Origin of the sequence: Haemophilus sp. HN_Hi08 (assembly GCF_049824455.1) — a bacterium.
GTDB lineage: Bacteria > Pseudomonadota > Gammaproteobacteria > Enterobacterales > Pasteurellaceae > Haemophilus > Haemophilus influenzae_D.
On sequence record NZ_CP187493.1, the window covers coordinates 1,787,814 to 1,835,453 of the forward strand.

General features: G+C 36.4%; 40 protein-coding genes, 3 pseudogenes and 1 riboswitch (1 of these 44 cut by a window edge). Of the genes and pseudogenes, 18 read left to right on the top strand and 25 right to left on the bottom strand.

Going from position 1 to position 47,640, the window contains the following annotated elements; all coding sequences use genetic code 11:
* A protein-coding gene (locus ACPT8O_RS08745; RefSeq protein WP_021034850.1) for a bifunctional glycosyltransferase/CDP-glycerol:glycerophosphate glycerophosphotransferase crosses the window boundary here: on the bottom strand, window positions 1-436 show its beginning. The gene continues 2,228 nt to the left of window position 1, outside the view; 436 of the gene's 2,664 nt are visible here — the first part of the coding sequence; its start codon is at window positions 434-436; the stop codon falls past the left edge of the window.
* An 8-nt stretch (window positions 437-444) separates the two neighbouring features.
* Complete coding sequence (locus tag ACPT8O_RS08750) at window positions 445-1,539, bottom strand: Stealth CR1 domain-containing protein (protein ID WP_021034849.1); 1,095 nt, start codon at window positions 1,537-1,539, stop codon at window positions 445-447.
* Between the two features lie 361 nt (window positions 1,540-1,900).
* Between ACPT8O_RS08750 and bexD the strand changes: the two genes are divergently transcribed.
* The 5 genes and pseudogenes from bexD to sodC all read left to right on the top strand — a co-directional run bounded on the left by bexD (window position 1,901) and on the right by sodC (window position 6,384).
* Complete coding sequence (bexD, locus tag ACPT8O_RS08755; RefSeq protein WP_021034848.1) at window positions 1,901-3,085, top strand: capsule polysaccharide exporter BexD; 1,185 nt, start codon at window positions 1,901-1,903, stop codon at window positions 3,083-3,085.
* A gap of 14 nt (window positions 3,086-3,099) precedes the next feature.
* Window positions 3,100-4,233 (top strand): capsule polysaccharide exporter BexC, encoded by a 1,134-nt coding sequence (gene bexC, locus ACPT8O_RS08760; protein ID WP_021034847.1) that lies wholly within the window; start codon window positions 3,100-3,102, stop codon window positions 4,231-4,233.
* Complete coding sequence (gene bexB / locus ACPT8O_RS08765) at window positions 4,233-5,030, top strand: capsule polysaccharide exporter permease BexB (protein WP_021034846.1); 798 nt, start codon at window positions 4,233-4,235, stop codon at window positions 5,028-5,030. Before bexC ends, bexB begins: the two co-directional genes overlap by 1 nt.
* Entirely contained in the window at window positions 5,027-5,680 is a 654-nt protein-coding gene (gene bexA, locus ACPT8O_RS08770; protein ID WP_021034845.1) for a capsule polysaccharide exporter ATP-binding protein BexA, read from the top strand. Before bexB ends, bexA begins: the two co-directional genes overlap by 4 nt.
* Before the next feature lie 211 nt (window positions 5,681-5,891).
* Window positions 5,892-6,384: pseudogene (sodC, locus tag ACPT8O_RS08775) on the top strand (superoxide dismutase [Cu-Zn] SodC).
* Window positions 6,385-6,473: 89 nt separating this feature from the next.
* Here the strand turns inward: sodC and ACPT8O_RS08780 are convergent.
* The 3 genes from ACPT8O_RS08780 to ACPT8O_RS08790 are packed head-to-tail and all read right to left on the bottom strand — an operon-like array spanning window position 6,474 to window position 8,207.
* Window positions 6,474-6,752, bottom strand: coding sequence for a heavy-metal-associated domain-containing protein (locus ACPT8O_RS08780; RefSeq protein WP_021034843.1), 279 nt, complete (start codon window positions 6,750-6,752; stop codon window positions 6,474-6,476).
* A gap of 8 nt (window positions 6,753-6,760) precedes the next feature.
* Window positions 6,761-7,123 carry a mercuric transporter MerT family protein gene (locus ACPT8O_RS08785; RefSeq protein ID WP_021034842.1) on the bottom strand — a complete coding sequence of 121 codons (363 nt, stop codon included), beginning with the start codon at window positions 7,121-7,123 and terminating at the stop codon, window positions 6,761-6,763.
* Window positions 7,098-8,207: a transglutaminase-like domain-containing protein gene (locus tag ACPT8O_RS08790; RefSeq protein ID WP_021034841.1), complete on the bottom strand. Its 1,110-nt coding sequence runs from the start codon at window positions 8,205-8,207 to the stop codon at window positions 7,098-7,100. Before ACPT8O_RS08790 ends, ACPT8O_RS08785 begins: the two co-directional genes overlap by 26 nt.
* A 252-nt stretch (window positions 8,208-8,459) precedes the next feature.
* Between ACPT8O_RS08790 and ACPT8O_RS08795 the strand changes: the two genes are divergently transcribed.
* From ACPT8O_RS08795 to ACPT8O_RS08830, 8 genes and pseudogenes are all read left to right on the top strand, one after another.
* Window positions 8,460-10,880, top strand: a complete 2,421-nt coding sequence (locus tag ACPT8O_RS08795) for a DMSO/selenate family reductase complex A subunit (RefSeq protein ID WP_021034840.1) — start codon at window positions 8,460-8,462, stop codon at window positions 10,878-10,880.
* A gap of 10 nt (window positions 10,881-10,890) precedes the next feature.
* Window positions 10,891-11,508 carry a DMSO/selenate family reductase complex B subunit gene (locus ACPT8O_RS08800; protein WP_005669796.1) on the top strand — a complete coding sequence of 206 codons (618 nt, stop codon included), beginning with the start codon at window positions 10,891-10,893 and terminating at the stop codon, window positions 11,506-11,508.
* Window position 11,509: 1 nt separating this feature from the next.
* On the top strand, window positions 11,510-12,349 hold the full coding sequence (locus ACPT8O_RS08805) for a dimethyl sulfoxide reductase anchor subunit family protein (protein ID WP_041175291.1): 840 nt from the start codon (window positions 11,510-11,512) through the stop codon (window positions 12,347-12,349).
* A 111-nt stretch (window positions 12,350-12,460) separates the two neighbouring features.
* Window positions 12,461-13,072: a Tat proofreading chaperone DmsD gene (dmsD, locus tag ACPT8O_RS08810; protein ID WP_005669792.1), complete on the top strand. Its 612-nt coding sequence runs from the start codon at window positions 12,461-12,463 to the stop codon at window positions 13,070-13,072.
* On the top strand, window positions 13,072-13,572 hold the full coding sequence (napF, locus tag ACPT8O_RS08815; RefSeq protein ID WP_005669790.1) for a ferredoxin-type protein NapF: 501 nt from the start codon (window positions 13,072-13,074) through the stop codon (window positions 13,570-13,572). The genes dmsD and napF overlap by 1 nt, the downstream gene beginning before the upstream one ends.
* Before the next feature lie 235 nt (window positions 13,573-13,807).
* A pseudogene (locus ACPT8O_RS08820) lies at window positions 13,808-15,545 on the top strand (vitamin B12 dependent-methionine synthase activation domain-containing protein); the annotation flags it as partial.
* A gap of 207 nt (window positions 15,546-15,752) precedes the next feature.
* On the top strand, window positions 15,753-16,712 hold the full coding sequence (locus tag ACPT8O_RS08825) for a retron St85 family effector protein (protein ID WP_021034836.1): 960 nt from the start codon (window positions 15,753-15,755) through the stop codon (window positions 16,710-16,712).
* Window positions 16,706-17,608, top strand: coding sequence for a retron St85 family RNA-directed DNA polymerase (locus ACPT8O_RS08830; protein ID WP_021034835.1), 903 nt, complete (start codon window positions 16,706-16,708; stop codon window positions 17,606-17,608). The genes ACPT8O_RS08825 and ACPT8O_RS08830 overlap by 7 nt, the downstream gene beginning before the upstream one ends.
* A 342-nt stretch (window positions 17,609-17,950) precedes the next feature.
* On the opposite strand, the gene ACPT8O_RS08835 is transcribed toward ACPT8O_RS08830, so the two are convergent.
* Window positions 17,951-19,153, bottom strand: a complete 1,203-nt coding sequence (locus tag ACPT8O_RS08835) for an ATP-binding protein (RefSeq protein ID WP_041175290.1) — start codon at window positions 19,151-19,153, stop codon at window positions 17,951-17,953.
* A gap of 67 nt (window positions 19,154-19,220) precedes the next feature.
* On the opposite strand from ACPT8O_RS08835, the pseudogene ACPT8O_RS08840 reads away from it, so the two are divergent.
* Together ACPT8O_RS08840 and ACPT8O_RS08845 are read left to right on the top strand one after the other, a co-directional pair.
* Window positions 19,221-19,454: pseudogene (locus tag ACPT8O_RS08840) on the top strand (hypothetical protein); the annotation flags it as partial.
* Window positions 19,455-19,579: 125 nt separating this feature from the next.
* Window positions 19,580-20,416 (top strand): class II glutamine amidotransferase, encoded by an 837-nt coding sequence (locus tag ACPT8O_RS08845; protein WP_014550958.1) that lies wholly within the window; start codon window positions 19,580-19,582, stop codon window positions 20,414-20,416.
* 173 nt (window positions 20,417-20,589) lie between these two features.
* On the opposite strand, the gene ACPT8O_RS08850 is transcribed toward ACPT8O_RS08845, so the two are convergent.
* The 4 genes from ACPT8O_RS08850 to serB all read right to left on the bottom strand — a co-directional run bounded on the left by ACPT8O_RS08850 (window position 20,590) and on the right by serB (window position 23,831).
* Window positions 20,590-21,135, bottom strand: coding sequence for a YggT family protein (locus ACPT8O_RS08850; protein ID WP_021034832.1), 546 nt, complete (start codon window positions 21,133-21,135; stop codon window positions 20,590-20,592).
* Complete coding sequence (corA, locus tag ACPT8O_RS08855) at window positions 21,135-22,082, bottom strand: magnesium/cobalt transporter CorA (RefSeq protein ID WP_021034831.1); 948 nt, start codon at window positions 22,080-22,082, stop codon at window positions 21,135-21,137. The genes ACPT8O_RS08850 and corA overlap by 1 nt, the downstream gene beginning before the upstream one ends.
* Window positions 22,083-22,377: 295 nt before the next feature.
* A complete protein-coding gene (locus tag ACPT8O_RS08860) occupies window positions 22,378-22,869 on the bottom strand; it encodes a YajQ family cyclic di-GMP-binding protein (protein WP_005651674.1) in 492 nt (163 codons plus the stop codon).
* 17 nt (window positions 22,870-22,886) lie between these two features.
* On the bottom strand, window positions 22,887-23,831 hold the full coding sequence (serB, locus tag ACPT8O_RS08865; RefSeq protein ID WP_021034830.1) for a phosphoserine phosphatase: 945 nt from the start codon (window positions 23,829-23,831) through the stop codon (window positions 22,887-22,889).
* 379 nt (window positions 23,832-24,210) lie between these two features.
* Here serB and tkt point away from each other — a divergent pair, with 379 nt between their 5' ends.
* A complete protein-coding gene (gene tkt, locus ACPT8O_RS08870; RefSeq protein WP_041175289.1) occupies window positions 24,211-26,208 on the top strand; it encodes a transketolase in 1,998 nt (665 codons plus the stop codon).
* Window positions 26,209-26,331: 123 nt separating this feature from the next.
* On the opposite strand, the gene bioB is transcribed toward tkt, so the two are convergent.
* From bioB to ACPT8O_RS08945, 15 genes are all read right to left on the bottom strand, one after another.
* Complete coding sequence (gene bioB, locus ACPT8O_RS08875) at window positions 26,332-27,333, bottom strand: biotin synthase BioB (RefSeq protein ID WP_014550962.1); 1,002 nt, start codon at window positions 27,331-27,333, stop codon at window positions 26,332-26,334.
* 112 nt (window positions 27,334-27,445) lie between these two features.
* Window positions 27,446-28,093, bottom strand: a complete 648-nt coding sequence (gene thiQ, locus ACPT8O_RS08880; protein ID WP_021034827.1) for a thiamine ABC transporter ATP-binding protein — start codon at window positions 28,091-28,093, stop codon at window positions 27,446-27,448.
* Window positions 28,077-29,693, bottom strand: coding sequence for a thiamine/thiamine pyrophosphate ABC transporter permease (thiP, locus tag ACPT8O_RS08885; RefSeq protein ID WP_021034826.1), 1,617 nt, complete (start codon window positions 29,691-29,693; stop codon window positions 28,077-28,079). The genes thiQ and thiP overlap by 17 nt, the downstream gene beginning before the upstream one ends.
* A 4-nt stretch (window positions 29,694-29,697) precedes the next feature.
* On the bottom strand, window positions 29,698-30,696 hold the full coding sequence (gene thiB / locus ACPT8O_RS08890) for a thiamine ABC transporter substrate binding subunit (RefSeq protein WP_021034825.1): 999 nt from the start codon (window positions 30,694-30,696) through the stop codon (window positions 29,698-29,700).
* 52 nt (window positions 30,697-30,748) lie between these two features.
* A riboswitch (TPP riboswitch) is annotated at window positions 30,749-30,836 on the bottom strand.
* Window positions 30,837-30,942: 106 nt separating this feature from the next.
* Complete coding sequence (locus tag ACPT8O_RS08895; RefSeq protein ID WP_021034824.1) at window positions 30,943-31,290, bottom strand: helix-hairpin-helix domain-containing protein; 348 nt, start codon at window positions 31,288-31,290, stop codon at window positions 30,943-30,945.
* A 167-nt stretch (window positions 31,291-31,457) separates the two neighbouring features.
* Window positions 31,458-32,402 carry a 4-hydroxy-3-methylbut-2-enyl diphosphate reductase gene (gene ispH, locus ACPT8O_RS08900; protein WP_021034822.1) on the bottom strand — a complete coding sequence of 315 codons (945 nt, stop codon included), beginning with the start codon at window positions 32,400-32,402 and terminating at the stop codon, window positions 31,458-31,460.
* Complete coding sequence (gene lspA, locus ACPT8O_RS08905) at window positions 32,399-32,914, bottom strand: signal peptidase II (RefSeq protein ID WP_021034821.1); 516 nt, start codon at window positions 32,912-32,914, stop codon at window positions 32,399-32,401. Before lspA ends, ispH begins: the two co-directional genes overlap by 4 nt.
* A 69-nt stretch (window positions 32,915-32,983) precedes the next feature.
* Complete coding sequence (locus tag ACPT8O_RS08910) at window positions 32,984-34,543, bottom strand: phosphoethanolamine transferase (protein ID WP_021034820.1); 1,560 nt, start codon at window positions 34,541-34,543, stop codon at window positions 32,984-32,986.
* Window positions 34,544-34,630: 87 nt separating this feature from the next.
* Complete coding sequence (locus tag ACPT8O_RS08915) at window positions 34,631-36,499, bottom strand: SurA N-terminal domain-containing protein (protein ID WP_021034817.1); 1,869 nt, start codon at window positions 36,497-36,499, stop codon at window positions 34,631-34,633.
* Window positions 36,500-36,690: 191 nt separating this feature from the next.
* On the bottom strand, window positions 36,691-38,049 hold the full coding sequence (mnmE, locus tag ACPT8O_RS08920) for a tRNA uridine-5-carboxymethylaminomethyl(34) synthesis GTPase MnmE (protein WP_021034816.1): 1,359 nt from the start codon (window positions 38,047-38,049) through the stop codon (window positions 36,691-36,693).
* 703 nt (window positions 38,050-38,752) lie between these two features.
* Window positions 38,753-40,378, bottom strand: coding sequence for a membrane protein insertase YidC (gene yidC, locus ACPT8O_RS08925; RefSeq protein ID WP_021034815.1), 1,626 nt, complete (start codon window positions 40,376-40,378; stop codon window positions 38,753-38,755).
* Window positions 40,378-40,638 carry a membrane protein insertion efficiency factor YidD gene (gene yidD / locus ACPT8O_RS08930; RefSeq protein ID WP_005647910.1) on the bottom strand — a complete coding sequence of 87 codons (261 nt, stop codon included), beginning with the start codon at window positions 40,636-40,638 and terminating at the stop codon, window positions 40,378-40,380. Before yidD ends, yidC begins: the two co-directional genes overlap by 1 nt.
* Window positions 40,602-40,961 carry a ribonuclease P protein component gene (gene rnpA, locus ACPT8O_RS08935; protein ID WP_041175288.1) on the bottom strand — a complete coding sequence of 120 codons (360 nt, stop codon included), beginning with the start codon at window positions 40,959-40,961 and terminating at the stop codon, window positions 40,602-40,604. The genes yidD and rnpA overlap by 37 nt, the downstream gene beginning before the upstream one ends.
* A 12-nt stretch (window positions 40,962-40,973) precedes the next feature.
* A complete protein-coding gene (gene rpmH, locus ACPT8O_RS08940; protein WP_005539760.1) occupies window positions 40,974-41,108 on the bottom strand; it encodes a 50S ribosomal protein L34 in 135 nt (44 codons plus the stop codon).
* Between the two features lie 184 nt (window positions 41,109-41,292).
* Window positions 41,293-42,738 (bottom strand): surface lipoprotein assembly modifier, encoded by a 1,446-nt coding sequence (locus tag ACPT8O_RS08945; RefSeq protein WP_021034813.1) that lies wholly within the window; start codon window positions 42,736-42,738, stop codon window positions 41,293-41,295.
* A gap of 98 nt (window positions 42,739-42,836) precedes the next feature.
* On the opposite strand from ACPT8O_RS08945, the gene ACPT8O_RS08950 reads away from it, so the two are divergent.
* Together ACPT8O_RS08950 and ACPT8O_RS08955 are read left to right on the top strand one after the other, a co-directional pair.
* Window positions 42,837-44,696: a transferrin-binding protein-like solute binding protein gene (locus tag ACPT8O_RS08950; RefSeq protein ID WP_021034812.1), complete on the top strand. Its 1,860-nt coding sequence runs from the start codon at window positions 42,837-42,839 to the stop codon at window positions 44,694-44,696.
* A 12-nt stretch (window positions 44,697-44,708) separates the two neighbouring features.
* On the top strand, window positions 44,709-47,447 hold the full coding sequence (locus tag ACPT8O_RS08955) for a lactoferrin/transferrin family TonB-dependent receptor (RefSeq protein WP_021034811.1): 2,739 nt from the start codon (window positions 44,709-44,711) through the stop codon (window positions 47,445-47,447).
* Window positions 47,448-47,640: the final 193 nt, after the last annotated feature.

A 47,640-nucleotide genomic window follows, 5' to 3' on the forward strand; every position in this document is an offset into this window, starting at 1 on the left:
GTAATCTATATTTAGGATGTAATCCAGAAGCAGCCTCAAAAAATACTAAAGGTATTGATATATGAGCTAAATTTTGAGAAGAATTTTGTGTAAAAAATTTATTTACTTCATAAAGTACAGATGGAGATAATGTATCATCAGGATCAAAGAAATTAATGTATTTCCCTTCTGCAAGGGTTAATCCTTTATTTCTTGTTCCAGATAATCCTAGGTTCTTCTCATTCTTGTAATATAAAATATTATTAGGATATTTTTTTCTAAATTTTAGACATATTTCTTCACTGTTATCAGGGCTACAATCATTAACTAAAATTAATTGAACATTTTCTTCAAAATTAATTTTCTTTTGATTTATTATACTTAATATTGCTTCTTCTAACCATTGGTCAACATTATAAATTGGCATGATTATACTGAATATGAAATTGGTTTTCATGTATCCTCCTAAAAATATAGATTTATGAAAGTGTTAAAATTTTTATGATAAAAATGGTTATTAGAACTAGAAGTATCATTAATACAAAAAGAATGTGGTCTATTTCCATTCTCTTTTTTTTGTAATAACTTTTTATACTGTGCCTTAGCATTTGCGGAGCGAATATTAAAGTAATAGCAAATTTCAGGCGTAAGAACACTTTTCCCTTCTAAATACATGGCATAAGGTACAAAAAAAGTAGCGAGATTAAGATCGTTTTTACCCCTAAATCTATTTGATAAAAAACTTTCAATCTCTTCTTTAAACACACTCCATATTTTTTCAAAAACACTTTTCTTGAGTGGAATATAGGAGTGAATTAGTGGTGTTTGTATGTTTAATTCTTGTCCATACATTTTTCGTAATAAGCGTCTTGAATTCATTGAAGCGAGTAATGTAGGCGTAGTTGTACCTTTTGCATACATTTTATCTAAGTTTTTAATGGATAGGAAAATAGAGGCTAGCCCATTAGGTTTAAAAAAATGGCTTTTTTGTAAAGGTTTAGCTACAAATACATCATCATTAAAATAAATAAAATGTTCACTTAGGTTTGGAATTTTATGTAGATTAGCCTCAATAACATGTGAATTAAACGTAGGAAGATAATCGTGATCAATGATCTCACGATGATCCACAATTTTAATTTGGGAATCTTCATTATTAAGCCAATGTGGTATTTGATTATCCGTTACGATAAAAATGTACCGTACCCAAGGTAAGAATTTTTGTACACTTTTGACAGAGTAAAATAGCTCGTTATGTTCTTCAAATCTGACATTATCTTTCGCATAGAATGCATAGTTGTTTGCTAGTTTCGAATAGTGCTGTTTCTTTTCCTGCCATTTTTCATCTTTATCATTAACCCATGTGAAAACGACATCAATAGGTATTGGTGTATTCATTAGCGAGCTTTCTAGTTTTTCCAGATTTTCTTGATGAGAGAGAACAGCTCGTTCATCTAATTCTTTAATTCCTTGTTCATTATTTATAATAGGGTATTTATTATTCAATGCGTCACGAAAAAATATGTGTGGCTTCGTAACAAATTTTTTTAGTTTTTTCATATTAATATAACCTTACTAATTATATTTAGCATATAAGCGCTAATATATATTTTAGAATCATTATTAGCTTTTCTTGCTGTTTGTATAGCGGCTAGTTCAACTGGTGATTTTAGCCTATTTAGTATGAATTGTCAATTATCAAAAAAGTAAATGAATGTAATTTTAAATTATTATGAGATTTATAAAAATATAAACAATACATAAATCGTATTAATATTAAAGAGGGGATAAAAATTTTGATTCCTGATTGAATAAATGCTATACTCTGCAGGATTATTTTCACGCATATGAGCGAAAATGATTTATGCAATATTTTGCAAGTCTTGACGTTTTTATTCCTAATCATGAGATGAGATATTCAATGAAAAATTATCCACTAAAAGCGGTCAGCTTTGCATTGATGTTTGGACTTTCCGCTTGTTCTTCGTTACCAACTTCAGGACCAAGTCATTCAGCGGTATTAGATATAAACCAAGGAGCTGATGCATCTGAGTTAGCAGCAAAAGTTAATGTAGTTGAGTTAAATGAATTACTCGTGCAACAAATGTACATGGCACAACAAAGTCAACGCTTTTCAGGGTTTGCAGATGTGTCTGGCAGCAGCGGTTATGCTGGTGCTGTAAATGTGGGTGATGTATTAGAGATCTCCATTTGGGAAGCCCCTCCAGCAGTGTTATTTGGTACAACATTTAGTAGTGAAGGACAGGGCAGTGGCCATGTTACACAATTACCTTCACAAATCGTAAATAAAAATGGTACGGTAACCGTGCCATTTGTTGGAAATATCAGTGTCGCAGGTAAGACACCAGAGGTTATTCAAGCTCAAATTGTGGCAAGCCTTAGACGTAAAGCAAATCAACCACAGGCAGTAGTTAAAATTGCTAACAATAATTCATCAGATGTGATTGTTATTCGTCAAGGTAGTACTGTGCGTATGCCATTAACTGCAAATGATGAACGTGTTTTAGATGCAGTGGCTGCTGTAGGTGGATCAACAGAAAATATTGAAGATGTGACTGTTCAGCTTACGCGAGGAAATCAAGTGAAAACATTGGCATTTGAAACCTTAATTGCCGATCCTAAGCAAAATATTGTATTACGTGCAGGCGATGTGGTTTCACTTTTAAATACGCCATATAAATTTACAGGGCTAGGCGCTGTAGGTAATAACCAACAGTTACGTTTTTCTAGCAGTGGTATTACGCTTGCTGAAGCGATTGGTAAAATGGGCGGTTTGATTGACACGCGTTCTGACCCACGAGGTGTCTTTGTATTCCGTTATATGCCGTTTGCACAATTAGACTCTAAAGCACAGCAAGAATGGGCGGCTAAGGGGTATGGTAATGGCATGGAAGTGCCAACCGTATACCGTGCGAATTTATTACAACCGGAAACCATGTTTTTATTACAACGCTTCCCTATCCAAGATAAAGATATTGTATATGTGTCGAATGCACCGCTTTCAGAATTCCAAAAATTCTTGAGAATGATTTTCTCGATTACCTCGCCGGTAACGAGTACGACCAATACGATCAGAAGTTATTAATTTAAGGGGATAATATGACAACCGAAAACCCAGTGGCACCGAAGAAAAAGAAGAAATCACTTTGGAATAAAATGAATTCGCTTTTTGGATTAACTGTATTGATTCCAACTGCTTTTTCTGCAGTATATTTTGGTCTATTAGCATCTGATATCTATGTTTCAGAATCTAGTTTTGTAGTACGTTCTCCTCGCAGTCAGTCTTCTTTAAGCGGAGTTGGTGCATTATTGCAAAGTACGGGTTTTTCTCGTTCACAGGATGATACTTACTCTGTGCAAGAGTATATGCGTTCACGTACAGCACTATCAGCATTAGAGCAAAGTTTGCCTCTTCGCACTTTTTATTCTGAAAAAGGCGATTTATTAAGCCGCTTTAATGGGTTTGGTTTGAATGATACACAAGAGGCATTCTATCGTTATTTTAAAGAACGTTTGAGTGTTGATGTGGATTCTATTTCTGGCATTGCAACATTGCGAGTGCATGCTTTTGATGCTGAAGAAGGTTATCAAATCAATGAGCGCTTATTGAAAGAAGGTGAATCATTAATCAATAGATTAAATGAGCGTGCAAGAAAAGATACGATTGAATTTGCTGAGCAGGCCGTAAAAGATGCAGAGAAAAATGTGAATGAAAGTGCACAAGCATTGAGTCAATATCGTATTAAAAATAAAATTTTTGATTTACCGGCTCAATCTGGCGTGCAAATTTCATTAATTTCAACGTTGAAAAGTGAATTAATCCGAGTTGAAACTCAATTAGCACAATTAATTTCAATCACGCCAGATAACCCACAAGTACCCGCATTGCAAATGCGCCAGAAAAGTTTGAAAAGAGAAATTGATGAACAAACACGTCAATTATCAGGTAATGGAAATTCAGCTGCAACACAAACTGCAGATTATCAACGTTTAGTCTTAGACAATGAGCTTGCTCAACAACAATTGACCGCAGCAATGACATCTTTACAAAACACTCGCGGAGAAGCCGATCGCCAACAACTTTATTTAGAAATAATTAGTCAACCAAGTAAACCTGACTGGGCATTAGAGCCAAGTCGTATTTATAATATCATTGCGACCTTTATTGTCGGTTTAATGTTATATGGTGTATTGAGTTTACTTATCGCAAGCATAAGAGAGCATAAAAACTAATGCAATATGGTGATCAAACAACGTTTAAACAATCATTAGCGATTCAAGGGAGGGTGATTAACGCATTACTTATGCGTGAAATAGTCTCTCGTTATGGGCGTAAAAATATTGGCTTTCTATGGCTGTTTGTTGAGCCTTTACTCATGACTTTTTTTATTGTGATGATGTGGAAATTTATTCGTGCTGATAAATTTTCAACTTTAAATATGATTGCTTTTGTCATGACGGGCTATCCTATGGCGATGATGTGGCGCAATGCTTCGAATCGTGCAATTGGATCAATTTCAGCAAATCTTAGCTTACTTTATCATCGAAATGTTCGTGTGTTAGATACTATTTTTACACGAGTTTTACTGGAGGTGGCGGGGGCTTCTATTGCTCAAATTCTTTTTATGGTAATCCTGGTGATGATCGGTTGGATTGATGCGCCACAAGATGTGTTTTATATGCTTATTGCATGGTTTCTCATGGCTATGTTTGCTTTTAGCTTAGGCCTAATTATTTGTGCTATCGCTCAGCAATTTGAGGTTTTTGGTAAAATTTGGGGGACCTTAAGTTTCGTATTGTTACCTATTTCAGGAGCATTTTTCTTTGTACATAATCTTCCATCACAGGCTCAATCTATTGCACTTTGGCTTCCAATGATTCATGGTACGGAAATGTTTCGTCATGGTTACTTTGGGGATACGGTAGTCACTTATGAGAGCATCGGATTTTTAGTCGTAAGTGATTTGGCTTTATTGCTAATTGGCTTAGTGATGGTTAAAAATTTCAGTAAAGGGATTGAGGCGCAATGATTCGTATGAATAAAGTGTGTAAAAAGTATCACACTAATAGTGGTTGGAAAACGGTACTAAAAGATATCAATTTTGAGTTAAAAAAAGGTGAGAAAATTGGGATCCTAGGACGAAATGGAGCAGGCAAATCAACACTTATTCGGTTGATCAGTGGAGTAGAACCCCCAACAAGCGGCACTATTGATCGTTCAATGAGTATTTCTTGGCCATTAGCTTTTAGTGGTGCATTTCAGGGAAGCTTAACCGGGATGGATAACCTGCGTTTTATCTGCCGTTTATATGATGTTGATCCTGAATATGTGACTCGTTTTACAAAAGAATTTTCTGAATTAGGTGATTATCTTTATGAACCAGTGAAGAAATACTCTTCAGGGATGAAAGCTCGGCTTGCATTCGCTCTTTCTCTTTCTGTTGAATTTGATTGTTATTTGATCGATGAAGTAATAGCGGTGGGAGATTCTCGGTTTGCAGAGAAATGCAAATATGAATTATTTGAAAAGCGTAAAGATCGTTCCATTATTTTGGTTTCACATAGTCCAAGTGCAATGAAATCTTATTGTGATAAAGCTGTGGTGTTGGAAAATGGTATGATGCACCATTTTGAAGATATGGACAAAGCGTATCAATATTATGATCAAACTCAAAAATAATTAATAAGTAATGTCTTAATTTAAAATTGATAGAAAGCTAAAATTGGTTTAATTGTTAAGTCTTTAATATAAAGATAATTTTTTATTGATATTTAGGTAGAATCAATTTGAGTCTTTCTAAAGTAAAGAAGCTTATGATGAAAATGAAACTCTCGTAGCATTAGCAATCAGCGGAATTTGTGCTGCTGGCGTGGAAAATGCGCATGACCATATGGCAAAACCAGCACATCCTTCCATCGAAGTAAAAGTACAACAATCAGATCCTGCAAATGGTAACAAAGATGTAGGGACTGTAACCATTAACCATTACTGAATCAAATTATGGTTTAGTGTTTACACCAAATCTACAAGGTTTAGCTGAAGGTTTACATGGTTTCCATATTTATGAAAACCCAAGCTGTGAACCAAAAGAAAAAGACGGTAAATTAATAGCAGGTTTAGCGGCTGGCGGTCACTGGGATTCTAAAGGTGCAAAACAACATGGTTACCCATGGCAAGATGATGCTCACTTAGGTGACTTACCGGCTTTAACAGTATTACATGATGGTACAGCAACTAACCCTGTTTTAGCTCCACGTCTTAAAAAATTAGATGAAGTTCGTGGTCACTCTATTATGATTCACGCAGGTGGCGATAACCACTCAGATCATCCTGCTCCACTTGGCGGTGGCGGCCCACGTATGGCATGTGGCATGATTAAATAAGTCGATTCTTAAAGATAAAAAGTGAGGTCAATTTCTAAAGAGTTTTAAAACCTCTCAAAAATCGACCGCACTTTTATTTTTTTATCACTTTATTTAATCACTTCCGTTGTATATTCCAATTTGTGAATGGCATTAATCAATTGCTCATCAGCCACTTTGGGGTCTTCTACAACAGTAACGGTTCTATCTTTAATGGAGGCTTTAGTGGAAATCACGCCATCAATATTGCGTAACTCTTTATTCACTAAATAAGCACAAAGCTGGCAGTTCATTTCATTCACTTTTAGCACAATTTGTTTGGTTTCATTCGCATGAGCGAAAGAAATTGCAAACAGCGAAAGCAAAAGTGCGGTACATAATTTCTTCATTTTTATTCCTAATTAGCTAATTCTAAAATCCAAGGCAAAATTGTTGGATAGGTTAAGAAAAAAATCATCACGATAAATACAATCCAATATAAAACGATGAGTTTTTTACGGGAAATATATTTGCTACAAATGATTTTTTTGGAAAACATCAACAGCCAAAATCCATAGGCGAAGGCACATAATGAAACGATAAGCATAGGAATACGCAAATAATCATATTCGCCTAAGCCAATCAACCATGTAGATGACACGCCGAACACTAAATAGATTAATGGTGCGATGCAGCACAAAGTTGATGCCACCGCGGCACTAAGTGCGGTGGCTATGGCAACCCAAAAGGATTTATTAGAGCTTTTTAGAGACGTAGTCATATTTAAATTCTTTTGGATCAAAGGAATTTAACGGATCGCCACCCACTTCAGCATACGGATAGCCGAAGTTATTGATTGGAGCCAGTTCTGGTTGTGGATATAAATCGAAGTCACGGGCATGATTAAATCCCACCCAGTTTGCTTCCCAGTTACCAAACAAATATTTTGTTACGGCTTGTGTATCTTTATCTTCAACAGATTTTTTCTCTGCTAAACGCATTTTGGCAACGTCTGCGGAATCAACTGGTACCCATCCAAATCCTGCAAGGTAGAATTCAGCACGGCAGTGCTGACCGCCACTTACGTTTGCGATGCCTTGTTCATTCGCACTACCGAAAGCACCTTTGGAATATTTGCCCATTTTCTCTGCCGCACCTAAGCGAATACCAAAAATTTCACGGGCTGGGATGTCTGCCGCACGAGCAAGCGCCACAAATACAGAGTTAATATCGGTACATTTACCTTTTAATACGCCAGTAGTAAGAATTTTTTCTACATCGCCGTCACCACAACCTAATACAGAATTATCACGTTCCATATTTTTTACGATCCAATGGTGAATAAGTTCTGCTTTTTTCAATGGATTAGTTTCTTTACCTACGATTTTGTCAGCAAATTCTTTCACAATGCCATCAGTTTTAATGTGTTGAGTAGCTTTTAAATACTCTTGTACATCCACGGAATACTGAATATCTTTTGGCGGAGTATAATTCTCTAAAGCACCTTTCACCATAGGTTCACGGTCTTTTGTTTCAATGACCATCGTGACTTTTAAATCACGTTTTTGTGCATCTTTATCCCAAGTGGCAAATAAGGTTTTCGCACCGTATTTATTGTTTTCTGTTACATAGGCATTCATGTAATTACCTTCAAAGTGAATCGATTTCACTTGTTGGTATTCTCCATTAAATGGCAATGGAACCCATAAATTGGTTTGTCCTTGCGAGCCTTTTGGTGCAACTAAATCGTAGGTTTGCGTGAATTCGTAAAGATGGGCGTCTGTATTGTAGTTTGGAATAATGGTGTTTGCATGAGCTAACGAGCCACACGCAGAAAACACCGCAACCGCGATAAGTTTCTTCATGAAAAGATCCTCTAGTTAATAATAGTTAAACTTAACATATTAGATAAACTAATACGCCACTATGCTAACGGATTTTTAAATCTATAGTCAATTTGTTATTCCAAAATTTATAAAAACATCAACCTACTAAAATACCCTATAAATAATATACCTATTAATAATTAGTTGATTTGGCTCAAGTAAAACTTCTATACAAAGATTATAATTAACTCGTTTTAGTTATTACTCGATCTTACTGTGGGGGACGATATTATGAGTAACTTTAATCAAATAAGTCGCCGAGATTTTGTCAAGGCGTCATCTGCGGGAGCTGCACTGGCAGTTTCAAATCTTACTTTACCTTTCAATGTAATGGCTAAAGAGACACAATACCTCAATGAAAATAGTCAGGAACGTATTGTTTGGAGTGCTTGTACAGTAAACTGTGGTAGCCGTTGTCCATTACGAATGCACGTAAAAGATAACCGAATCACTTATGTGGAAACCGATAATACGGGGACAGAAACATATAATCTTGATCATCAGGTTCGTTCTTGTCTACGTGGACGTTCTATGCGTCGTCGAGTGTATAACCCAGACCGTTTAAAATATCCAATGAAACGTATAGGTAAACGCGGAGAAGGTAAATTCAAACGAATCAGTTGGGATGAGGCTTTAACTGAAATTGCAGACGCATTGAAACGCAATATCAAAAAATATGGCAATGAATCAATTTATTTAAACTATGGTACGGGAACACTCGGTGGCACAATGGCTAAATCTTGGCCACCTGCATCAACTATGATCGCTCGTTTTATGAATTGTATTGGTGGATATTTAAACCATTATGGTGATTACAGCACCGCACAAATTGCAGTCGGTTTAGATTATACCTATGGTGGTGGTTGGGCATTGGGAAATGGAATGGCTGACATTGAAAACACCAAATTAATAGTGTTATTCGGTAATAATCCTGCAGAAACTCGTATGAGTGGAGGTGGTTTAACTTATTGTATTGAACAAGCCAAAGCTCGTTCCAATGCCAAAATGATTATTATCGATCCTCGTTATAATGATACTGGTGCAGGGCGTGAAGATGAGTGGATCCCAATTCGTCCAGGCACTGATGCAGCCCTCGTTTCAGCTCTTGCTTATGTAATGATTCAAGAAAATCTCGTGGATCAACCTTTCTTAGATAAATATTGTGTTGGTTATGATGAAAAAACATTACCCGCTGACGCCCCTAAAAATGGTCATTATAAAGCCTATATTTTAGGTTATGGTGATGATGGTATCGCTAAAACCCCTGAATGGGCGGCTAAAATCACTGGTATTCCAGCGGAGAGAATTATTAAACTCGCACGTGAAATTGGCAGTACAAAACCCGCCTTTATTTCCCAAGGTTGGGGGCCTCAACGTCGTAGTAATGGAGAATTAATCTCTCGTGCCATTGCGATGTTACCAATCTTAACGGGTAATGTTGGAATTCACGGTGGTAACACTGGTGCACGTGAAAGTGCGTACAGCATTCCATTTGTGCGGATGCCTACGCTAAAAAATCCCGTGAAAGCAAGCATTCCAATGTTTTTATGGACAGATGCAATTATTCGAGGCACAGAAATGACCGCACTTACAGATGGTATTCGTGGTGTTGATAAATTATCTTCCCCCATTAAAGTAATTTGGAATTACGCAAGTAACTGTTTGATTAATCAGCATGCACAAATCAATCGTACCCACGATATTTTACAAGATGATACCCAATGTGAAATGATCATTACTATTGATAATCATATGACATCTACTGCCAAATACAGTGATATTTTATTACCAGATTGTACAACTTCAGAACAAATGGATTTCGCTTTAGATGCCTTTGTATCCAATATGGCCTATGTCATTTTTGCAGATCAAGTGATCAAACCATCTTTTGAATGTAGACCTATTTACGATATGTTGAGTGATTTAGCTGAGAAAATGGGCGTAAAAGAAAAATTTACTGAAGGAAGAACACAAGAGGAATGGTTACGCCATATTTATGAGCAATCTCGAGAAAAATTACCTGAATTACCTACTTTTGAAGAATTTAGACAACAAGGTATTTTTAAAAAGGTTGATCCTAATGGCTTTAAAGTTGCATACAAAGATTTCCGTGATAATCCAGAAGCCCATCCACTTAAAACGCCATCTGGAAAAATTGAAATTTATTCTTCTCGTCTAGCTGAAATAGCAAAAACTTGGAAATTAGCAGAAGATGAAGTGATTCATCCCTTACCTATTCACGCCCAAAGTTTTGAGCATTACGGTGATCCATTAATGGAAAAATATCCGTTACAACTAAGTGGTTTTCACTACAAAGCGAGAACCCATTCAACTTATGGCAATGTGGATGTATTAAAAGCAGCTAATCCACAAGAAGTTTGGATGAATCCTATTGATGCAGAACCTCGTAATATTAAAAATGGCGATATGATTCGTATCTTTAATGATCGAGGCGAAGTACGTATTAATGTAAAAATTACCCCCCGTATTATTCCAGGGGTTGTGGCATTAAGCGAGGGGGCTTGGTATGCACCAGATAAAGATCGTATCGATCATTCAGGTTGCATTAATGTACTTACGACACAACGCCCATCACCGCTTGCGAAAGGTAATCCGCAACATTCTAATTTAGTTCAAGTGGAACGTTTGTAGGGGGATAATTATGGAACAATATGGTTTTTATTTTGATTCTGAACGCTGCACAGGCTGTAAAACTTGTGAATTAGCCTGTAAGGATTACAAAGATCTTGGCACAGAAGTCAATTTTCGTCGTATTTATGAATATACAGGTGGTCAGTGGAATCAACAAGCAGATGGATGCTGGCATCAAAATATATTTGCTTATTATATGTCTATTTCTTGTAATCATTGTGCAGATCCTGCTTGTACAAAAGTTTGCCCAACTGGTGCAATGCACAAAAATGCAGATGGTTTCGTGATCGTCAATGAAGAAATTTGTATCGGTTGTCGTTATTGCCATATGGCATGTCCTTATGATGCACCGCAATATGATGCACAAAAAGGTCATATGACAAAATGTGATGGATGTTATTCTCGCATAAAATCAGGTCAAAAACCGATTTGTGTTGATGCCTGCCCACTACGTGCATTGGATTTCGCTCCTATTGATGAACTTCGAGCAAAATACGGCACTCAAGCCTCCATCGCACCACTACCACCGGCTGATATCACTCAACCAAATTTAGTGGTAAAACCCAATAAACACGCTCGTTTAAGTAGCGATACAAGTGGGTTCTTAGGAAACCCAAGAGAGGTGTAAGATGAATACAGGATTATATGAACTGCCACTAGTATTTTTTACAGTTTTGGCACAAAGTGCGGTCGGTGCTTGGCTTGTTTTCACATTTGTACTATTAAATGAGAAAAATACAAAAAGTCGCACTTATATTCATAAAGTAATGTTTGTGATTTTGGCTTTGCTAGGTATTGGATTTATTGCTTCCATTATGCATCTTGGCTTACCTATACGTGCATTTAATTCACTTAATAGAGTCGGCTCATCAATGATGAGTAATGAAATTGCCACTGGTGCAATATTTTTCGCATTAGCAGGTTTCTACTGGCTGATTGCAATTTTAGGTAAAATGCCAGCTTCACTTGGAAATGTATGGCGAATTGTGATCGCCCTTATCGGCATACTATTTATGTATGTAATGAATCAGGTTTACCATATTACAAGCATACCAACTTGGAATAATGCATTAACCTCTTGGTCATTCTATCTTACCGTTGTATTAGGTGGATTAACATTGAGCTATGCGTTATTAATCCCTAATAAACAACGTGAATATCAGCTTCAGCGTCTGCCAAGTTTATTTGCCATTGGAGTATTATTGGTCGCAATAGTCGCCATATATCAAGGCTTCAATTTACACAATATTCACAGTGCTATTCAAAATGCCGCTGACCTCGTACCAAATTATGCCATAATGACCGTAACTCGCTTATGTTTACTTTCCATTGTAGCTTTCCTCTTATTCCGAGTGAAAAACATAGGACTATTAGGTATTTCCGTTCTATTAACGTTAGTAGCTGAAGGCATCGGTCGCGTATTATTTTATGGATTACATATGACTTACGGTATGGCGATTGGTGGTTAAATTATGTTGAGGCGTATAGCATACGCCTCAATTTTTAGAAACGTTAATTAGTAATATTTAACCAACCCTCATATCCCCATTCACTAATGACAAATTGTTTTCGGAGATACTATGCAAAATACTCTTCAACAAATTTCTATTTATGGGCGTTTACTCGGTGCAGTATTTTACTATGAGCCTAATGATGCACGACTTACTGATATTTTGACATTCTTTCGCCAACCAAATTGGATGCAGGAATGGGAAATTTCATTTGATGTAAAAACACATAAAAAAATCACCGCACTTATTGAAAAAGGGCTGCAACAAAATATCACTGAACAATATCAGTATTTATTTATTGGTCCAAATGAATTACCTACGCCACCTTGGGGATCCGTATATCTTGATCCTGAATGTGTTATTTTTGGTAATTCTCTCTTAGCATTACGCGATTTCTTACAACAACATCAAATCGCATTTCAAACACAACAAGATGAACCAGAAGATCATATTGGCTTAATGCTAATGCTTGCTGCATATTTAGCAGAAAATCGACCGCACTTATTAATCGAATTTCTACGTGAACACTTCTTAACTTGGGCGTATCATTTCCTTGAACAACTAAGCAAAATAGAAAATTCTGATTTTTATCAAGCTCTTGCATTACTTACCCTAAAAACTTTACAACAATGGCAAGTAGATTTACATATTAATATACCGACAGTAAGATTTTATCGATAATGAAAAACGAAGCCTATTATCAGGCTTATTTAAGCCACCATCACATTTCTCGTAGAGGACTATTGCGTCATGTATTTCCAGCTACAAAATCAACAATGGAAAAAACGCAATCTCGTCCTCCCTTTTCAGCACGAGAAGATTTATTTTCCGCCGTCTGCAATGGTTGTGGGGAATGCGCTTCAGCTTGCCCTAATGGTTTAATTCAACTAAAACAGCAACAAGCCACCCTTGAAATTGACTACGCACCTTGTGATTTGTGTGGTAAATGCGCAGAAGTTTGTCCGACAAATGCACTACATCCTAATTTTCCAGCGGATACATTACTTCGTCCACAATTTTCCTCAGCCTGTTTAATCCTACAAAATCAAACCTGTCCAGACTGCCAAACCGCTTGCCCACAACAAGCAATCTCCAGCACTTTAGAGATTGATAATGAACGTTGCAATGGATGCGGAGAATGTAAAATTACCTGTTTTGTCGCAGCCATAACACTTAAATAAAAAACCTTAATTTTCCACCGCACTTTCCTTCTAACATTTGACACCCCTAGCCCTTACACCTATTATTCCGTAGTTATTTATTTAAGATTTACGGAACAAAATAATTATGGTGAATAAAACCGCTCAACTTAAACAAGCTCTAGAAAATCGCATTCTCATTTTAGACGGTGCGATGGGGACGATGATCCAAAAATATAAACTGACCTAAGCCGATTTTAGAGGCGAGAAGTTTAAGAAAAGTGCGGTCGATTCTGTCGCAGAATGGTGCACTTGGCCAGTGGGAGAACTTTTAAAACACGCCCTTGTGAAAGGGATTACCACTTGCCAAACATTACCAAGCCCACTAGATGTGATTGAAGGCCCGTTGATGGCTGGCATGGACGTAGTCGGCGATTTATTCGGCGATGGTAAAATGTTCCTGCCGCAAGTGGTAAAATCGGCGCGCGTGATGAAACAATCTGTGGCGTATTTAGAGCCATTTATCAACGCCACCAAACAAAAAGGTTCCAGCAACGGTAAAGTGGTGATTGCAACCGTAAAAGGCGACGTGCTCGATATCGGTAAAAACATCGTAAGCGTGGTAATGCAATGTAATAACTTTGAAGTGATTGACTTGGGCGTCATGGTGCCGGCGGACAAAATCATTCAAACTGCTATTGATGAAAAAGCGGATATCATCGCATTAAGTGGCTTGATTACCCCCTTCTTTAGATGAGATGGAATACTTCTTAGGCGAGATGACCCGTTTAGGCTTGAAGCTGCCTGTGATGATTGGCGGTGCTATCACCTCTAAAGAACATACGGCAATTAAACTTTATCCAAAATATAAAGAACACGGCGTATTTTATACCTCAAATGCCTCCCGTGCGGTAACGGTGTGTGCGACATTGATGAACCCAGAAAGCCGTGCGGCATTATGGGAACAATTTAAAAAGGATTACGAGAAAATCCAACAATCTTTTGCAAATAGTAAACCGCTACGTGAACAGCTTAGCATTGAAGAAGCACGTGCAAATCTCTTTGATGGCTTTAGTGGTGAATGGGCAGATTACGTGCCACCAACGCCAAAACAAACGGGCATTGTGGAATTTAAAAACGTACCAATTGCCGAGTTGCGCAAATTTATCGACTGGTCGCCATTCTTCCGTATTTGGGGCTTGATGGGCGGCTATCCGGATGCCTTTGATTATCCTGAAGGTGGCGAAGAAGCACGCAAAGTGTGGAACGATGCACAAGTGGTTTTAGATGAATTAGAACAAAACCACAAACTCAACCCAAGCGGCATTTTAGGCATTTTCCCTGCGGAACGCGTGGGCGATGATATGGTGCTATTCTCTGATGAAGAACGCACACAAACCATTGGCACCGCTTACGGCTTACGCCAACAAACGGAACGTGGCAAAAACAGCAAAAGCCCATTTAACTTCTGCTTAAGTGATTTCATTGCTGATCGTGAAAGCGGCAAAAAAGACTGGTTCGGCATGTTTACTGTTTGCGCTGGTATTGAAGAAATGGCGTTAGTGGAAGGCTATAAAGCGGCAGGCGATGACTACAACGCTATCTTGCTACAAGCCGTAGGCGATCGCCTCGCTGAAGCCATGGCAGAATACCTGCACTTTGAGCTTCGCACCCGCATTTGGGGCTACACGCAAGAAGAATTTGACAACCAAGGGTTAATTAATGAAAATTATGTTGGCATCCGACCTGCACCGGGTTATCCAAGCTGGCCGGAACACACGGAAAAAGCCCTGATTTGGGATTTATTAGAAGTCGAACAATGCATCGGCATGAAACTCACCGAAAGCTACGCCATGTGGTCGGCAGCTTCCGTCTGCGGTTGGTACTTCACCCACCCTGCAAGTAACTATTTCACCTTAGGTTGCATTGATGAAGACCAAGCTCAAGATTATGCCAAACGTAAAGGTTGGGATGAGAGAGAGATGATGAAATGGTTGGGTGTGGCGATGAAGTAAATAAAGCTTTTCTCATACTATCTTTAGAATTATAATGACTAAGCTAATTACGCGTTTTGGTAGAAAATTCTATCTATTGTCGGGCGAATCGCCAGACTGAATATTAATTGTTTCCAATTGTGGCGAGATAAAGGAAAAATTTCCGCCCGCCTCGCTACACGGAAATTTTTCCTTTATCTCGCTCATTTAGGTAGTTAGTGCAATAAAATGCAAAATCTTAAAAAATATTTTTTTGAGTTAATTGATCCTAATAAAACCCAGATAAAATACAAATTACCTTTTATCTGGGTTTTTGGTTCTGGAGCTGAATCCATAAAAAGAATAGAGCAAATCAAAGATCCATTGAGCCCTACTCATGAAAATTTTCGCCCTTATAATGAAATCACTTCATTTCGAGCAGGTTTTATACAATGGAGTAAGACTATTAGTCATGATATCGTTGATAATCTAACTGTTCCTGAATCCTATCCGCAATGGTTAAATTTTAATAAATACTCAAATTTAGTTGATTTTGAACTGGACATTGCTTCTATATCCCAAGGTGTAATAATCTTTTCTGAAAGTATTGGTGCCCATACAGAAATTGGAATGTTTTCTAATATTACAGAGTTACATAAAAATATATTAATCATAGCTCCTGAAAAATATATCAAGGATGATAATTCTAGTTTTTTTAATTATGGAGCCATAAGGAAAATTAGAGAAAATGAATTATCTGAAGAACTAACAAATATCTGGAGTTTAGAAGATGAATTTATTCATTCATACACTCCTGAACAACTAAATAGATTATTTAAAGAAATCTCAGATCATTTTCTGAATATAATCACTGATGCTGGCAATCCAAATACTAAACTTAATTGTAATAACAGACATCATAGAATTCTACTACTTTTAGATCTTATTGATTTATTCCCATCTAAAACAAAATCCTTCTACATAGATATTATCGAGGGATTTGGAATTAGTTTAAATACCAAAGAAATAACAAATATAATCACAATATTAGATTTACTGGAATTGATATCAATTAAAAACTCTGGAAATAATAAACTTTATAGTATAGCTATAAAAGACTATGTTAGTTGTATTAATTATCAGGCAAACAAACCAAAAAGGTTTGAAAGATCATCATTCAAAATAGAAATTAGTGGAAAAAAATGTTAATTAATGATTTAAAAGAAAAATTCTCATTGAATGAGAAAGAAATTTTAAGTTTTATAAACTCTTCACCTAGTCGTTATAAATCATATAATATAAAAAAGCGTCATGGTGGGACTAGAGAAATAGCAGAACCTACCAGAAGCCTAAAAATATTACAATCCTGGGCTCTAAACAAATACTTATCTAAATATAAAATTCATCCATCAGCAATAGCTTATGTTAAAAATAAAAATATAAAAGATTTTGTCTTACCACATTCAAATAACAAATATTTATTAAAAATAGATTTCAAAAATTTTTTTAACTCTATTAAGGGTATTGATTTTTTACATTTTCTAGAAGATAAAAAAAGTGATTTATCAAATGAAGAAAGACATTTATTAACAAATATATTTTTTTGCAAAAATAAAACCTCTGAGAGCAAAGAACTTTATCTATCAATTGGTGCACCATCATCTCCCTTTATATCGAATATTATTATGATTGACTTTGATGATCAAATCTCTCAACTTTGTGCAAATATAGGCGTTACCTATACAAGATATGCTGATGATCTCGCTTTCTCCACAAACAATCCAAACATCCTTGATGAATTGCTAGAAGAAATAGAAATAATCTGCAAAAATTTAAATTACCCAAAAAAATTAGAAATAAATTCTGAAAAAACAGTTTTCACATCACGTAAACACAATAGAACATTAACCGGATTAGTAATTTCTAATGATGGAAAAATAAGCATTGGAAGAGAGAAAAAGAGAAAATTAAGAGTTATTGCTCATAAAGCAAGTTTAAGATTGTTAGATCAGGAAAGTTTAGATAAATTTAAAGGTACTTTAGCTTTTTTATTAAGCATTGACCCTGATTTCTCGAACTATTTAAAACAAAAAGCTAATATTTAATTCTCTTCCACCCTCCCTATGATGGCGCAAGCGTCCTCGCTTGTGCCTCTCATCTAAAAGTGCGGTCAGAAAATCCAACGGATTTTGAATATTAGATCTGCCAACGGTTATGAATAAAATTTGCTATGTTTTTATTAAATAGCACCAGCGAGGACGCTGGCGCTATCTTTCTTTATCAGATCATCTCGGTTGTGCACGCTTCCCAGCGTGTACCCTATTTCACTAAAAACACCTGAAAAACTGACCGCACTTTATTTACTTTTAGGACACGCATTAGAAAATGCATGCCTCCACAAACATTAATCACAACAAGTGCGGTGAAAATTTTCAACGTTTTTGGATTTATTGCAACAACCAATCCACCACATAAATCACTTCAATCCCATCAATCTCTGTTTGTTCGTAATATTTTCCCGTAATTAAGATCTTTTTATAGTTATCTTTAATATGCAAAAGATTATCTGTTTCGTGGGTATTTTCAGGGATTTCAAAGGCGACTTGCACATATAGAATTTCATCGGCTTTTCGGGCGATAAAATCAATTTCTTTGCTGTCGAGTTTGCCCACATCTACGCTATAACCTCGTCTTAGCAATTCAATAAAAACGATATTTTCTAAACGATTAGCATAATTTGCACCTTTTTTGCCGATAGCGTGTCGTCTTAACCCGTTATCCACAATAAAATATTTGGCATTGGTTTTTAAATAACCTTTTCCGCGAATATCATATTGTTTTGCTTTATAAAAAAGAAAGGCATTTTCTAACAAATCAAGATATTTGCTTATGGTGTGATTTGAAGTGGGAACACGTTCGGACGTGAGCGTGTTGCTAATTTTGCTTGGATTCACCAACTGCCCTACGTTATCCGCTAAAAAGAGAATTACACTTTTAAGAATATGCGTGTCTTTCACTCCAGCTCGGTGGGCAATATCATTTAGCACGATGGAATCAAAAATACCCGATAAAATCGTTTCTTTTAAAGGCTCATCAGCCATCACAACGCTGGGGAAACCGCCATATTTTTCATATTCTGAATAGAGTTTATTTACCAATCTTGATTGACTATCCACATTTTTTGCGTGCAAAAATTCTTTGAAAGAAAGCGGGTAAATTTTGATTTCTACATACCGACCGCTTAACAACGTCGCAAGCTCACCGGAAAGCAAGTTGGCATTGGAACCTGTAATCACTATATCGGTGTTAAAACTTACGCGAAGCGCATTGACGATTTTTTGCCAACCTTCCACAAACTGAATTTCATCAATCAGAAAATAGATTTTCTCTTGAGAAGACGGCATTTTTTCTTGAATAAGCTGTTGGAAGTCTTGAGCGTCTTTCACCCATTGATATTCAAAAGATTCAAAATTGAGGTAAAGAATATTTTCAGGGGAAATTCCTTGTTGTTGAAGGTAATCACGGTATTGCATGAGTAGCACTGATTTACCAGAACGACGAACACCAGAGATGACTTTGATAAAATCAGTATCTTTAAATTGAATCAGTTGCTGTAAATAATTTTCACGAGAGATCATAGTTTTACTCATTGGAAGTTAATTTCATATTTGTAAAAAGTGTACAAAAATTGGAAGTTAATTTCCATATTTTATTTTTTTGTGTGTGTTTGGAATTACATTTCCAGTTTTTATTGCATTTTTTAGTCTCATTCCAATCCCTTGCACAGTCCCCAATTTTCGCTATCATATGCGCTTTCTTATTTCTCGGAATTTTGTATTTATGAATAAATTAAAGATGGCATTGCTTGTTGTTTTCCTTGTGAGTTTATTTGCTTGTACCACAATACATCAGCCGAAAGAGACTGTTAAATCTCGATTTTTAAAGAATAATAGATTAAATAAGATTTCTATCATTAATATCTATACAACATAAAAATTCATTAAATCTCTCTTGATATTCTCCCTATAATGGTGTTAAATCGCTCACATATTGTGAGGTTATATCTAATTAAAATTATGTGTCAATTACTCGGAATGAATTGTAATACGCCGACGGATATTGTTTTTTCTTTTGAAGGTTTCCGTCGTCGCGCTGGTTTAACAGATTGCCATTCAGATGGCTTTGGAGTCGCTTTTTTTGAAGGACGAGGTGTACGTATTTTTCGTGATAATCAAACAGCCAGTCTTTCCCCCATCGCAGATTGTGTAAAACAATATAATATTAAATCTCTTAATGTCATTGCGCATATTCGTAAAGCAACACAAGGCGAAGTCAATATTGAAAACACCCATCCGTTCATTCGTGAAATTTGGGGACAAAACTGGGTTTTTGCACATAATGGTAATTTAAAAAACTTACCAGATATGACAGATCATTTTTTACAGCCAATAGGTTCTACAGATTCTGAAGCTGCTTTCTGTTATATGGCTGAGTATCTTAAAAATACTTTCCGCAAAAAACCAAGTGAAATGGAAATTTTTGAAGCAATTCAAAAAGTAACACAAGAACTTGCTCAACACGGTACGTTTAATTTCATTCTTTCTAATGGCGAGTGGATGATTGCACATTGCTCAACAAACTTACATTATGTTATGCGAAAAGCACCTTTTGGCAAAGCTCACCGTATTGATGATGATGGAGTAATTGATTTTAGCAATTATGCAAAAGCAGGAGATAAGGTCAATATCATCACAACATTTCCTTTAACCAAAGATGAATCTTGGACAAAAATGGAAAATGGTGGATTTGTGTTTTTTAAAAATGGAGAGAAAATCGCCGAAGTTATTGGGACGCCAAAAGAAGCGATTGATGATGGTACTTTAGGTAATAGGACAATAAATTCTGCTATTTAAATATCAATATAAATAAACCCGCCCTTATTTTTATAAAAGAATTTTATATCTTTTATAAGAATTATAAAAATCAAAAACCTCTAAAAAAAAGGTAAGAATAGAAAATACTATTCTTACCAACTAAATCTTCAATATTTTTTATAAAGCAATATTTAAATAAGGAATATGAATATCTAACCAGCGATAATCCAAAGTCCACCTAGAAGATCAAGCATAAAATTATTTAAAAATAATAAGATAAACACAACAACCATAGGAGAAAAATCAATCATTCCTAATGTAGGTAAGAATCGACGGATAGGTTTTAAAAGTGGTTCGGAGAGTTGATAAAAGGCATAACTTATAGAATTATTACCTCGATTAAACCAACTTAAAACAGCCCCAATAAAAAGCACATAGAAAATAGCTAAACCAATGCTTTTCAATACAGTTAATACGCCCAATACTAAGAGTACATTTACTGATAAACCAAAATAAATAATACCTTTCAACATACCGATAATAAATACTAACAGTAAAGCAGAAGTATCGATATTTTTCACAGTAGGCGCAATTTTACGCAGAGGTTTTAATACTGGATCAGTCATTTTGACTGCAAATGTTGAAACGGGACTGTAATAATCCACTCGAGCAAACTGTAACCAAGCTCGTAAGATTAATACAAGTGCATAAAGATTAATAATTGATCCAATAAATAATGCGGTTTGGGATAATTCCATCATAACCATCCTTTTCTTCTAAAATAAATATATGGTGTCAGTGCGGCTGCGATCATTAATCCAATTGCCATTGGATAGCCATATTTAAAATGTAATTCAGGCATAAAATCAAAGTTCATACCATAAGTAGACGCAACTAATGTTGCAGGAAGGAACATCACAGAAACAACTGAGAAGAATTTCATAATTTTGTTCTGTTCAATATTGATGTAACCCATCGCAGCTTGCATTAAAAAGTTTACTTTTTGGAACAAGGATTCATTATGCGGTTGCAAAGATTCAATATCTCGTAAGATTTCTCGTGCTTGTTCTAACTGATTAGTTGGTAAGCGAGTTTTGCGAACCAAGAAACCTAATGCACGTTGGGTATCCATCAAGCACAAACGAACTTTTGAACTCGTATCTTCTTGTTCTGTGAGTGTATTTAATGCTTCATCAAAGGCTTCATCTTGTTTTCCGTTTAAAATAACACGACTCAACTCTTCCAAATCTGCATAAACATTTTCAATCACGTCCGCTAATTGCTCAATTTTCGTTTCAAATAAATCCAGCAAAACTTCATAAGAATTACATTCTAATAAACGCTGGCTACGTGAACGCATACGATATAAACGGAATGCCGGTAGCTCGCGATCACGCAACGTAAATAAACGACCATCACGAATAGTAAAAGCGACGCTCGCTAAATCAGCATAATTGTCTTCATCTTCGCAATAAAAAAATGAGTGCAGGTGTAAACCATCTTCATCTTCAAAGAAACGGGCGGAAGCTTCAATATCTTCCAATTCAAGAAAAGAGGCTAGGCTCTGACCTAAACCTTCTTGTAGTATTTCACGTTCTTCGCCTGTTGGCTCAAGTAAATCAAGCCAAATGGCAGTATTGAGATCAGTTTGGTCTTCGTCAATGCGAACCAAGCGGGAATCATTGATAGCAAACGCGTTGATCATTTCATACTCCTTGTGGGATTATGAACAGCTAACAGTGAACAAATTAAAGAGGAAACGAAAGTGCGGTTAAAAATCGCAAAGTTTTCGTTAAGAGATGCCGAAATAGCGGTAAATTTACCGGCGAACGCACGCCGATAATAAAAAGGCGGGCGTCTAGAGCGATATTCGGTATCGACTATGACTGTCCAAAGTGTGTGTCCTTCTCGTTAAAAAATCGGGCGAATGTTACGCTTGAAAGTGGTGTTCGTCAAGTTTTATCAAAAAACTATGACAACATTTCGCCCTTATTTGAAAACTAATCTCTAAAATTATTAAATTGGAATGGTTGGCCTAATTCAGCACTTTTTACAAGTTGAATGACAGCCTGTAAATCATCACGTGACTTACCTGTCACACGCACTTGTTCGCCCTGAATTTGAGTTTGAACTTTGATTTTAGAATCTTTTACTAATTTAGTAATTTTCTTCGCCATCTCTGTTTCAATACCCTGCTTAAGTTTGATTTCTTTACTATAAAGTTTACCGTGGTGTTCGCTTTCTGCAGGAATATCTAAAGAACTATGCTCAATACCACGTTTAATGCAAGAACCAATTAAAATCTCAATTAATTGCTCAAGTTGGAAATCAGATTCTGTGGTAATTTTAATCGTTTCATTTTTTTCATTTAATTCAATTACCGCTTCGACACCACGAAAATCATAACGCGTGCTAAGCACACGGTTGGCATTTTCCACTGCATTACGAACTTCGTGTAAAGTAATTTCAGAAACAATATCAAAAGATGGCATGGTCTTCTCCCGTTTTATTAAATTCGATCATTGGCACTTAAAAGGCATAAAAGTGCGGTTAAGTCGGCGAAGTTTACCACAATTTGCGCTTGTTGTTGTACTTTAGGTTTAGCATGGAACGCAACACCTAGCCCTGCCACATTCATCATTGCCAAGTCATTTGCACCATCGCCAATAGCAATAGAATATTGTGAATCAATACGGTATTCCTCTAACAAATGTTGCAATGTTTTAGCTTTATATTGGGCATCAACCACATCGCCTTTAACTAAGCCAGTGAGTTTTCCATCTTCAATATCAAATTGATTTGATGCAGCAAAATCAAGCTGTAATAACGCTTTCAAATAATCCGCAAAATAAGTAAATCCGCCTGAAGCAATTGCGGTTTTCCAGCCATATTTTTGTAAGGTTTGGATAGTTTCGATTAGTCCAGACATTAGCGGTAAATTCTCTCTAACTTGCTGCAAAATGCTTTCTGGCGCACCTTTTAATGTACCAACTCGACGACGCAAACTTTGCTCGAAATCTAATTCACCTCTCATTGCGCTTTCCGTAATCGCAGAAACAAGTTCGCCAACACCCACTAGTTTCGCAATTTCATCAATACACTCAATTTGAATAGCGGTAGAATCCATATCCATCACCAATAATCCCGCTTGAGACAATTTAGGACTGAAATCTAATTTGGCAATATCTACTTCAACACCATTCGCAAATTTAACGAAATCAGCAACCCATTGCCCTTTCAACAAAACCACAATATTTTGTGCTACCATCCAAACATCAAAAATCTGTAAATTTTGACCGCACTTTTGTTGAAATTTTTCTAGCGTGCTTATGTCCAATTTTGTACCGTATAAAACAAAAAAGTCCCTCCCCTGTGTTAGTGCTTCATTGGCTAAAAGTGCGGTAGGAAATTGTGGGTATTTTTGTGTAATACTTTCGAAACGTTGAATTTGCATAAAAATCCTGTAAGTTGTGGCGACTAAAAAGATTTTAACCGATGTAAGTTGAAAAAGTGCAAATAATTAAAGAAAAACTACTCAATGATACTTGCAACGATTATTTCCCTAAGCCTAAGGATATTTGGCGTCATCTTATTTAGTGTAAAACAATTATTTTTAAATCATTATCGCCGTGCTTATCATAAACTCAAAGAGAAAAAAGTGCGGTAAATTTGATAATGAAATCTAGTAGTATGCGTTTTCATCAATGTCATCGTAGAATTTGATTATTATCACAAACTATTAAATTGAGTGTGGATTTTTGCTAAATTTCTTTCAGAAATAAGGTAGAATGCGCTGGATTATTTTTCAAAACGAATTATCACAGGAGAACAAAATGGCAACTCGTAGACAATTAGCCAATGCAATTCGTGTCTTAGCAATGGATTCTGTACAAAAAGCGAAATCAGGTCACCCTGGAGCCCCAATGGGGATGGCGGATATTGCTGAAGTATTATGGCGCGACTTTTTAAAACATAATCCAACTAATCCTAAATGGGCTGACCGAGATCGTTTTGTACTTTCTAACGGCCATGGTTCTATGTTGATTTATAGTCTTTTACATTTAACTGGCTATGATCTTTCTATCGAAGATTTAAAACAATTCCGTCAATTACATTCTAAAACCCCAGGCCACCCAGAATATGGTTATGCCCCCGGTGTTGAAACCACGACTGGCCCTCTTGGTCAAGGTATTACCAATGCTGTTGGTATGGCAATTGCAGAAAAAACACTTGCAGGTCAATTTAACCGTGAAGGCCATGAAATTGTCGATCACCATACTTATGTATTCTTAGGCGATGGTTGTTTAATGGAAGGGATTTCTCACGAGGCTTGCTCTTTAGCAGGAACATTAGGTCTTGGCAAATTAATCGCATTCTACGATGACAATAATATTTCCATTGATGGTCATGTTGATGGTTGGTTCAGCGATGATACTGCAGCACGTTTTGAAGCTTATGACTGGCAAGTAATTCGTAATGTAGATGGTCACGATGCAGAGCAAATTCGTGCTGCTACCATTCTTGCTCAAGCAGAAAAAGAAAAACCAACGTTAATAATTTGTAAAACCATCATTGGTTTTGGTTCTCCAAATAAATCAGGCTCTCACGATAGCCACGGAGCGCCATTAGGCGATGAAGAAATCGCTTTAACTCGCAAAGCACTTGGTTGGGAATATGCGCCATTTGAAATTCCAGCTGAATACTATGCTGAATGGTCTGCAAAAGAGAAAGGCTCAGCAGCAGAAAAATCTTGGGAAGAAAAATTTGCCACCTATGCAAAAGCCTATCCTGAATTGGCAGCAGAATTTAAACGTCGTGTAAACGGTGAATTACCAGCAAATTGGGCGGCAGAATCTAAAACGTTCATCGAAAAATTACAAGCGAACCCAGCGAGCATCGCAAGCCGTAAAGCATCACAAAATGCAATCGAGGCGTACGCTCACGTATTACCTGAATTTTTAGGTGGTTCTGCAGACTTAGCAAGCTCTAACTTAACCTTATGGAGTGGTTCTAAACCGATTCGTGCGCATGAAAACGTAGGTGGTAACTACATCAACTACGGTGTGCGTGAATTTGGTATGTCTGCCATTATGAACGGTATTGCTTTACACGGAGGTTTCATTCCTTATGGTGCAACTTTCTTAATGTTCTACGAATATGCACACAATGCGGTACGTATGGCGGCATTAATGAAACAACGCGCTTTATTCGTTTACACTCACGATTCTATCGGTTTAGGCGAAGATGGCCCGACACACCAACCTGTAGAACAAACGACTTCACTACGCTTAATTCCAAACCTTGAAACATGGCGTCCATGTGACCAAGTGGAATCTGCTATTGCATGGCAACAAGCGGTTGAACGTCAAGATGGCCCAAGTGCGTTGATCTTTACCCGTCAAAATCTTGCTCAAATGAACCGCACTTCTGCACAATTAGATGCAGTTAAACTTGGTGCTTATGTGTTAAAAGATTGTGATGGCACACCTGAGTTAATCTTCATTGCGACAGGTTCTGAAGTGGAATTAGCAGTAAAAGCTGCAGATGTATTGAGTGCTGAAGGTAAAAAAGTGCGTGTTGTTTCTATGCCAAGCACTAATCGTTTTGATAAACAAGATGCAGCATACCGTGAAAGCGTATTGCCTGCAGCTGTAACAAAACGTGTTGCAATTGAAGCGGGTATTGCTGACTTCTGGTATAAATACGTTGGATTCAACGGTCGTGTTGTCGGTATGAATAGCTTCGGCGAATCCGCACCAGCAGATCAATTATTTAAACTCTTTGGTTTCACTGTTGAAAACGTGGTAGCGAAAGCAAAAGAAATTCTTTAAGATTCATATAATTAGCTCCTTGATATTCAAGGAGCTATTTTATTGGCTATTAAAAATTATTGTGAGATATGAAATAAAGAAAGGAATAGATGTATACTTAATTTCTCAGCTATCTAACGAAAACTACAACTTTTTATTTTCTGCAGTTTCTGGCTCTAAATCTAATTTTGCCATTAATAACTGATCGCCATCTTCTTCTGGATTATCTGTAACAAGTAATTTATCGCCATAGAAAATCGAATTTGCCCCCGCCATAAAACACATCGCTTGCATTTCTTCAGTCATACCACTGCGACCTGCAGAAAGACGAACATAACTTTTTGGCATGGTAATACGTGCAACAGCAATCGTTCGCACAAACTCCGTCCAATCTAATTCTTCCGCATCGGCTAAGGGTGTACCTTCAACCTTAACGAGTTGATTAATCGGCACTGACTCAGGTTGCGGATCAAGATTTGCAAGGCTCGCGATTAATCCTGCTCGTTCTTTACGAGTTTCATTCATCCCCACAATGCCGCCACAACACACTTTTAACCCAGCTTTGCGTACTTTTCCTAAAGTGCTAAGACGATCATCAAAACGGCGTGTACCAATCACTTCCGCATAATGTTCTGGCGCGGTATCAAGATTATGATTGTAATAATCTAATCCAGCTTCTTTTAAATCTTCTGCCATACCGTCTTGCAATAAACCAAAGGTACCGCAAGTTTCTAAACCAAGCGATTTCACTGCTTTAATAATTTCTGTGACTTTCTCAATATCTTTTGGCTTAGGGCCTCGCCAAGCTGCGCCCATACAAAAACGCCCTGCACCACGCGCTTTCGCAATTTTTGCTTTCGCAATAATTTCATTAACATCTAATAACTGTTGATTTTGTACGCCAGTATGATAACGGGCTGATTGAGGGCAATAACCACAGTCTTCTGGGCATCCACCCGTTTTGATAGACATTAACGTGGATAACTGAATCGTGCGAGGATTAAAATGCTTACGATGAATTTGCGCTGCTCGGTAAACTAATTCCAAAAATGGCGTTTCAAATAACGCCTCAACTTTGCAAACAGACCAATATTCTACACTTGGATGAGGTGTAATAGAGTTAATTTGTAATTTTTCCGCTAACATATTTTTCCTTTGAAAGTGCGGTTAAAAACACCACGCTTTTTATACTTTCTTAATTGATGAACTAGTGTATATGGTAGAAACAATCAATTCAACGTTATGAATAAAACTAATTTTACACCCCTTTTTGTAATTGACTTATCTGACCATTTTCCACCACTAACACCTGATCTATCGAGCCGATTAATTCCGATGGTTGGTGGGTAACAAGTAGCAATGTTAAATCTTTCTCGTCACAAAGTTTAGCGATTAAAGCAAGCATTTCTACCCGAAGTTTCTGATCTAACGCCGAAAACGGTTCATCTAATAACAAAATTGGCTTATCTCTCAATAAACAACGCGCCAATGCCACTCGTTGTTTTTGCCCCCCCGAAAGAGAATTCGGTAAACGTTGTAAATAATCGCCCAATCCTACAGAACAAGCGACCTGTTCAATTTTTTCCTGCTCAAGTGCAGTTAATTTTAAAGAGGGTTTTATTCCTAAGGCAAGATTTTGTTGTATAGTCAAATGGGGAAATAAGTTATTTTCTTGAAATAGCATCGAAACAGGACGCTCGTAAGGCGCACTACGCGTATGATTTTTATCGTTTAACCAAATTTCTCCTTGAGCAGGAAATTCAAACCCAGCAATTAAATTCAATAAGGTACTTTTCCCTGCGCCACTTTCGCCAATAATTGCGACACGTTCGCCAGCCTTAACGTTCAAATTAAAGCACATCGGTAAGGTTTTATCATTCAAAATCACATTATTTAGATAAATCATCAGCATCCCTATATGTGTGAATAAAGGCAAACAATATGCCACAAAGCAATAATAAAATCCCTGCGGTTACAGCTGCATCTTGATTACGATAATTCCCTAGCTGCTGATATAACAAATGCGGTAGAGAAGTAAACTCTTGATTGCCAAATAACGCAATCGCCGTAAAATCGCCGAGAGATAACGCTAAACCTAAAGCAAAAGCATAACGCAGCGGTGCGCGCAAGGTTTTCCACTCAATCAGATAAAAACGTTGCCAACCTACAATTCCCAAACTGTTACACAGATTTTCGTAATAACGCATATTGTTATGAAAAGGTGCGCTTAAAATACGTAAAACAAAAGGCATTGCACTTAAGGCATTACAAAATACAACGATGATAAACAAATCAATATTGGAAAAATCACGCTCTTGTAATAATAAAAATAACCCCATCGCAAGCACTAAAATCGGGATTGCCAAAATTACCATTCCTGTATTAATAATAAATTGAGCGATTTTCTGATAATGTAACCATTCTAAACGGCGTGATAAAAGCAATAAGGCAATCGCCATCGTTAATGCAAGTAATGCGGACAAGGGTGCGATAGAAAGTGAATAACCTAACGCATGCCAAAGTTGAGAATTATGCCAAACCTTGAGTAAACTTGATGAACTCAATGCGCTAATAAGAATATTCAAAACTGGCGAAAAAAGGAAAAAGACAAAAACAATTAAAACAAAAACATGGAAAATTTTGACCGCACTTTTAGGTTTCACAAACCAAATATTACTATTGCTCAAACCATTTTGATTAGAAGGCGAAAAACGAGATGTTAAACTAAATAAAAGCAAGCAAAATACAAATTGCAACATAGCAAAGAGTGCCGCTTTCGGCAGATCAAATTCAAATAAAATCGCTTGGTAGATTGCTGTTTCTAATGTTGTATATTGAGGCCCACCACCTAGCGTAAGAACAACGGTAAAACTGGTAAAACACAGCATAAAAATCAAGCTAAATGTGGGCAAACATTGCTGACGAAAAACAGGCCACTCCACCAATTTAACGAATTGCCAACCTTGTAAATTAAGCTGGGCTGCAAGCTGACGTTGCTGATAAGGGATACTTTGCAAACTTTGTAAGAAAAGTTGCGCTGCCAGTGGGATATTGAAAAAAAGGTGCGCAATTAAAATTCCCGAAAGTCCGTAAATATGCCCCTGCCACGACATTCCAAAAAGATTAGCAAACCAAGCTAACCAACCGCTTGAACCATAAATACCGATCAAACCAAAAATTGCCACTAAAGCAGGTAAGACAAAAGTTAGCGACATTAATTTTAACAACCACTTTTTTCCAAAAAATGGCTTATAAAATAATGCCCGAGCGAGAAGTAAACCAAAGAAAATAGATAAAACGGTAGAAAGTAAAGCTTGCCCAAAACTGAAAAGAATCAGATGCTGTAGATAATCATCAGTAAACCAAGCTCGCCATTGTAATTCATCGCCCAATGTAAAGATTGAACTTAACGCACTTCCATAAAAAAGCGTAATCACGCCGATGACAACAACGCCGCCCACATAATGACGCAGGCGGAATTGTGGATGATGAAATAACGACAGCATCAAATTATTTTGTTAATGTAGTTTGCCAAGTGCTGATCCAATTTTTTAACTGCTCAGGATTCACTGTTGGATTAATTGGTGTTTGCATTTTTTGTTGAACTTTAAGCGCATCAAAGTGCGGTTCAATTTCGCCTTGAATAACTGGCAACATAATATTGGCTGTCACAATATGTTTTTGTGCTGTAGGCGAAATTAAAAATGCCATAAAATCATCCGCACATTGATTTGGATGGTTGGCAACTCTTGCCGCTAATTCTACTTGAGTAATATGCCCTTCCGCAAAATCTGTCGCCGCATAATTATCTTTTTTCTCAAAAAGTTGATGATAAAGTGGCGATGTGCTGTAACTTAATACTAAATCCGCTTCGCCTTTTAAGAATGCACCGTAAGTATCTGACCAGCCTTTACCCACTGTTACCGTATGCTTATCTAAATTTTTCCAAGCAGATTGAATTTTATCTTCAGGATAAATTACATTCATCCAAACCAATAAACCACGTCCCACACTGCTGGTGCGAGGATCTTGATAAATCACACGAAGATCTTGACGTTCAACTAATTCTTTCAAACTTTTCGGTGGGTTTTGTAATTTGGTTTTATCATACACAAAAGCATAGTTACCGAAGTCGAAAGGCAAGAAGGTCTTATTTGTCCATTTTGTTGGTAAATCAAGCTGAGTTAAATCCACGTTATTTGGCGCAAAAATACCTGTTTTTTCAGCTTGTTCCAAAAAAAAGTTATCTAAACCTAGCACAATATCCGCTTTTGTTTTCTTTCCTTCCAAACGAACACGGTTGAGCAACACTCCAACGCTTTCAAAAGGCGTAAAATTAATAGTGCATTGTGGGTGTGCTTTTTCAAAATCTTGTTTTACTTTTGGCCCCGCACCCCATTCAGAAGTGAAAGAATCGTAGCTATATACGTTCACACTTTGCTGTGATTGTGCTAATGCTGCAGTGGAAAAAAGTGCGGTAGAAATTAAGGTTAATTTAAGAAGGTTCATTATTACATCCTTATTTATGATTAAAAGGCAGCAATAATGACGAAAAGGAGATAAGGCTATATTCCTAGTTTCCTACGTCAGTATTAACTGTTTCAGGTTCACGGGTATGATCTCAGCGTATTGCACCCCGACTAGGCTTGCTAGTGTATTAAAATTTACTCAAGTTGCCAACGGCTTTTTAATGTATTCTGTGTGTAAAGAATAAAAAAGCCCTGTAAAACAGGGCATTCATTGGAGGTTAGAAAATTAAAAGATTATACGATCACGATTTTTCTCTAGTGTTGCTTTGCCAATTCCTTGTACTTCTAAAAGCTGTTCTACATTAGTAAAATTACCGTGTTTTTCACGATATTGCACAATAGCTTCCGCTTTTTTCGCACCAATGCCAGTTAGGGATTTTTGAATTTCACTGGCAGTTGCTATGTTAATATTCAATTTATCTCCCATCATAGCTGCTGCTACTTGTGAATCCGTTTGAGTGGTCACAACAGCTTGAGTTGTTTGCTCAACCACCTTGTCTTCAGCAAAAGTGGAACCAGCTGCAAGTGCCCCACACAATACAAACGAAGTGAATAATGTTTTCATTAATTTCATAGAGGTTTCCTTATAATATGAACCGTTGATCAACAATCAACACACCTATTTTTTCCTGCCTTGCAAAAAACCTCAAGAAACTGACCGCACTTTTGCGATCTCGATCGCAAAAATTCTTAATTTGAATGAAAAAACAAGGACTTATCATTGACGATAAGCCCTTAGTATTAATTAACTTCTTTTATTCTCAACTCTTTTGGCACTTCAAAGAACATATTTTCTTCTAAACCTTGCAGCTCTTCTATAGTATCCGCACCAAACTCTTTTAAGCGGGAAATAATCGATTGAACTAATTCTTCGGGTGCAGACGCGCCAGCTGTAATCCCTATGGTTTTTACATCATTAAACCAATCATCTTGAATATCGGAAGGATCATCAAGAAGCTGTGATTTAATCCCCATTCGAGACGCCAATTCAGCTAAACGATTTGAATTTGATGAGTTTTTAGACCCCACAACCAACACTAAATCTGATAATTTAGCCAATTCTCGCACCGCTTCTTGACGATTGGTTGTCGCATAACAAATATCGTTTTTATGTGGTCCTTGAATAGCGGGATATTTTTCCTTTAATGCAGCAATAGTTTCTGCTGTATCATCTAGCGATAAAGTGGTTTGCGTCATAAAGGTTAAATCATCATTGTCTTGCATTGGCAAACGTGCAATATCTTCTACTTTTTCAATCAAGAAAATTCCGCCATCTTCATTACTATACTGCCCCATTGTGCCTTCAACTTCAGGGTGTCCTTTATGTCCAATCAAAATCGCTTTTGTTCCCTTTCGACTTGCACGAGCAACTTGCATATGCACTTTGGTCACCAAAGGACAGGTTGCATCAAATACTTTGAGATTGCGGTCTTTCGCTTCTTGTCGAACGGCTTGAGATACGCCGTGCGCAGAAAAAATCACGATCGCACCATCAGGTACCGCGCTTAATTCTTCCACGAAGATCGCACCACGATCACGCAATCCGTTCACAACAAATCGGTTATGCACCACTTCATGACGAACATAAATCGGTGCGCCATGAATTTCTAAGGCGAGTTCAACAATACTAATAGCACGGTCTACACCGGCACAGAATCCTCGTGGATTGGCTAAAATTATCTTCATTTCTGACCGCACTTTTCTACTTGTTTATCTTGTACTTTTTTCTTTTCGCTCTTAAACGCATCCAATGCTAACAACCCTGTGCCAATACAAATGGCAATATCAGCGATATTAAACACTGGATAATGATAAATATCCCAATAGAAATCAAAGAAATCCACGACGAAACCATTGTAAGCTCGATCTACCATATTCGCTAATGCACCACCAATAATCAGTGCATAAGCAGAATTTTGGATTTTTTGTTCGGCATTATTTTTTGCTAAAAAATAAACCAACATGCCTGAAATAGCCAATGCCAACGAAATAAAGAAATATTGTTGCCAGCCACTATGATCTGCCAAGAAACTAAATGCTGCGCCATAATTGCGAACATAAGTCAGGTTAAAAACAGGCAGCACATTAACACTTTCATACAAATCAAATTTTTGTACCACAATGTATTTTGTAAACAAATCCACCACGAAAGCGACCGCACTTAACCATAAAAACGAAAGCCCTGATTTTTTGGACATACTATTTCCCTTTTAAAAAAATTCCGCTCATTCTAGCACAAGCCGATAAATGATAAAGCACGATCTCATTTACTGAACGGCTTCTGGTAATTTTGCTGGATCATCAGCCAACTCTTTAACATTTACAACGTTATTCCAATCAAATACCTTAATTTCCTGTTTTTCAGGATGGAAGAAATCCACGCCTTGTAAATGTTTTTCCTTAATTCCCATCCAATCAGCAAAACCATAAACAAAATTAAATGCCGATTGTGGCGTTTTTATTTTTTCTAGCTTTTTACTATCACTCGAAAACATAACGAAAGGAATTTCATAATTTTGTTTATAAAGATTATTTGGATGCAATGATAAACCTTCAGAATCCTCATAATGAGCAAGCCCATGATCAGAAAAGTAAATCACCGAATAGGGTTCATTTTGCGATACTAACTGCGAATTTAATTTTTCTAAAAACTGATCCGTATATTTAATCGATTCTAAATAACAAGACATAGATTGATTAATAAAATAATTTTTAACCTCGTACGGAAGACGCTCACAAAAGGCTGGATGTGAGCCCATTAAATGAATCACAATTAATTTTGGATTCGTAATATTTTCTTTTAAGGCTTTATCTAATACAGGCAACATTTCATCGTCATAAACTTTTTTAGAATTGTAACCTAACGGCTTCATAAAAACCGTTTCATCCGCACTTTGACCAATACGAGAGGCCATCGTATCAAATTCCCCAATTTTGCCTTGATTAGAAATCCAATAAGTTTTTACGCCCGCTTTTTTGGCTAAAGAAATAATATTATCCGTATAAACCGTTTCCCCTTTTTCTGCTCGATATAGGGTGTGTTGTAAAGACGGTTGCGTATTCGGTGCTGCAGAATAATAATTTTCAAAAACTGTGCCTTTCACACGCTCTAAAAATGGCGTGGTTTTCAGTGGAAAGCCATATAACGACATATAATCTTTTCGCATACTTTCACCAATAATTAAAATATAATTTTTATATTTTGGCGTAAAAGATTGAATATCCCATTGAGACGGCGCATTAACGGATTGATTTAGAAAATCTCGTTGTTCTAAATACAGATCATTCATTCGATCAAATTCAGAATAAAAAAGAACTGGATAAAAACGGAATTTATAGGCGTAGTTCCAATTAGAAAATTGATTGTAAGAAAACACTAATAATAGACTGATAACAGCAATATTTAGCCATTTAAATGCTTGTTGTTTAACATAAAAACTTAATTTCATTAAAGCAACAAATAAAATGATATAACTAACTTGAAATAAAAATATCCAAAAAGGAATGGTCGTGTAATATTCCAAGGTTTCATTAATATTCGTTTCATAAACAGAAGCGATAATCCCCAAAGATGGAATTCCATAGAAAAAACCAGCAGAGCAATAAAATAGCGCACTGAGGAATAATACAGTAATTAATATTCGCCCAAGCCAAGGGGTAAAATAAAAAGAAATCGCCGTGATAACAAATAAAATTGCGTAATCTGAAACGGGAATATTCTCACTTAATACATTGCCTAATCCCATATTGGTAAATATGGAAAAGAGAAACAATAAAAAATAAAACCATATTGTTTTAGAATGAATTATTTCTTTCCCAAACATCATTAACTTCCTTTTGCACAAAAGTAAAAAAGTGCGGTGAAATTTACCGCACTTTTGAGCAAAATTTATCTCAAATTATCATTTAACCTGTTATTGTTGCACTTCATCATCTTGATTGATGAAAGAGTCATTTACCTCAATTTTTGCTCTCTCACGTAATCCTTGTATTAACTGAAGTTGTAATTCAGATTGATGACTACGCAATAATTGCATACCAAATTGCGACAATTCTTTTTCACTTAAACTGCCTTGTTCAACCTTATTCAAGGCAACAACAACCACATCGCCATTTGAATTATGCACCACTTGATAAAGAGCTTTACTTGATTCAGGTTTAGCAATTGAAAATATACCATTTGTTAAAATAGGATCTTTATTTTCACTTAACGTAAAAGTCTGCTCACTTGAGAAATTAATGCCATCTATTTTTGATTCAGGGTTTTCACTTAATTTTTTCACTGCTTGTTGTGCTTTTTCATTAAGTACATTCTCAGCTTTCTGACGTTTTAAGAAAGTTTCAATATCTATTTTAGCCTCTTCTAAACTTTTTACGCCCTCTGCTTTGCGATCCAACACACGTACAATAATTGTGTGATAATCGCCTACATTAATTGGTTCAGAATTCATACCAACATTCGTAGTATCTGATTCAAATATTGTGTAAATAACATTAGGGAAATTTAATCCAGCAGGCACATTTTGACGAGAAAAATAATCGCTCTCTTGAACCTTAACACCTGCTGCTTGTGCTGCAGTATTAAGAGACTTACTGTCTTCAAAAGCCTTATCACTCGCTTGTTTTTCTAAAGAAAAATAACGACTCTCCATCAAAGATTTACGAACTAAATCTGCAATTTGAGCTTTCACATTCTCCAAACTTTGCGCTTTACGTTCTTGCACTAACACAATATGGTAATTGCCGTCTACATTGATTGGTTGGCTATATTGCCCTACCTGCAATGCAGCTGCGGCATCTTCAAAGGCTTTTGGTAATTCATTCGCATTTACCCAGCCTAAATCCCCGCCATTCTCGCCAGAAATTTTATCCAAAGATTTCGTTTTAGCGACATCAGCGAAATTTGCCCCTTTCTGTAATTCCTCGTAAGCCACTTTCGCATCTTGTTCATTTGCAAATTGAATATGTGCTAAACGCTGAGTCATAAATTGTGCTTTATTATCTTGATAATATTGTGCAATTTCTATATCTGTAACTTGAAGATTTTTACTTATGTTATCTGCAGAAAGATCAATATACTGAACTTTAACCTGCTCTGGCTGAACAAAAGATTTTTGATTAGCTTCATAATAAGTTTTGATTTCATCATCAGAGACTGATTGTTTTGCCATTTCATCTGCAAGAGATAAAGTTGCTAAACGAGCTAAACGCTTTTGAAAGAAAATTTCTGCACTATTTTTTACTTGAGCAGGAACAATAAATTCACTGTTAGCAACGCCATTTTGTATTTGTTCAAGAGGTAACGAAGCACGTAAAATTGAAGCGTAACCATCTGACGTTAAATGATTTTGTTGTAATATTCGTTGATAAACAGAATTATCAAATTTACCCTTTACTTGAAAATTAGGATCAGTCACGATTGCACGTTTAATCATTTCATCACTCACGCCTAATTTTAATTCTTTAACATATTGGCGAAGTAATTCTTGATCAATCATTAGATTAACGATGTTTTGACGAAGTGCGGTAACAAATTCAGGAGAATCTGACTGACCCATAAACGCCTCTCCCTCACGTTGTGCGCGTATTTCAAATTCTTGATTATAGCGATTTAAAAAATCTTGTTGAGAAATCACTTCGCCGTTCACTTTTGCCGCATAAGTATCATTTGAGCTAAAAAGATAGCCAGACATTCCACCAACTAAAAACGATACAGTAATCAAACCTAAGATAAATTTAGAAATCTTTGAGTTTGTTAAATTGTGCATTTTTTCAATTAACATTCTATAACCCTTGTTATAAATATAAAAATTTTCCCGATTATAATCTAAACGTAAAAAATTAGCATCTTAAAAAGTGAAAACACCTAGTTCGTAAAGCAAGCTAATACTAATTTCTGTCAACAAGACCCTACCAAATATTGCCGCTTTTGATTTGAATTTTTGCCCAAGAAAATGACCGCACTTTATCCTTCCTATTTTCCAATGCAGAAAGAACTAAAAATACTGCCGAGTAAATCATCGGATGTGAATTGACCCGTAATTTCACTTAAATAGCTTTGAACTAAACGTAATTCTTCCGCTAAAAGTTCCCCCGCGTGAAATTCAGTAAGTTGAACCAAACCGATTTGTAAATGCTCTGCGGCTTTATCCAGCGCATCTAAATGACGACGACGAGCTAAAAATCCCCCTTCGATACCTGTTTGAAAACCCATTGCTTGTTTCAAATGCTCACGTAAAAGTTTTACACCATCATGCGTTTGAGCAGAAAGACTAATAATTTGATAACCGCCCTCTTCGCTTTCACTTGCTTGTTCGCCATTTAAATCAATTTTGTTTCTAACAATAGTAACTGGCAAGGTTGAGGGTAATTTTGCTAAAAATTCTGACCGCACTTTGGTTAAATCTACACTTTCAGGATCGCTACTATCTAACATCAAAATAATTCGATCGGCTTGCTCAATCTCTGTCCAAGCGCGAGAAATGCCAATACGTTCTACTTCATCGGTTGCATCTCGAAGACCTGCGGTATCAATAATATGCAATGGCATACCGTCAATATGAATATGCTCACGCAATACATCACGGGTTGTACCTGCAATATCCGTGACGATAGCTGCTTCGCGACCAGCAAGTGCATTAAGCAAACTCGATTTACCTGCATTCGGGCGACCGGCAATCACGACTTTCATCCCCTCACGTAAAATAGAACCTTGTTTAGCTTCAGCGCGAACATCTTCCAACTGATTTATAATACCGCGTAAATTTGCTTCAATTTTTCCATCTGCCAAGAAATCAATTTCCTCATCAGGAAAATCAATGCTTGCTTCCACATAGGTACGTAAATAAATCACAGAATCAACCAATTCATTTACTTTTTTAGAAAACTCGCCTTGTAATGATTTTAATGCTGAGCGTGCCGCTTGTTCTGATGTTGCATCAATTAAATCTGCAATGGCCTCTGCTTGAGCAAGATCCAATTTATCATTCAAAAAAGCTTGTTCAGAAAACTCGCCTGGTCTCGCCAAACGGATTCCGTCAATTTGTAAAATACGTTTGAGTAATAAATCTAATACAACCTGCCCACCGTGACCTTGCAATTCCAATACATCTTCACCAGTAAATGAATTTGGCGATTTGAAATAAAGCGCAATCCCTTGATCTAAAATAGTGCCATCAGCATCTTTAAAAGGAAGATAATCTGCCATTCTTGGCTTAGGGCATTTACCTAATATAGCTTGAGCAACTTCTGTTGCTAAAGGTCCAGAGACTCTTAAAATCCCAATACCACCACGACCTGGCGCAGTAGCTTGAGCAACGATTGTTTCTTTCATAAAAAACCTATTATTGTCTGGGTAGATATGTTTCCTTGGGTAGGTACACTACTACCTAGGGTAGGTATACCCTAGGTTTATCCTAGTGCTACCCCTTTGGGGTAGAGCTTGACGTTCCCCAAAGGGGAACTACTATTACTATAATCAACCGTGGGTATACCTACCCACGGTTGATTGCCTAGGGTTGGTACACTACTACCTAGGGTAGGTATACCCTAGGTTTATCCTAGTGCTACCCCTTTGGGGTAGAGCTTGACGTTCCCCAAAGGGGAACTATTATTACTATAATTAACCGTGGGTATACTTACCCACGGTTGATTGCTTAGGGTAGGTATACTACTACCTAGGGTAGGTATACCCTAGGTTTATCCTAGTGCTACCCCTTTGGGGTAGAGCTTGACGTTCCCCAGAGGGGAACTATTATTACTATAATTAACCGTGGGTATACTTACCCACGGTTGATTGCTTAGGGTAAGTACACTACGACCTAGGGTAAATATACCCTAGGTTTATCCTAGTGCTACCCCTTTGGGGTAGAGCTTGACGTTCCCCAAAGGGGAACTACTATTACTATAATTAACCGTGGGTATACTTACCCACGGTTGATTGCCTAGGGTAGGTACACACTACCTAGGGTAGGTATACCCACGGCAGTAAAATAAAGAAAGGCACATTCTGTGCCTTTCTTTTTGCCTGTTCGTGACTATTTCTTACGAGAATGCAACCCTTTTTTCTCTAAACCACGATAAATTAATTGCTGTTGGGCGATTGTAATTAAGTTGGAAACTAACCAATACAACACTAAACCTGCAGGGAACCACAAGAAAAAGAACATAAAAACTAATGGCATAAAATTCATTACTTTTTGTTGTGTTGGGTCAGTTACTGGTGTTGGAGACATTTTTTGCAACAAGAACATTGAGATACCCATTAAAATAGGGAGAATGTAATAAGGATCTTGTGCCGATAAGTCTTGGATCCAACCAAAGAATGGTGCATGACGTAATTCAACGGCTTCTAAGAACGTCCAGTATAATGCGATAAAAATTGGCATTTGAAGAAGAATTGGCAAACAACCACCAAGTGGATTTACTTTTTCCTCTTTATAAAGCTTCATCATTTCTTGGCTCATACGTTGGCGATCATCTCCAAAACGTTCACGCATTTCTTGCATTTTCGGTTGCAAAATACGCATTTTAGCCATTGAAGTATATTGTGCTTTTGTAAGAGGATACAAAATTGCTTTCACTACAATTGTTACACAGATAATCGCTAAACCCCAGTTAGATACAATCCCTTGAATAAAGGTTAATAACCAGAATAACGGTTTAGCAATAAACCAAGCCCAGCCATAATCAACGGTTAAATCTAAATTATTTGCGACAGTTGCCATTTGATTTTGAAGTTTAGGGCCAGTCCACAATGAACTTGTAATCGTCTCTTGGCTACCAGCAGGAATAGTGACAACAGGACCACGATAACCAATTGATGCAACATTATTTTTACTATCTGTAATTGTATAAAGTTGATTATTTACATCTTGATTTGGGATCCATGCAGAAACGAAATAATGTTGTAACACCGCAACCCAACCAGCTTTAGTATCAATAGAAAGATTATTATCTTGCATATCAGCAAAACTATATTTTTTATAGTTAGTGTCTGAAGAAGAATATGCACCGCCAGTATAAGTAGGCATTGCAACATTACCAGAGCTTTCAACAATAGAATGCTTCAATTGACCATAAGGCTCAACTTCAATGGCTTGACCACTTTGGTTATCAATCTTGTAATCTACGCCTAAATCGTAGCTACCACGTTTTAACACAAAGATTTTTTGATAAGTTACGCCATCTTTTTCAAAAAGAAGCGGTACAGAAAGAGATTCTTGACCCTCTGCTAATTTAAAATTATCGCCTTCAATTTGATATTGCGCACGACCAGAACGAGTATCAATACCGTTTTTACCAATTAAACCACTTTGCGCAATATAAATATGCTCTTTAGTATCTTTTAATAATTCAAACGGTGTTTTTGAATCCAATTCTGCATCATATTTTAATAATTCAGAGCTAATTACATCGCCACCCAATGTATCAATTTTCAAACGGAACACATCGTTTTCAAGAGTAATAATACGACCACGCATTTGAGAATCTGCTATGGCTTGTGAATTAGAAGGGGAACTTGCCGGAACGTCAGAAGTGGCAGTCATTGAAGTTGTTTGTTCAGTTTGCACAGGTGGATTTTTATCCAACTGCCATTGCTGATAAACAAGGAAAGAAATAAAAATCAGTGCAAGCACTAATAGGCTACGTCTTGAGTCCATTATTTTTTCTCATCATTATTATTGGTTTTTGGTGGAACAGGATCGAATCCACCTGCGTTTAAAGGATGGCATTTTAATACACGTTTCAGCGTAAGCCAACCACCTTTTAATAATCCGTGTGTTTTTAATGCTTCAATACCATAGCAAGAACAAGTAGGTACAAACCGACAACGAGCCCCAATAAACGGACTAATCATAATTTGATAAAGACGGATAATCTTAATTAAGATTTTTGTGCCAAGCGAATGTGTCTCTGCCATAATTTTTCGAGTATTTGTGCAAATGTGCTATTGTCGAGTTTTCCAATACCATTTTTAGCTACAAAAACAAAATCATAAGCAGGCAAGCGATGCTGTGATAAACGAAAACTTTCTCGTACTAAGCGTTTAATTCGATTACGCTCGTGGGCGCGTTTTAAATGTTTTTTAGCAACGGTCAAACCTAAACGCGGATGTTCAAGATTATTTTTTCTAGCAAGGATTGTAATTTCGGGAGTACTAGCTCTGAATGGCTGTTCGAAAACATTTTTGAATTGAATGGGAGTTAATAAACGTAACTCCCTTGAAAAGTTCAGCTTAATCACTAAGAATTGTGATTATGCAGATAAACTTTTACGACCTTTAGCACGGCGACGCGCTAAAACTTGACGGCCATTTTTAGTTGCCATACGAGCACGGAAACCGTGAGTACGACTACGTTTTAATACAGAAGGTTGAAATGTACGTTTCATTTTAATTTACCTAAATACAATTAAGAGTGAATAAAACAGGACGCAATTCTAGTCATAAAATGCGCGTTCGTCAAATAAGAAACGGAAATTTTTTAAAAAATTTCAAACTAATATTAAAAATATAGTGTATGCACATTTGACAATGTTAGAGATAACTCAACAGTTAGTTTACAACTTTTCAGCCTTAAAATGTTTTTCCAATTTCGAGATAAATTCTATTTTTATCATAACGATAAAAAGCATGATTACTAGTGGATTTTTGATAATCCCACGATAATTTGGGTGTTAGCCCCATAAAATGTATATTTCGATGCCATAAAGTAATTGTGGTTGTGTATTCGCGATTTTTTTGCTGTATACCAATAAAATCTTTCTCTTTGTACACTCGATTAGCATAACTAAAAGTAAAACGTGATGAAATACCATAAGGCCAATCCTGCCCCCAACCAAGTCTCAATGTCTTTTGTTGATAAGCATTATCTAATGCTTGTGTATTTTCTCTATGAAAATCCATGCCAACAAACCAAAATTGGGTGCTTTTAGGTAAATAAAATAATGTTGATGAAACGAAATAATAATTACCATCTAAATGTTTTCGGATTTTATAACGAGATTCTCCATACTCAAGTGCGGTAGAAATTTGCCAAGTTTTACTTAGCCAATCTATCATTTCTAAACGAATACCTAGTTTATCCGCATATTGCTTCATTGTATTCGTTCCAGAGCTACCGCCTGCATACCAGCGTTTTTCTTTAAAAGGAATCAACGAGACTTCAACTGAGGCAGTTTGATAGCCTAAACCACCACCTATACGCAAAGTAGCCTCATTGTATTTTTTATTATCCCAATAATATTTTCCATTCCCATTAAACATAGTTTTACTAAAAAAATGATCTGCCCACGGCCATTTTTTTTCTACTGATAAAGAATACCCTACCCCCTTCCCACTTTCTTTTTCCCAAGCGGTCCAATTACCAATTTTTGTGCCACTTTTTGGAGCGTTATTCAAATTATCATCATTTAAAAAATTTAATCCTACTTGCCATATCCATTGATTCCGCTGATTTAGTGTTAAAAGATACTGATCAATAACACCTAAAAATTTTTCATCATCTACCTCTGTACGTAATTTTTCAAATTGAATTTTGGCAGCTTCATTTTCATAGTTAAAAAATAGAGCTTGAGCTAATTGATAACGTAAAGGTAGTAAAGATGCGTCTCGAGCGAATAATTCACGATAATAAGCAATAGATTGAGTTAAATCACCTTGTTCACGAGCTTCAATAGCCTTTGCCCAAGTTAGTAAGAAATTATCTTGTTGAGGAAATTGTTTATATAGTGGTAATAACAGTTGAACTGCCTGAGTGTTATTTTGATATAAAGCAAGAATTAACCCACGCAAAACAAGTCTTGGATGGTGCGCTAATTGGCTTTTGGAAAGAGAAATAATATGCCTATTTGGTATTTCTTTCTTAGTCATAGAGGAAAAAGAGGAGGTTTTTAATTCCGCACTTTGAATTGTATTTGTCAATATATCATTTTTAGGACGTGCAACTTCTGCCCAAGCTACATTTGTTAATGATAAGCCTATTAATGATAAGAGAGAAAGTTGTTTTACGCCATTTTTCATATTTTATCCATTGAACTTAAAAAATTCTAAGTTGACATTATTACAAAAAAAAAATGATAATGCGAATGGTTATTAATTTTGTATAAGGATATAATTCTATGAAATCTGTACCTCTTATCTCTGGTGGACTTTCCCTTTTATTAAGTGCTTGTAGCGGGGGAGGTGGCTCTTTTGATGTAGATAACGTCTCTAGCCATTCCTCTTCTAGCAGATCGCGCTATCAAGATAATACTTCAAATTCAAGAACAAAATCGAATTTAGACAAGCTATCTATTCCCTCTTTAGGAGGGGGAATGAAGTTAGTTGCGCAAAATATACATCCTAACGCAAGCGGAGAACCAAGCTTATTGAATGATTATGTTGTTTTAACAGAGCTTTCCTCAATAAGAAAGGATATTGAAAGCAACAATAAAAACGGGGATACCCCAATTGGCTCAATTGAGGAACCTAATGCAGCATTACAAGGTTCCAATTCACAAAAATATGTTTATTCTGGGTTGTATTATATCGATAGTTGGCGTGATTTTTCGAAAAGCGGAGAGAAAAAAGCTTATGCTGGCTATTATGGTTATGCATTTTATTATGGTAATAAGACTGCAACAGACTTGCCAGTAAGCGGTGTAGCAAAGTACGAAGGGACTTGGAGCTTTATCACAGCAACTGAAAAGGGCAAAAGTTATTCTTTGTTAAGTAATAATAACCGACAAGCTTATTCCAGACGTAGTGCAATTCCAGCAGACATTGATTTAGAAAACGGTGACACGGGATTAACTAGTGAATTTACTGTGAATTTTGGTACGAAAAAGCTCACTGGAAAACTTTATTATAATTTACGTCAAACAAATCTTAATAAATCACAAGATACAAAACATAAACTCTATGATATTAATGCCGATATTTATAGTAATAGATTCAGAGGTAAAGTAAATCCTGCTCAAAAAAATTCTCAAGAACATCCCTTTACCAGCGAAGGAGTCTTAGAAGGTGGTTTTTACGGGCCTAAAGGTGAAGAATTAGGAGGAAAGTTTTTAGCTGACAATAAACGAGTTTTTGGGGTATTTAGTGCCAAAGAAACTCCACAAACCCCAGAAAACAAAGAGTTATCCAGAGAAACCTTAATTGATGGCAAACTAACCACCTTTTCTACTAAAACAACCAATGCAACAGACTTTACAACCCAAGATATATCAAGTTTTGGTGAGGCAGATTATCTTTTAATTGATAATCATCCCATTCCTCTTTTACCTGAAAATAGTGGTGATTTTATTAGTAGTAAGCACCATAATGTGGGAAATAAAACCTATAAAGTAGAAGCATGTTGCAATAATCTAAGCTATGTAAAATTTGGTATGTATTATGAGAATAAGCCTATTACAGAAGAAGAAAAAGACAAAGAAAAACAAACGGTGGCAACGACCAACACTTATTATCAATTCTTATTAGGTCACCGTACTGTCAGCTCAGAAATCCCTAAAATGGGAAGTGCAAAATATCATGGTAGTTGGTTTGGTTATATTAGTGATGGTAAGACATCTTACTCAACTACTGGAGATAAACAGCGAGATAAAAGTGGTGTTTCTGATTTTGATGTTAATTTTGACAATAAAACATTAAAAGGGGAGTTAAAACGTGCAGACACGCAAAATACCGTATTTAGTATTGAGGCAACCTTCAACGGTGGCAATTCCTTTAAAGGTACAGCAACTGCAAAAGATTTAGTAATAGATGGTAAAAACAGTCAAACTCAAAATGCCAAAATTAATATTACAACTGACGTAAACGGGGCATTTTATGGACCTCATGCTTCTGAATTAGGAGGATACTTCACCTATAACGGAAAAAACACCGCAACTACAAATGCTGGAAATTCACCAACAGCCGCCTCATCGCCTAATTCAGAAAATGCTCGTGCGGCCGTTGTGTTTGGAGCTAAACAACAAGTAGAAACAACCAAATAATGGAATACTGAAATGACTAAACAATCCTATTTTCGCCTAAGTATTATTTCTTGTCTTTTAATTTCATGCTATGTAAAAGCAGAAACTCAAAGTATAAAAGATACAAAAGAAGCTATATCATTTGAAGTGGGCACTCAAAGTACAGAAGATTCAGAATTAGAAACTATCTCAGTCACTGCAGAAAAAATAAGAGATCGTAAAGATAATGAAGTAACTGGACTTGGCAAAATTATAAAAACTAGTGAAAGTATCAGCCGAGAACAGGTATTAAATATTCGTGATCTAACACGCTATGATCCAGGTATTTCAGTTGTAGAACAAGGTCGCGGTGCAAGTTCTGGATATTCTATTCGTGGTATGGACAGAAATAGAGTTGCTTTATTAGTAGATGGTTTGCCTCAAACGCAATCTTATGTAGTTCAAAGCCCTTTAGTTGCTCGTTCAGGATATTCTGGCACTGGTGCAATTAATGAAATTGAATATGAAAATGTAAAAGCAGTCGAAATAAGCAAAGGGGGCAGTTCTTCTGAGTATGGTAATGGGGCACTAGCTGGTTCTGTAACATTTCAAAGCAAATCAGCAGCCGATATCTTAGAGGGAGACAAATCATGGGGAATTCAAACTAAAAATGCTTATTCAAGCAAAAATAAAGGCTTTACCCATTCTTTAGCTGTAGCTGGAAAACAAGGGGGATTTGAAGGGGTCGCCATTTACACTCAACGAAATTCGGAGGAAACCCAAATCCATCCAGACGCATTAAAAGGCGTACAAAGTTATGATCGATTAATCGCCAAAACAGATAAATCCTCAGCATACTTTGTGATGCAAAATGAGTGTCTAAATGGTGATTATGACAAGTGTAAAACCTCACCCAAACCACCCGCAACTTTATCCTCCCAAAGAGAAACTGTAAGTGTTTCAGATTATACAGGGGCTAACCGTATCAAACCTAATCCAATGAAATATGAAAGCCAGTCTTGGTTTTTAAGAGGAGGTTATCATTTTTCTGAACAACACTATATCGGTGGTATTTTTGAATTAACACAACAAAAATTTGATATCCGTGATATGACATTTCCCGCTTATTTAAGCCCAACAGAAAGGCGTGATTTAAGCACTCCTTCTTTTTATCCCATGCAAGATTATGGTGCATACCAACGTATTGAAGATGGCCGAGGCGTTAAATATGCAAGTGGGCTTTATTTTGATGAACACCATAGAAAACAGCGTATAGGTATTGAATATATTTACGAAAATAAGAACAAAGTGGGAATCATTGACAAAGCAGTGTTAAGTGCTAATCAACAAAACATTATACTTGACAGTTATATGCAACATACACATTGCAGTCTTTATCCTAATCCAAGTAAAAATTGTCGCCCAACACTTGATAAACCTTATTCATACTATCATTCTGATAGAAATGTTTATAAAGAAAAACATAACATGCTGCAATTAGATTTAGAGAAAAAGATTAAACTGGATTGGTTTACTCAACAAATTGCTTTCAATCTTGGTTTTGATGACTTCACTTCAATGCTTCAGCACAAAGATTATTTAACTCGACGTGTTATCGCTACGGCAAGTAGTATTTCAGAGAAAGGTAAAATAAGAAATGGTTTCTCCTCAACCCCTTACTTATACCCGAAACCAAATCCATCTTTTGTAGGACAAGATTTTTGTAATTATCAAGGTAATTCCTCTAATTACAGAGACTGTAAAGTGCGGTTAATTAAAGGGAAAAATTATTATTTCGCAGCACGCAATAATATGGCATTAGGGAAATACGTTGATTTAGGAGTAGGTATTCGGTATGACGTATCTCGTACAAAAGCTAATGAATCAACTATTAGTGTTGGTAAATTTAAAAATTTCTCTTGGAATACTGGTATTGTCATAAAACCAACGGAATGGCTTGATCTTTCTTATCGCCTTTCTACTGGGTTTAGAAATCCTAGTTTTGCTGAAATGTATGGATGGCGGTATGGCGGCAATAATGCTGATGTTTATGTAGGTAAATTTAAGCCTGAAACATCTCGTAACCAAGAGTTTGGTCTCGCTCTAAAAGGGGATTTTGGTAATATTGAGATCAGTCATTTTAGTAATGCTTATCGAAATCTTATCGCCTTTGCTGAAGAACTTAGTAAAAATGGAACTACTGGAAAGGGCAATTATGGATATCATAATGCACAAAATGCAAAATTAGTTGGTATAAATATAACTGCGCAATTAGATTTTAATGGTTTATGGAAACGTATTCCCTACGGTTGGTATGCAACATTTGCTTATAACCGAGTAAAAGTTAAAGATCAAAAAATCAATGCTGGTTTAGCCTCCGTAAGCAGTTATTTATTTGATGCCATTCAGCCCAACCGCTATATCATTGGTTTAGGCTATGATCACCCAAGTAATATTTGGGGAATCAATACAATGTTTACTCAATCAAAAGCTAAATCACAAAATGAGTTAGTAGGACGACGGGCATTAGGTAGCAGTTCAAGGGATGTAAAATCAACAAAAAAACTTACTCGAGCATGGCATATTTTGGATATATCAGGTTATTACATGGTGAATAAAAGTATTTTGTTCCGATTAGGAGTATATAATTTATTAAACTATCGCTATGTCACTTGGGAAGCGGTGCGTCAAACAGCACAAGGTGCGGTCAATCAACATCAAAATGTTGGTAATTATACTCGCTATGCTGCCCCTGGGCGAAATTACACTTTAACATTAGAAATGAAATTCTAAATTAAAATGCGCTAGATGGACTAAATATGCTATATTTATACCCAAGCTGGCGCATTTCTTTTCTGTTCTATAATATAGTTAAATGAAAATCTAAACCTAGATTTTTTAGAAGATCTTTTCACGCATTTATTGTAAAATCTCCGACAATTTTTACCGCACTTTTCTCTATTACAAAAATAACAAGGATCCTTTT

Excerpts from the sequence above, each read along its gene's own strand:
- mnmE (WP_021034816.1), bottom strand. The coding sequence starts at position 38,049 with ATGAAAGAAACAATCGTTGCTCAAGCTACTGCGCCAGGTCGTGGTGGT.
- serB (WP_021034830.1), bottom strand. The coding sequence starts at position 23,831 with ATGCAAATTCAACGTTTCGAAAGTATTACACAAAAATACCCACAATTT.
- bioB (WP_014550962.1), bottom strand. The coding sequence starts at position 27,333 with ATGTTAGCGGAAAAATTACAAATTAACTCTATTACACCTCATCCAAGT.
- ACPT8O_RS08825 (WP_021034836.1), top strand. The coding sequence starts at position 15,753 with ATGCAAAATCTTAAAAAATATTTTTTTGAGTTAATTGATCCTAATAAA.
- rpmH (WP_005539760.1), bottom strand. The coding sequence starts at position 41,108 with ATGAAACGTACATTTCAACCTTCTGTATTAAAACGTAGTCGTACTCAC.
- dmsD (WP_005669792.1), top strand. The coding sequence starts at position 12,461 with ATGCAAAATACTCTTCAACAAATTTCTATTTATGGGCGTTTACTCGGT.
- ACPT8O_RS08785 (WP_021034842.1), bottom strand. The coding sequence starts at position 7,123 with ATGACTACGTCTCTAAAAAGCTCTAATAAATCCTTTTGGGTTGCCATA.
- tkt (WP_041175289.1), top strand. The coding sequence starts at position 24,211 with ATGGCAACTCGTAGACAATTAGCCAATGCAATTCGTGTCTTAGCAATG.
- ACPT8O_RS08750 (WP_021034849.1), bottom strand. The coding sequence starts at position 1,539 with ATGAAAAAACTAAAAAAATTTGTTACGAAGCCACACATATTTTTTCGT.
- ACPT8O_RS08950 (WP_021034812.1), top strand. The coding sequence starts at position 42,837 with ATGAAATCTGTACCTCTTATCTCTGGTGGACTTTCCCTTTTATTAAGT.
- ACPT8O_RS08895 (WP_021034824.1), bottom strand. The coding sequence starts at position 31,290 with ATGAAATTAATGAAAACATTATTCACTTCGTTTGTATTGTGTGGGGCA.
- ACPT8O_RS08910 (WP_021034820.1), bottom strand. The coding sequence starts at position 34,543 with ATGATGTTTGGGAAAGAAATAATTCATTCTAAAACAATATGGTTTTAT.
- bexB (WP_021034846.1), top strand. The coding sequence starts at position 4,233 with ATGCAATATGGTGATCAAACAACGTTTAAACAATCATTAGCGATTCAA.
- thiB (WP_021034825.1), bottom strand. The coding sequence starts at position 30,696 with ATGAACCTTCTTAAATTAACCTTAATTTCTACCGCACTTTTTTCCACT.
- ACPT8O_RS08800 (WP_005669796.1), top strand. The coding sequence starts at position 10,891 with ATGGAACAATATGGTTTTTATTTTGATTCTGAACGCTGCACAGGCTGT.
- ACPT8O_RS08860 (WP_005651674.1), bottom strand. The coding sequence starts at position 22,869 with ATGCCATCTTTTGATATTGTTTCTGAAATTACTTTACACGAAGTTCGT.
- ACPT8O_RS08790 (WP_021034841.1), bottom strand. The coding sequence starts at position 8,207 with ATGAAGAAACTTATCGCGGTTGCGGTGTTTTCTGCGTGTGGCTCGTTA.
- lspA (WP_021034821.1), bottom strand. The coding sequence starts at position 32,914 with ATGTCCAAAAAATCAGGGCTTTCGTTTTTATGGTTAAGTGCGGTCGCT.
- bexA (WP_021034845.1), top strand. The coding sequence starts at position 5,027 with ATGATTCGTATGAATAAAGTGTGTAAAAAGTATCACACTAATAGTGGT.
- ACPT8O_RS08845 (WP_014550958.1), top strand. The coding sequence starts at position 19,580 with ATGTGTCAATTACTCGGAATGAATTGTAATACGCCGACGGATATTGTT.
- bexC (WP_021034847.1), top strand. The coding sequence starts at position 3,100 with ATGACAACCGAAAACCCAGTGGCACCGAAGAAAAAGAAGAAATCACTT.
- ACPT8O_RS08835 (WP_041175290.1), bottom strand. The coding sequence starts at position 19,153 with ATGAGTAAAACTATGATCTCTCGTGAAAATTATTTACAGCAACTGATT.
- yidC (WP_021034815.1), bottom strand. The coding sequence starts at position 40,378 with ATGGACTCAAGACGTAGCCTATTAGTGCTTGCACTGATTTTTATTTCT.
- ACPT8O_RS08780 (WP_021034843.1), bottom strand. The coding sequence starts at position 6,752 with ATGAAGAAATTATGTACCGCACTTTTGCTTTCGCTGTTTGCAATTTCT.
- thiP (WP_021034826.1), bottom strand. The coding sequence starts at position 29,693 with ATGCTGTCGTTATTTCATCATCCACAATTCCGCCTGCGTCATTATGTG.
- yidD (WP_005647910.1), bottom strand. The coding sequence starts at position 40,638 with ATGGCAGAGACACATTCGCTTGGCACAAAAATCTTAATTAAGATTATC.
- ACPT8O_RS08805 (WP_041175291.1), top strand. The coding sequence starts at position 11,510 with ATGAATACAGGATTATATGAACTGCCACTAGTATTTTTTACAGTTTTG.
- ACPT8O_RS08955 (WP_021034811.1), top strand. The coding sequence starts at position 44,709 with ATGACTAAACAATCCTATTTTCGCCTAAGTATTATTTCTTGTCTTTTA.
- ACPT8O_RS08830 (WP_021034835.1), top strand. The coding sequence starts at position 16,706 with ATGTTAATTAATGATTTAAAAGAAAAATTCTCATTGAATGAGAAAGAA.
- thiQ (WP_021034827.1), bottom strand. The coding sequence starts at position 28,093 with ATGATTTATCTAAATAATGTGATTTTGAATGATAAAACCTTACCGATG.
- ACPT8O_RS08850 (WP_021034832.1), bottom strand. The coding sequence starts at position 21,135 with ATGGAATTATCCCAAACCGCATTATTTATTGGATCAATTATTAATCTT.
- bexD (WP_021034848.1), top strand. The coding sequence starts at position 1,901 with ATGAAAAATTATCCACTAAAAGCGGTCAGCTTTGCATTGATGTTTGGA.
- ispH (WP_021034822.1), bottom strand. The coding sequence starts at position 32,402 with ATGAAGATAATTTTAGCCAATCCACGAGGATTCTGTGCCGGTGTAGAC.
- ACPT8O_RS08915 (WP_021034817.1), bottom strand. The coding sequence starts at position 36,499 with ATGTTAATTGAAAAAATGCACAATTTAACAAACTCAAAGATTTCTAAA.
- ACPT8O_RS08945 (WP_021034813.1), bottom strand. The coding sequence starts at position 42,738 with ATGAAAAATGGCGTAAAACAACTTTCTCTCTTATCATTAATAGGCTTA.
- napF (WP_005669790.1), top strand. The coding sequence starts at position 13,072 with ATGAAAAACGAAGCCTATTATCAGGCTTATTTAAGCCACCATCACATT.
- ACPT8O_RS08795 (WP_021034840.1), top strand. The coding sequence starts at position 8,460 with ATGAGTAACTTTAATCAAATAAGTCGCCGAGATTTTGTCAAGGCGTCA.
- corA (WP_021034831.1), bottom strand. The coding sequence starts at position 22,082 with ATGATCAACGCGTTTGCTATCAATGATTCCCGCTTGGTTCGCATTGAC.